Raw genomic sequence first — 57,671 nt, forward strand, 5'->3', positions numbered from 1 at the left:
TGATAATTGGAATCATCCAAAAATTGTGTTTGTTGATTTGAATAACAATCAGCAAAGAGATAACAATGAAGAGCTTCTTATTAGCACACAGCGTTCCACAGGTGGTAATGTGATTACGGGTCCTTCAAACCCAATTATTTTTCAAGATTCAGGCGCAACAAATGCTCTTACTATGATACAAATTTGCCCCGGAAACGCAGACGCAAATTTGGCGCGGGCAATAAACGTCAACCAGCAAGGGCGAACACGTATTAGTTCTGATGGTAATGACAGTGATTCAATTCACGAAGATATCGACGGTGACAACCTCAGTTGCTAGTGAAAGTAGCAACCGACGAGAAGGAAAAAACACACGTAAAGTTCAGTAGGATTTTCTAATCTCCAATTTATACTTGCTCGTACTTATGAAAAGCAACGAGCAAGATAATGGCAAAACTATCATTACCTCCCCATTTTTTAATCCCTATCGAAAAAGAACAAGGTGGTCTTACACTATTAGAGCTTTTGATAACAATAGCTATTTTTTCAATTTTATTAACGCTTGGGCGTAGTCAGTTAAATCAATTTATTACTCAAGTTATGATCCGTTCACACATAAATGAAATAAGCAGCATCTTTCATTTTGCAAAATATACTTCGATTTCACAACACATCACAATTACTATCTGTCCTAGCAAAGATCATAAACGTTGTAGCGAGTCGTGGGAATTACCTTTGATTGTATTTCACGATGCAGACAATAGCGGGGCAGTAGACGGGCAAGAACAAATATTAAGAATAAAAACAGCTAGCAAGAAAAGAATTAAAACAGTCGGCCCCAAAAGAGTCATAAAATTTTATGAAAGTGGTATTACTAGTTCACCTGCCACAATGGCAGTATGTACTAGAGACAAACAAGACATATACACTCGCGCGCTATTTGTGAGCCTTCAAGGTAGGATAAGTATCAGCAAGGATAGAGGTGGTGACCAAATCCACGATAGGAACAACGGCGCTGCGATTATCTGCTAATCAACAATTCCAACAGAACTCATTGGTTGCAACCGCCCCATTATTGTCTTGATCCCATGCCTTTCTACCATCGCTAAAGTAAAACAATGAACCTGTTCCATCGACCGGTGAATTAGCGACAGGTGTCGCTTGTAATTCAAATGTCTGGCCATTAGGCCCAACTCTCACGATAGTAAGATCATATTTTCTATTAGCTGCTGATTCACTAGAAGGACTATGGCTGGCAAATATACCAGGAGCCCCAGTATCTGAGCCTCCTGCCGCAGCGCCTGCATATGTAAAGTTAGATGCACTGTGACGTTCCATGGCACTAGCAAAGCTCATTAGGTCAGCTTGAGCAGCACTTCGTGCGCTGTTTGCGACAACATTAGAATATGTTGGATAAGCGATGGCCGCTATAATACCAACAATTGCCACCACAATCATAAGCTCTACTAAGGTAAAGCCTTGATCAATCTTAGTTTTACTATGCATACTAGCCCCTTTATTAGTTCAAAAGCGAACACCATCAAAGTGCTAAGAATTAGTTAGCTCTTTCAACTTCTGTACGCCACACATCCTTTTGGATGCGTTGGAATCGGCCATAAATATTTTGAGCTAAGCATTCAAACTCTGTTCCGCATTGGACATCATTACCATTCTCGTCGACTTCGATGACTGCAGATACGCATTCAGCACCCAAACATACTACAGGTTTTACGATGTTCTCAATAAGAATCTTAGTATCAGGTGCAATACCTGTCTGAGACAACTCTGCATACCTGTCTTCATTTGTTAACTCATTATTACGGTCAAGATCAGTAACGGCCGTTCCGTCAATTAGATTAACTAAATATCCTCTGCTGTTCCCTGTAGGTGGAGCGCATAAGCTATCACTTGATGACGATGGAATATAAGTAGTAAAAAATACCTTATAATCGATAATTAATGGAGACGCTAGTACCTTCTCACCAGCAGTAGTAAGTTGTAGCATCCAACCTTCGCTATTAGCGAATGCTTCAGCGGCCAACTCTCGCTCTGTATTATCGCTTGATGCCAATGCCGAAGCAGTAGCGTCGTACAAATCAGCAGATGTCATTGGGGTAGTTGGCAAGCCGTATTGACCAAACTCATCAACTTCAAACACACCACCATCATTAATCACATAAAACTCATCTTCAATAACAGTATCTAGAGGTCCAGCCCTAAAGCCTGAACCGACCGCTACCGCATAGTACTTCTTATCAGCCAAAACCAATTCAGACACATCAGGTCCGTAGTAGAATCGACGATTTTCTTGAGCTGAATCGCCACCTAACGTCGCCATTAAACCACCACGAACAAGCTCATTTGTAGGCTTTCCGTTATAAATATCGAATCTAAACAATTGGCCGCCAGTGTCTGCAACATACATATGATCTGCAAATCTATCGTTATCACGATCAATAACCGAGATTCTTGCAGGGATACTGTATTGCATCTCTGGTACGATCAAGTCAGCGTCCTCGGTGCTAGCTGACCATAGTAGATCGCCATTGTCAGCATCAACGATGAAAATACTATTGCCTACATTGTCTGGCGAGCGCACAATCTTTTCATCTTGGCTTTCGTCATATCCGCCACCAATAATCATGACGTTTTTCTCTGTAGTACCAAATTTCATTTTCGTAATAATTGGCCTAGACCAACTTTGCCCAAGGTTTTTAAAGTCTCCTTGGCCACCATCGACAGTAAACACTAACTTTGGATTCATTTTTTCAGTAACATCTAGTACATAATAGTTATTACCACCGCGACGCATACCGATATACAAATAGATTTTATCGTCAAACTGCCTAATCACTAAATCACCATCAATGCCATAACGGTGATTAAGTGTCGGACCATTACGATATATGTCGTAAGTATTTTTCAACAATTCTCGAGGTGCAATGGCGAAATTCTCTGTACCATCATTTGCATCGATAGAATGAATAAAGCCATGGTTTGTCGTGATAAATACCGCAGCATCTGTTTCGGTATAATTGACGATCCCTGGCTGAGAGTGAATCGGATCGCCCATTTGTAATCTAACATCTGTTACAGAGCCATCACCATCGTCATCTCTAACATCTACACCACGAGCCCACTTTATAACTTGCTCGCGCAAAACTTCCGAGTCAGGCAAGGTGTCTACCGCGAAATCAGCTGCAGTCAGGTCGTTATTATTTTCATCAAGTACGTGCGAAGTCTTAATAATTGGGCATAGGATATTATCAAAATAGTAGACATTTCGAACTAAATCTAAACGACTAGCTGCACCACCTTCACGCACATCGTTGCCATCAGCAATCGCCGACCAATAACTTTGAGCAGTATCTTTGAAGAAACCAGTACCTGAATCAACCGCAGGTAAGCCATTTTTGTCTAAAATAGTGTCATCTTTAATTTTATATTTTTTCAGATTGCTAAGGCCATAAGGCACCTTCAGCCGGCTTAAACAAAGCAAAATACAACTCATCTCTATGGGATAAACGATTTAGCTGATTCACCGCTACACCCGGCGAAACGAAGGTTGAATTAACATCCTTAACTTGACGTAGAATTGCTTGGAATGCAGATAACAACTGCTCGCTGTTGTCCGCTTGATAAAAGCCACCACCGCTTTGCAGGGCTAATTGATTCAAGAAGCTATTTGCAGTGGCATTAGCCGCAAAACCAATTGTGTGAGTAATAATACGCGCATCAATCGCCGAATCACCTCTGTCAGCGATATTACGTACTAAATCTAATCCACACGCTTCGCCTCCAGGAGCGCCCGGCGTGCATGCTCTGCCGATTAGTGATTGAATCTTACCAACACTGTGGTTGTTGTTAGCTACACCGTCAGACAACAAAACAATGTGGTTGTTTGTTTGACACTGTAAGTCTTGAATTGGTGAAATATATTGAGCACCAAGTGGAATCTGCTCGCCAACACAATTAACACTACTTAAATTATCTTCGGTACAACCAAACGGCCTAATTGGGTCAGCACCAAGATAAGACGTTCTGTTACTGACCCGAGTTGATTGCCTTAGTGACGTCGACACACTACTTTCACCACGCTTTCGGCCATAATCCATTGGTAAACCACCATAATATAAAGTGGCTTCATATAGAGTATCTACAATAGGCGTGAATCCACGAGTGTTAAGCTCATCAATTTTGCTAATCAATAGATCTCTTACGGTTGATGCTGTTTCAGGTGTTGCGTTACCTTCATACTCAATGACTAGATTAACTGCGCGAGATGCTGAACCACTTGCGGTATAGGCACCCCGTTTTGCAGAGTTAAAGTTATCCATAACCATAACCATGGCGTTACCCGCATTCCAGCCATCACGAGATGTTATTTCTTCAATTATTTGTGATAAGTCTGGGCTTTGATACACGCCATTTTGAGCCCATGCACCGATATTGTCCCAATTAACTGAATTACTCGTTTTGCCGATGTCGCGAAGCACATATCGATCATCAACTGGGAATCTTCCATGGTTATTTCGGTTTACCCCGCGTATTCTTATGCGAGCAGGCGTATCGCTGTCATTTGCCCATGCAGAAAATTCTAGATATGCATTAGATACTTTCGCATCCTTAGGAATCCTGACGTTAGTAAAGCGTACTGCAACCGCTGAGTTAGAGTTAGATGTCATGGTAAGCTCACTACCAGTATTCATGTAACCATTGGTGTCTTCTTCCCAGTTGTCAGATTGTGACTGCACCTGCAAACGCACCCTGTCTCTCACGCATCCAGTAGCCGTTGTTTCATCATAGCTCAGTACTAATTGAGGGGCGCGACTGTTTCCATCATCATGTGAAAATGCACGTCTAGAGCTACCTATAGAGCTATTTAGTGTCTGCATAACGACTGAAAGGCTATTTCCGCCGCACCAATCTGCTCTATCAACAACTTCTTGTATCACACTAGATAAGTCTGGCGTGTTAATAATTTCTTCAAATTCCGGCCAAGCAGTGCTCGAATCCCAAAGTACCTCAGTTGTAGTCAATTCTCTATTTGTGATGTTGTTGTTAGTAGCTTCAAAGGTATCTGAATTGCCGGTATTTTCGGCTTTGATTGAAAACTCGGTTGGCGGATTATTTAATCCTCTTGATGAGAATCTGATAAATGCATTTGTAATAACCGCACCTTGTGGCACATTTAGCTCGTCAAAACGCAATCCTGTTGTTGTTTGCTGCGTACCACTGGACAATACTAGCTCGTTGTTATTTAAGTCGACACCACTTGTGACTTCGGTTGCATCATCGCTACCCTGACTAATTGGCACTACAAGCTCAGGCCTAACAGGATCATCGATATTGCGGACCGGGTACAAAATAGGTCCACCAAAATCAGAAAAGCGCATCAAGCCTGCGTTTATGTTAGTTGCTTCGGTTAATGTTAGACGCATTGCATTTTGTACGCGTTGCATACGAGTTAAGCCTGTACCATCTCGGCCAGACATACTGCCTGAGGTATCCATAATGAAAAGAACATTGGGGTTATAGACCACTTGTTGATTATTTGCGCCTAAATAGATATCTAGGTCATCGCCATAAGCACTGAAACTAACCAAAAAGCTCAACAAACATGCGTAAAGCGAAATGTGAATTTTATTTGATTTCATTAGATACTACCTTAGTTTACAGACGCTGGCGCAAACACCGAAGCGGTCAACGTATTGGCTACTACATAACCGGCACCGCCAGTTTGCCCACAACCACGTACAATGAAAAAATGGCAATTAACATTACTGCCGCCTATGACATTACTTGATCCTCTACAAGCCTGCTCTCTAACAAATGCTGTTCGTGACCAACTAGTCACTTGAGGGTTTTCGCTGTATGTCGCTTGCGTGGTATGACGTGCTCCGAATGGAAGCCCAGTATTCGTCATCCAGCGATTAATACGGTTGTTATCTGAACACGTTAATGGGTCATTTAACAAATCGATTTCATTTAGCAACCTAGCTTCAGATAGAGGATCCAATAAATTGGGGTCAACTAATACTGACTCATCTTCTGCTTCAAAAACCACACCAGCAATAGCCGCTTCAGCAGCATCAAATGCAATGGTTTTTCTCTCGATAGAAGACGCCATCTTGGACTGTAAGATACTGCTAGATACAGAAGAAACACCCAAAATTGTAATTGATACCAAAACTAGTAGTGCAAATACTAGCACCACGCCTTTTTGCTTATTCATGCACCACCTCTTGAAAAATTCTTCATATTTCTTAATGTAACTGTTGTCTCAAAGGACCGATATAAACCTGCGTCTGGAGCAGTAATCGGTGCTTCGTTTAATAATTTAAATGTCTTCGCTTCGTCTAGTTGCAGATCGCCTTCGCCTTTTATCAAAATCGCAAATCGGATCGCAACCACTTGGTCATCACTTGCGTATACGGCTGCTAGCTGGTCGGCCGTTACATATCGCGTGGGCAATTGTGTGTTGCCACTAAATACGCTATTGGTTACGCCATAAGTCACTTGAAATCTCTCAACATTATCAAGCAAGGTAAAAGCTGCATCGCCCTGGTTGTCTTCTGCGCCTTTTTGGCCCCTTAACACGCGACCGTCATAACCTACGCAACGAAGCTGATTGTTTTGAACAAAATAACGGTTTACAACATAAAACTCTTCGTCATCTGCATAACCCAATTGAAGGCCTCGGCAGTCACGCTCTGCTTGAAGGCTTATCACAAGCTCATCATTCGCACCGCCTGCACCTTGGCGAGCTCCGATTAATGGAAAACCTGCGAAATCGCCCGGAATCGGAACGGGGTGGGTCCTAACGAATATCTCTTCTTCAACCGGATCAACAATCATGGCTAGGTTGGGAGACAAACTGTCGTATAAGCCCACCATGAGTAGCTCATCTCTCATTCGAGAAATGATATACCTACCACTTTCTTGAGTACTGGCAATCGCCCTATTGAGTTGATCAGTGACGCTGTTACTAACTAGTATTTGTATTACAGCAGTCGAAATGACGACTCCCAAAGCTAATGCAATCATTAACTCAATTAAAGTAAAGCCAGATGCTTTGTTACGTTTTATTTGCTTGGCCATGTTCAAAGTGTTACCTCCACAGCCACGCAGTCAAAGTTAGCTGTCCCCGACGCATTACATCGAGCGTTGGCTTCCTTATTTTCACCGCGCCAACTTGTTTGCGGCCAAGTCACCAATATAGTATGTATTGAGCCTGCAGTGCAGGCATCAAGGTCGGTGGTAATTAAATCGTTACATGTCACTGAGAGTTGTGCATTTGGGTTTTCTTTAGTAGCAGCACACGACATTTGATAAGCATCAAAACGTGCAATTTCATCAGCGTCACATTGACCAGTCTGGCAGTTTGGAATGCCGGAGGGAATTGCTTCACAATAACAAGAATAAGGATTACCGCTACATGCACCAGACAGATTACCAAAATTATATATGTTGGCATCAAAATAGGTATTGCTGACAACAAAACCATCCGTGGTAGCAGAACTTACTGTACTGGCGCGCAATCGTTCACTCATCTGTTGAGCTACCATAACGGCTTGGGTTCTTGCCAATGCCTCTTTATTTGCAAACGACCCATTTAATTGTAATGACGCAACTCCTAGCAAGCCTATTGACAACACAAACAAGGTTACCAATACTTCTACCATTCCCAGTCCAGCCTGCGAACGGCGACCATGAACTGACGGTTCGCGTAGCGTAGGCAAAGGTAAATTAGTCGTTATACTTTTGATATTATTTAAATATTTCATTACTCTTAACATCAGCTAAAGGGATCTTTCATTCACCCATAATACCGACATTTTTCAATCCTTGGTTATTACTTGTTAGCATAGCGTATAAATATACAATCGAAACTGTACTAAAAGTTTGTTCAAGTAACAACAAAAATGCATTAATTGCTTGTAATATTTGTAAAAAACATACTTACGACTAAGTGATTTGTTTAACCCTTAATTCTTTAGGTACGGCAAACTCAACATTTTCTGGTCTGCCTTCTCGCTCGGTTGCTTTGCTTGCTCCCCAGCTTATTAATTTATCAATCACACCTTTAACCAACACTTCTGGTGCGGATGCCCCAGCAGTAACACCGATATTCTTCACATCAGTTAGCCATTCTTTTTGAATGCAATTATGGTCCGCGATAAGATAAGACTTTGCTCCGATTTTTTCTGCCAACTCGCGTAAGCGATTAGAATTAGAAGAATTTTGTGCGCCAACTACAAGTAGTACGTCACAATCTGATGCTAAGTCTCTCACTGCATCTTGCCGATTCTGAGTGGCATAACAAATGTCGTCTTTTCTGGGCCCGTCAATTTTAGGAAATTTTTGTCTTAAAGCATCGATAACATCAGCCGTATCATCTACTGATAAGGTAGTTTGGCTACAATAATACAATTGCTCAGGATCTTTGACAGTTAATGACTCAACATCATCAATGTCTTCAACAAGATAGATCCCACCATCCGCATTATTATATTGGCCCATAGTACCTTCGACCTCCGGGTGTCCATGGTGCCCAATCAATACGCACTCTGTTCCTCGTTTGCTAGCTCTAGCGACTTCCATATGGACTTTAGTCACCAAAGGGCAAGTAGCGTCAAACACTTTTAGGCCTCTATCAGATGCCTCTTTTCTTACTTTTTGTGAAACACCATGCGCTGAAAAAATAACGATTGCATCATCAGGTACTTCACTAATTTCATCAACAAAAACAGCACCACTTTTGCGCAGACTATCTACTACAAATTTATTGTGAACTACTTCATGTCTAACGTAAATTGGAGGCTCGAATAGGTCTAAAGCTCGCTCCACAATAGTAATGGCTCTATCAACGCCTGCACAAAACCCTCGTGGATTGGCCAAATGTATTTGCAAAGTCATATTATTTAACGTCCAGAATCTCTACATTGAACACAACGGTTTGACCTGCCAAGGGATGGTTGAAATCAACTGTCACCGAATGGCCTGCGATACTGCGAATCACGTCAGGAAGTTCACTGCCATCAGGCTGCGAGAACCCCATAATCATACCTTCTTTTAACTCCATATCTGCTGAGAACTTTGTTCTATCGACATAGTAAATATTATCTGGATTAGGCATTCCAAAAGCATCGTCAGCGTTTAAGGTAAATGATTTCTTATCTCCGATGGTTAAACCTCGCAAACAATTTTCAAAGTTAGGAGTCAAACTACCGTCTCCCATCACCATTTTAGCAGGCTTATTATTTGCTCTAGTGCTATCTGCCGCTGAGCCATCTTCTAAGGTTAAATCAAAATGCAAAATAACTTCGCTGTCATCTGAAATCACGTTGTTCATATTATTTTGTACCATCATTAGGTTGAGAATCACTATTTTTAAACATATCAATAATTAACAAAGCGGCACCAATAAATATAACGGAATCTGCAATATTAAAAGCAGGCCAGTGATATCCAGCGTAGTGGACATCCAAAAAGTCAATGACGTAGCCATAAACAATTCTGTCATACACATTACCAAGCGCTCCACCAAGAATAAAAGCAAATGCAACGGGCAGTAAGATCTGCTGTTTTGAAGATTGCTTTAGCCACCACAAAATAACGGCACTAACAATCAGCGCCACTGCACTTAAAAAGTAACGCTGCCATCCACCAGCATCATACAAAATACTAAACGCTGCACCATAATTATGGACATAGGTTAGGTTAAAGAAACTTGTGACTTCTATTGACTGATACAACACCATATTTTTTAGTACAAGGTATTTTGTATATTGATCAAGGATAAACCCAATAATTGATATCCAAAGAAATCTAAACCCTGTATTCCTGATTAGGTTAAGCATATTGTCTTGTTTCTCCATCACCATCTACGTTTTCTATACATCTGTTACATAGTTCTGGATGTTTAAGATCCTTTCCAACTTCTTCTCTATGATGCCAACAACGTACACATTTGCTATTTGTTGATTTTGAAACGTCAACGACCATCGTATCGCCTTCATTTTTACTTAAATTTGTCGGCAGATTGGTTAAGCTTTCAATACGAGCACTTGAGCTGATTAAAACAAACCTAAGTTCATCACTTAATGCCTGCAAAACCCTTATGTCCTCATCATTTAAGTACAAGGTAATTTCAGCTTCTAATGACCCGCCAATCTCTTTGGCATTTCGGGCTTTTTCCAGTGCACTGTTCACATTTGCTTTAATATCCATTACTTTTTGCCAATAATGATGACTAAAGTTATCAGCGTCTGACAATACTTGGCTATTTGGAATGCCGTCATACCATGTTTCGGTAAACACAAACTCGCCTCGTTCTCCGGGCATAGATTCCCAAAGCTCTTGTGCAGTAAAGCTCAAAATAGGCGCAAGCCAGCGCACCATTGACTCCATAATATAGTACATCGCAGTTTGACAAGACCGCCTAGCAACACTGTCAGCTTTAGCGGTATATTGTCTATCTTTTATAATATCTAAGTAAAAGCTACCTAATTCAATCGAGCAAAACTGCATCAATGTTTGACAAACGATTAGCATATCGTATTCGTTATATGCATCTATGATCGTTTTTTGGACTTGTTTGCTTCGTTCCACAGCCCAAGCATCCAATGCAACCATGTCTTGAGGCGCAACACAATCTGTTTTGGGATCAAAGCCGTTTAAGTTAGCCAACAAAAAGCGACACGTGTTTCTTATTCTGCGATAAGAGTCAGCAGAGCGCTTTAATATTTCATTGCTGACTGTCATCTCACCGCGATAATCAGTTGAAGCAGCCCACAGTCTTAAGATATCAGCGCCTAATTTATTGGTTACTTCTTGAGGAGCAATCACATTTCCCACAGACTTTGACATTTTCTTGCCATTTGCATCAACAGTAAATCCATGAGTTAGTACCTCTTTGTAAGGCGCATGCCCATGCATAGCAGTTGAGCTCATTAAAGAAGACATGAACCAGCCTCTATGTTGATCGGAACCTTCCAAATACAAATCAGCAGTTGCAGGAATATCATCACGTTGGTCAACGACGAAAAAATGCGTGACGCCAGAATCAAACCAAACATCTAGGGTATCCGTTACTTTGGTGTAGTCTTTTAGATCTTCCTCTAGTAAAAGGGCATCATCTAAATCCCACCATGCCTGTATTCCTTTGCTTTCAATACTTTGCGCAACTGTTTCCATAAACTCAGCCGACTTTGGGTGAATTTCGCCGGTCACATTATGTATATAAAGACAAATTGGGACTCCCCATGTTCTTTGCCTAGAAATACACCAATCAGGTCGTCCGTCTACCATACTACTGATACGATTTTCACCCCAACTCGGAATCCACTTTGTTTGCTTAATTTGCGCTAAACTTTGCTCACGCAGACCCCCCTTATCCATGCTAATAAACCATTGAGGCGTAGCTCTAAAGATAATAGGCGTTTTATGTCGCCAACAGTGCGGATAACTATGTTCATATTTCACATTCAAGATCAAAGCATCATGCTGCTCTAACGCTTCTGTAATTGCTTGATTAGCCTTAAATACATGCATTCCTTCAAATAATGGAGTCCCCTCAACATAGACACCATTTGGACCAACCGGGTTATATACTTCAATGTCATATTGTTTGCCTACATTAAAGTCATCTACACCGTGCGCCGGCGCAGTATGCACACAACCTGTGCCTGATTCAGTCGTTACATGTTCACCAAGTATAAGAGGCACATCCAATGATAAGAGTGGGTGAATCACCTTGAGATTTTCAAGCGCTTTTCCTTCACATGTGGCCAATATTTTCGTCTCACTTGCGCCATAACGCACTGCACATTGCTCAACTAAATCTTTCGCTAAAATAAAATATTGTGCATTTTGGCCAACAGTCATACTTGTTAAGGAGTATTCTAATGTAGGATGCAAGCTAATTGCTCTATTGGCAGGTATTGTCCATGGCGTTGTAGTCCAGATGACAACACTTGGCATACTATCTAGCTCAGATATATCAATACCAAATGCAGCGCTATAACCTGGGGCATCAGCAAGACTAAACGCTACGTCAATTGCTGGTGATACTTTATCTTGATACTCTACTTCAGCTTCAGCTAGCGCCGAACCACAATCTGTGCACCAATGAACAGGTTTAAACCCCTTTTCAAGGTGACCCGACTGGACTATCTTTGCAAGTGCTCTGACAATATTTGCTTCGCTTTCAAATGCCATAGTTTTATAAGGCTGTGCCCAATTTCCTAGTACACCTAAACGCTGAAAGTCTTTACTTTGGCCTTCAATTTGACGCTCTGCATACGCACGGCACTTTTCCCGAAACTGAGCAACAGAGACTTTTTTACCCGGTTTTCCAACCTTCTTCTCTACCATTAATTCAATTGGTAATCCATGGCAATCCCACCCTGGTACATAGGGCGAATCAAAATCAGATAAGGTTTTTGACTTAACGATGATGTCCTTGAGTATTTTGTTAACTGCGTGCCCAATGTGAATATCACCGTTAGCATAAGGAGGACCATCGTGCAGTATAAAAGGCTTCTTGCCTTTTTTTGCATCTCTTATTTTTTGATAAAGTTTACTGTGATTCCACTTTTTCAGCATTTCTGGCTCTCTATTAGCCAAATTTCCGCGCATTGGGAAAGCGGTATCAGGCAAATTCAATGTGGATTTGTAGTCAGTCATTTTAAGGTCCGGTATTCAAATTGAAATCTATTTTTGCAACACTGATCTAGCCTTGCTAGCATCAATGTCGATTTGTTTTTTTAATAAAGAGAAGTCCGAAAATTTTTCTTCATCTCTTATTTTTTTCACGCACTCAACGGATATAGTCTGTCCGTACAGGTCGTCACTAAAGTCGAACAGATGCGCTTCTAATTGCACTCGCTGGCCGTTCAAAGTAGGTCTTGAGCCAATATTTACAACACTTGGAAAAGTTCCCTTCATTGTTTTGACTTTAGCGGCATAAACACCTATCAGTGGTGTTTTATGACGTTTTAACAGTACATTAGCAGTTGGATATCCAATAGTTCTTCCATTTTGTTCACCATGTACTACTCTGCCACTTATCGTGAAAGGTCGTCCCAACATTTCGGTAGCGCCGACAAAATCGCCTAAATCAAGTGCTTCACGCACTGCAGTGGAACTTACTCTGCAATCAAGTTTTTTAAGACTAGCAGTGCTTACAACATCAAAGTCATAAACCTCAGATGCGCAGCGCAACATCTGGAAATCACCTAAGCGACGATTGCCAAACCTAAAATCATCACCTACCACTAAAAATCTAACACCGAGTTTATCGACTAATAAACTTTTTATAAAATTTTCAGGAGTCATACTCGAAAAAACACGTGTAAACCGAATACACAACAGCTTATCAATCCCCAGTTCTTTTAACGCATAATATTTGTCTTTTAACAAAGAAAGTCGTGCTGGTGCAGTCTCGGGTGAAAACCTTTCTTCGGGTTGAGGCTCAAAAACCATTACTACGGATGGCACACCAAGTGCTTTTGCTTTTTGAATTAAATTTGTAAGCACAGCTTGGTGCCCCAGATGAACACCATCAAATTTCCCAATGGTAAGTACACAACCTTGCTGTTGCAGAGAAATATTATGAATGCCTCTAATTAGTTCCACGAAATTCTATCTACCTGCTTAGCCCGTCAAAATTAAGTTTTTATTATTTTTCGCAAGGAAAACGCAAACCCTTCTGTATGGGCGCTACTATGCACAAAACTCACCGATTATAAACTAGATAGCCTTTAATACAACGCCTTAGAAAGCCAAATATATGAACTTTTCAGGTGCTCAAGAACATATTGACTGAAATTTAGGGTTTATTTATAAATTCGCGTGGACGAATACCCAGAACAAAAAGCGCTAACGCATATATTGAAGCGCCTGAAACAATTACGATGCTCAGGTTACTTACCCGTTCAGCCAGAGCAGCCTCAAACCAAGATAAATTGTGATACAAATAGACTACAAAGAGCGTCATCAAGCTCGATGCGAACACTATTTTCAGAACAAAAAACCACGTTGAAGAAGGTATTTTATAAATACCTAAGAAACTTAATCGGCGATATAAAAGAATGGCGTTTAAGGCACCTGAAAGGGCAGTCGCCATTGCTAAACCAACATAACTAAATGGTATTGCTAACATCAAATTAAAGACCATATTGGCTACCATGGTAATGATGCCATATTTAACGGGTGTTTTTGTGTCTTGTCTTGAATAAAATGCAGGCGCAAATATCTTTACAAGCATAAAACCAAACAAACCGGTGCCATAGGCCATTAAGCTATAAGAAGCCATTTGAGTATCATCTAAGGTAAATTCACCTCTTTGAAATATCACTAATAACAGTGGCGTTGACAAGGCGACTAATGCAAACGATGCGGGAATACCTAAAAGTGCAATAAGACGAAATGCCCAATCCATGTTTTGTTTAAACGATACTGCGTCTTTTTGTACATGATTGCGTGAAAGTGTTGGTAAGATAACTGTTGCAATTGCAATACCAAATAGACCCAAAGGAAATTCAAGCAGCCTATCAGAATAATAGAGCCAACTTATCGAACCGGTCATTAGGAAACTAGCAATTAAGGTATCTAGCAAAAGGTTAATTTGACTCACTGAGACACCAAACAAAGCAGGTATCATTAACACTCTCACTTTTTTGACATTTGGATCAGACCACGCCCAACGTGGTTTTACTAGTAGCTTAGCTCGATATAAAAATGGCAATTGAAATAGCAACTGCACAGCACCGCCGATGAAAACACCCCAAGCTAATGCATAAGCACCATGCTCGAAATACGGCGTTAAAAAATAGGCACAAGCTATGATGCTAATATTGAGTAAAACGGGAGTAAATGCGGCTACAGCGAACTTATTTAAGGTGTTCAATATTGCCCCTACAAACCCTGCAAGAGAAATAAAAAATATATAGGGGAAGGTGATTTTAAGAAGTATTGATGCCAGCTCGTATTTGTGGCCACTTGGTTCATCATTTAAGTAAGCAATAAACCACCCTGTTCCAAACACGGCAGCGATGACAGAGGAACCAAGAACTCCGACAATCGCCGTCATAAATACAATGACGCCTAGGGTTCCTGACACTTTAGCAACAAAGGACGTTAACTGTTTGGGGTCGTTTTTAGCTTGTACTTCGGTCAATACCGGAATAAAGGCTTGTGCAAAAGCCCCTTCTGCAAACAAACGTCTTAGAAAGTTTGGGATTTTGTTCGCGAAAAAAAACACATCTGCTGCAGCACCCGCCCCCATAAAGTTTGCCACAACAACGTCTCTAACAAGCCCCAACACCCTTGAAAGGAAAGTCATCGAGCTTACAATAATTCCTGCCTTTAGAAGCTTTTTCGCCATTATGTCAATTAAATACCTAAAAAATGCAAGCGTTTTACTGCTGTGCCAACGTAGTAATGTGTAAGCCCAATTCTAAACAGGAAAACAAAGTTTCGATAGTAAAATACTGAATTTCAGCAAAACCAAGTATAAATTTGCTCGTTTTGAATAACATTTCGCAATTGGTTAATCTATTTTCGTGTTTTTTGTTATTTATGTGTCTAATTCATTGACAAAATCGCGAATAACTTGGATAATCCGCACCCTTAATTTTACATCATTTTTTAGGAGTTACACCTTGGCTAACATTAAGTCTGCTAAGAAACGTGCAATTCAGGCCGAAAAGCGTCGCCAGCATAATGCAAGCCGTCGCTCCATGACTCGTACGTGCATCAAAAAAGTCATCGCTGCTATTGAAGCAGGCGATAAAGAAGCAGCACAAACTGCATTTAATACTGCAGCACCTGTGCTTGATAGAATGGCAACTAAAGGTCTTATTCATAAAAATAAAGCCGCTCGCCATAAGTCACGCTTAAACGCACAAATCAATGCTCTTTAGTTTGTAAATAAACATAGAGCACAAAAAACCAGTCTTACAGACTGGTTTTTTTATACCTGTTTTTTAGTCTTTGCACCTTAAACTTACGTACTATAGATAATCTTCTAAGGTATGAGAGAGTATTTTGATAAAATATATATTTCTTTTTCCCATCATCTTATGTGTCGCTTGGACGTTATATTTAAAAGCTAATGGTTACAACATAGAGAAAGGCAAAAAAGGCTATGTCTATATTGCGGTGGTTTCAACAGTGATTGTGATATTTTTTGCCACTATTTGGTTACTCACACGCTAACGAAGTATTAACGCAAAAAAATTAAGCAGGCATTAAGTTGTGAATACTTCATGCCTGCTTTTAAATTATTATTGTTAGTATCGAAGCTATGGTTATTGCGTGATAATTTGTATATCAGCTTCCGCTCGTAAGGCATCAATAAAGTTCGCATACGTCTGCTGAGCTAGCTGATTAGCAATTTGCTGCTGGCTTGACGCGACTAAGGCTTCGTCAGCTGGTTCAGCGTTGTTAACAGCTAATAGCTTAATTACGCCGACATTACCGTCACTTAAGGTGACTATTGAAGTATTATCGCTTTGCTCTAAACCTAGTGTGAAGAGTTCTGAGACCATTTCACGAGGCAATTGAGCATCATTTCTTGATACCGCTTCAACAAGCTGCCAAGTCAAGCCTTGCTCGTCTAATAATGATTGAGAATCTTGTTCATTCAACAATGCATCTTGGATGCTTTGTGCGTATTCAAAAGCTTGGTTTTGGGCTTTTTCAATTCTAAGGATATCGGTGATTTGCTCTGTCACCTCTTCGACACTTTGAGTACGTTGAGGTTTATGTTCTGCTACTCGAGCAACCATCACTAAATCATTACTTAACTCAATAAGGTCACTATTTAATTGTCCGTTAATTAGATCATCAGAAAATGCAATATCATTTAACTGTGGATAGTTAACACCCGCCGGTAAATTACCCTGTTCAAAAAAGCCTGTCTCAATTATTGGTTTATTTATGGCTTGTGCAACAACCTCTAGTGAATCAGCCTCTTCAAACGCTAGACGTTGCATTTCATTTTGCAAAGAAAAATACTCGTCAGTAGCCTTAGAATTAATTAATTCTGCAGTTAGCTCTTCGCTTATTTGATCAAAAGGTGTTGTTGTAGATGCGACAAAGTCAGTTAACTTTATAATGTGTAAACCAAATTCTGATTCAACTACGTCGCTCACTTGGCCAGTTGTATTAAGCGCAAACGCTGCATCTTCGAACGCTCCACTGTAGTCGCCTTCAGAAATAAAATCTAAATCACCGCCATCTTCAGCACTTAACAAATCGTCAGAAAACTCCCCAGCAAGACTAGCAAAGTCTTCACCAGCTTTTATTCGTTCAAGAACCGTTGCCGCTTTTTCTCTAACTGCGTCGGCATCTTCACCTAATTCAAAAAGGATATGCGACACTCTACGCTGAGCATCGCTAGTATATGCTCTTATATTATCTTGATAATATGTTTGGACTTCTTCAGGAGAAACTTCAACTTTAGCCTCTAAGTCTGAAATCGATAAAGTAACGTAAGCTAAACGAACCTGCTCTTGGGTATCAAAATCGGTAATATTTAGCTGATAATAGGTCTGAATATCTTCTTGAGTGACTTCTACTGTTTCTTGATATTTAGCAATATCAATAATCAAGTTATTTGCATCTCTAGTTTGAGCTTGAAGATCTAGGAATTTCTTGGCTTGATACTCAACACTAAATGTTGAGCCATTTAAAGCTTGTGCCAATTGATTTCGTGTAATTTGCTCTCGAATATATTCAGCAAATTGAGTCGGTGTGAAACCAGCCCTTTGAAGCGTATTTTGATACATTTCATTGTCAAATTGGCCAAGCAATTGGAATTCGGGCATTTGAGCGATAGTTTCTTTAATTTGATCATCGCCTACTCTTAAGCCCATAGATGCCGCTTTTTGAGATACTAGTTTCTCGCTGATTAGACGATCAAGTACATCTGCGCGAAATTGATTAATATAAGCTTCGCTTGAAAACAACGAACTAAACGAATCACCGAATTGGCTTTCTAATCGAGCTCGTTCATTGGAATACGCTGTTTCAAGTGTAGAACTAGGGATTTCTTCACCATTAACAATCGCAACTGCATCACTCGCAGATGAGCCTATATAACTACCGACCCCTGTAAATACAAAGCTCACGACAATAAGGGCGACAATACCAATAGCCCAAGGTCCTTGTATACCTTCTCTTATGTTCTGTAACATTTTTTACATTAACCTTTAGTTTTACACCATCATTCGACGGATAATGAAATAGTCTATAAAATTTTGGTAGGATTATACCGATTGTTGCGACGATACGCGAGAGATTAAGAGGCTTTTGAGTGAATTTTACACACAAAAAAGGCGATGAAAACATCGCCTTTGAAAAAACTAAAAAATAAACTTAGTTTACTGCGTCTTTAAGCGCTTTACCTGCTTTAAAAGATGGTACTTTTGCCGCTGCGATTTGAATAGTAGCGCCAGTTTGTGGGTTGCGTCCACTACGTGCAGCACGGTCACGTACTGAGAATGTACCAAAACCAACTAATGCAACTTGGTCTCCAGCTTTAAGTGCTTCTGTTACTGCATTAGTAAATGCGTCGACTGCACGTCCAGCTGCAGCTTTAGAAATGTCTGCGCTAGTTGAAACGCTATCTACAAGTTCACTTTTGTTCACAATATGATCCCCTTCGTTGTTATTATATTGCTTTTAATAAATTTAGATGCATGGCGACTTAAGATAATTCACTATCACCAACACTTTTATTTAGAATTATTATATAAAAGTCTTCCAGCCCTTTATTAATAAGGCTTTAAGCTATTACCCTCTTAAGGTAGCACAACTGGCATGAATGTGAATACCAAAATGTAAAAAAAGAGAAAAAAACGTTTTTTTTTCGTTTTTCTTATAAAAACGCCCTTAAATTAAGGGCTCTTTGTGTTTTAAGACGCTACGCTGAACGACTTTACTGGGTTTTCTAACGCGATATCCAATACTTCATCTATCCATTTGACTGGATGGATATCTAAATCACCAATCACATTTTCAGGAATTTCTTCCAAATCCCTTTCATTTTCGTAGGGGATCACAACCGTTTTAATCCCGCCTCGATGCGCAGCGAGTAGCTTTTCTTTCAATCCACCAATCGCTAATACTTCTCCGCGTAATGTTATCTCACCAGTCATCGCAACATCACATTTAACCGGGTTACCCGTTAATGACGATACTAGCGCAGTACACATACCGATTCCCGCACTCGGCCCATCTTTAGGCGTAGCACCTTCGGGAACATGGACGTGTATATCTCGTTTTTCATGAAAATCATCATTGATTCGCAGCTTTTCAGCTCTTGACCTCACTACCGTCAATGCTGCTTTGATTGATTCTTGCATTACATCACCCAAAGAGCCTGTTGCAGTCGTTTTACCTTTACCAGGCACTGCACTGGTTTCGATCGTCAATAAATCGCCTCCAACTTGAGTCCATGCTAAACCGGTCACCTGTCCGATTTGATTTGCTTTGTCCGCTTTGCCATAGTCAAACCTTTGGACGCCTAGGTAATCTTTTAAGTTGTCTTGATTAACGACTACAGGGCCCTTTTCTTTTTTCAACAAAATATTTTTAACTGCTTTACGACAAATTTTAGATATTTCTCGCTCTAAACTGCGCACACCAGCTTCTCGCGTGTAATATCTGATAATACCTATTATCGCAGAGTCTTCTATTTTAAGCTCATTTGCTTTTAAACCGTTACGTTTCATTTGTTTTTCAAGTAAATGTCTTAACGCAATATTCAATTTTTCATCTTCGGTGTAACCCGATAATCGAATGACTTCCATTCTATCGAGCAAAGGTCCAGGGATGTTCATACTATTTGAGGTAGCAACAAACATAACATCCGATAAATCATAATCGACTTCTAGATAATGGTCACTGAAGCTTGAATTTTGCTCTGGGTCAAGCACTTCTAGCAATGCAGAAGATGGATCACCACGCATATCAGACGACATCTTATCGATTTCATCTAGCAAAAACAGTGGGTTTTTAACCCCTACTTTTGACATTTTTTGAATCAGCTTACTATAGGCAAAGAACCAATGTATGTCCTCCTATGGCCTCTTATTTCAGCTTCATCTCTAACGCCGCCTAATGCCATTCTTACATATTTTCGACCTGTCGCTTTGGCAATAGATTGTCCTAAAGATGTTTTACCAACTCCCGGCGGTCCAACCAAACAAAGAATCGGACCTTTGAGTTTTTTCACCCTTTGTTGAACAGCCAAATATTCTAAAATTCTTTCTTTTACTTTTTCTAGACCATAATGGTCGTTATCAAGGATATCTTCTGCTTTTGACAAATCTCTTTTTACAGCGCTTCGTTTATGCCAAGGCACAGAAAGTAACCAATCAATATATGATCTTACCACGGTCGCTTCGGCCGACATCGGCGACATCATCTTTAATTTATTTAATTCAGCATTAACTTTATCTTGTGCTTCTTGAGGCATTTTTGCCTCTTCAATCTTTTTCGATAAAGCCTCAAATTCATCAGGTGCATCATCCAACTCACCTAGTTCTTTTTGAATAGCCTTCATTTGTTCATTTAGGTAATACTCGCGCTGGCTTTTTTCCATCTGCTTTTTAACACGCGTTCGAATTTTCTTTTCGACTTGTAAAAGATCTATCTCACCTTCCATCAGCCCCATCAAAAACTCTATGCGGTCTAATACTAAGCGCATTTCCAAGACTTTTTGCTTTTCAGCAAGCTTGAGTGGCATGTGCGCAGCCATGGTATCAGCTAACCTAGCAGCGTCTTCGATACCGTTTAATGACGTTAACACTTCGGGAGGAATCTTTTTGTTCAGCTTAACGTAACCTTCAAACTGGGAAATAGCTGACCTTATAAGAACTTCTTGCTCGCTTTCTTCCATTGCGACATCGTGTATTTCTTCAATATCAGCAACAAAAAATGGTTCAAGCTCGGTAAAGTTAGTTACTTTGGCCCTAACATTTCCCTCAACTAGAACTTTGACGGTGCCATCTGGCAACTTCAATAATTGCAAAATTGTGGCGACTGTTCCAACGTCAAATATTTCATCGGTTTTTGGCTCATCAATCGCAGCATCAGTTTGCGCAACCAAAAAAACCTTTTTGTCATTTTCCATCGCCGCTTCTAAGCATTGAATTGACTTTTCTCTGCCTACAAATAAAGGAATTACCATATGCGGATACACAACGACATCACGAAGTGCTAAAACGGGCATACCATTGAGATTAGTACTCTCGGTCATTTTACTCTCTTAAAACTTTAACATTAGCTTATATATATGGGGTCCCCTCTTTAAAGTTTAAAGTAGGGACAAAAAAGGGCCGTAACAGGCCCTTTACATTATTCTGAAGCAGCCTTTTTGTCGTTGCTTTCGTATATCAATAATGGCTCGGATTCACCTTTAATTACGGTCTCATCAATCACTACTTTTGACACTTCAGGTGTAGAAGGTAAAGAGTACATTGTGTCAAGCAAAACAGCCTCAACAATTGAACGTAGACCTCTAGCTCCTGTTTTACGAGACATCGCCTTTGCCGCAATAGCTCTTAATGCATCTTCTCTGAATTCTAACTGAGCGTCCTCAAGAGCAAAAAGCGCTGCATATTGTTTGGTTATGGCATTTTTAGGCGCTTGAAGAATTTCAATCAAGGCTTCTTCATCTAGCTCTTCTAAGCTGGTAACGACCGGCAAACGCCCAATAAACTCAGGAATTAATCCATATTTGACCAAATCTTGTGGCTCAACATCTTTGAACAGGCTTGATATCGTTTCGGATTGTGAGTCAGCTTTAACTTCAGCCCCAAACCCTATTCCTGTTCCTTTTGCAGAGCGTTGCTCAACCACTTTATCTAAGCCTGCAAATGCACCACCACAAATAAATAATATCTTTGATGTATCTACTTGCAAAAACTCTTGCTGAGGATGCTTGCGACCGCCTTGTGGTGGGACAGAAGCGATGGTTCCTTCAATCAATTTTAACAGTGCTTGTTGTACACCTTCACCAGAAACATCTCGAGTAATTGATGGATTATCCGACTTTCGCGAAATCTTATCTATTTCATCAATATACACAATCCCACGCTGGGCTTTTTCAGGATCATAATCACATTTTTGAAGTAATTTTTGAATAATGTTCTCTACATCTTCGCCAACATATCCAGCTTCAGTAAGTGTTGTTGCATCGGCCATTGTAAATGGCACATCCAACAACCTCGCTAAAGTTTCAGCTAATAATGTTTTACCGCTACCTGTAGGGCCAATTAGCAGAATATTACTTTTACCAAGCTCTACACCATCGTGAACATCACCGTTTTTTAGCCTCTTATAGTGGTTATATACCGCAACAGATAATACTTTCTTTGCATGCTCTTGACCAATCACGTAATCGTCAAGGTGGGCATGAATTTCACTTGGCGTTGGCAAAGCGTCAGCCTTTTGCTTAGGTGATATCTCTTTTATCTCTTCACGTATAATATCATTGCATAGCTCAACACATTCATCACAAATGAATACTGAAGGCCCCGCAATTAGCTTTCTGACCTCATGCTGGCTCTTGCCACAGAACGAACAATAGAGAAGCTTGTTATCTCCTGACTTAGAATCGTTGTCACTCATACTTTATGCCTTTCTTTGCATTCTTACATGTGCATATTTATTATGCTTCGTCTTTTACTTACCGACATCAGAGCGTTTAGTCAACACACTGTCAACTAAACCGTAATCACAAGCTTCTTGTGCACTTAAAAAGTTATCTCTGTCAGTATCTTTTGCAAGTTTTTCGTACTTTTGCCCTGTATGTTCAGCCATTAGTCTATTTAGTTTCTCTTTAATAGACAGGATTTCTTTAGCATGTATTTCAAAATCAGACGCTTGTCCCTGAAACCCACCAAGAGGTTGATGTATCATCACTCGAGCATTAGGTAATGCATATCGCTTGCCTTTTGCGCCAGCCGACAACAAAAAGGCTCCCATAGAAGCGGCTTGCCCAACACAAACAGTACTGACATCCGGCTTTATGAACTTCATAGTGTCATATATTGCCATACCAGCGGTAACAGAACCACCAGGTGAATTAATATACAAAAAGATATCTTTCTCGGGATTCTCAGCCTCCAAAAACAGCATTTGCGCGACAATCAAGTTGGCCATATGGTCTTCAACTTGCCCTACCAAAAAGATCACGTTTTCTTTTAATAGACGAGAATAAATATCGAAAGAGCGCTCGCCTCTAGCGGTTTGCTCTATGACCATGGGAACGAGTGCTGCAGATGGATCGATTGTATTATTTATCATTTTGTCTCTTTTTTAATTAAAAAAAATGCCCGGATAGTCCGAGCATTTAATCAGTTGATAACCTGTAAAGTCAATCACTACGTAAAAATTTACGCCTTTTTGTTCATAACTTCATCAAACGATTTTTTAACTTCTTTGACTTTCGCTTTTTCTAATATAGTGTCGATTGCTTGTTCTTCAAGCGCCAAGTTCTGAATTTGTTGTAATAACTCTTGGTTATTTTTGTAATATTCAACAACTTCGGTTGGATCTTCGTATGCAGACGCGGTTGTTGCGATAAGTGCATCAACTCGTTCTTGTTCGACTTCTAGCTTGTTCTGTTTAATAACCTCGCCAATTAATAGACCGACACTAACTCTCTTTTTGGCATTATCAGTAAACATATCTGCTGGCAATTCAGGCAAATTCTCTGCATTTCCTTGTTGAGCAAAACGTTGTTTTGCTTGCTCTCTAAGCGCTTCAACTTCTTGGTCAATTAAGCCTTGAGGTACGTCAACATCATTTGCTTCAAGCAACGCAGCTATTACTGCTTCTTTTACGTTAGTTTTCAGCGTTTGGTCTAGTTCGCGTTGCATATTCTTTTTGACTTCTTCTTTAAGTGCGTCAACACCACCTTCAGTCACGCCAAATAATGTCGCAAATTCATCATCTAATTTAGGTAAGTTTAGGCCTTCAACCTTTGAGACTTTTATATCAAATTTTGCGTCTTTACCCTTTAAGGCTTCTGCGTGATAGTCTTCAGGGAAAGTAACCTCTGCTACAACTTCATCACCCACCTTTGCACCAACCAACGGGTCTTCGAACCCTAGTATCATCTGACTCTTTCCAAGCTCAATTGGAAAGTCTTCTGCTTTACCGCCGTCAAATTCCTCGCCATCAATGCTACCCACAAAATTAATGGTCAACTTATCGCCTTTCTTCGCTTTACGTTTACATTCTTTAAACGTCGCGTGCTGAGTCTGAAGCGTTTTCATCATTTCGTTTAGGTCTTTGTCAGCAATAGTTACTACTGGCTTTTCAACCTTTAATTTATCCAAGCCTTCTACTTTAACTTCAGGATAGATTTCAAACACAGCAGCAAACTCAAGGTCTTCGCCTGACACATCTTTTGTTAGCTCAAACTGAGGCATGCCTGCAGGATTGATTTTTTCTTGCATAATTGCTTGGTAAAAATGCTGTTGCATTACTTCGCCAGAGACTTCTTGACGCACTGCGTTACCAAAACGTTTTTGGATAACACTTACCGGTACTTTTCCTGGACGAAAACCGTTTATACGTTGTGTTTTTGCTAATTGTTGTAAACGTGATTTAACTGCCGTGTCAACAGATGCAGCTGGAACGGTAATAGTAAGACGGCGTTCTAAACCTTGAGTCGTCTCGACTGAAACTTGCATTATTCTACCTCAACTATGCGCCTTATTGCGCTTTATGATATCAATAAAACATTGCTTAAATATATTCAAGCAGCTGCTTTGACTAGTATTGCTTTTGCTTATACTGCAAAAGTGTTTGGCCGTGAACACACATGACCAATCAAAAAGGACGCCAGATTATACAGATAGACATTGATCTAGTCGAGCATAAGATGTTCACAATTTAAAAAAAGATCGTGTCAGATTAAAATTTGTATCATTTTGCTTCGAATGATGTCACTTTGATTGGCATTGTATATGTGATGATGGTCGGTGAGATAGGATTCGAACCTACGACCCCTTGGACCCAAACCAAGTGCGCTACCAAGCTGCGCCACTCACCGTTATATCAATAGATGGTGCGGAAGGAGAGACTTGAACTCTCACGCCGTGAAGCACTGGAACCTAAATCCAGCGTGTCTACCAATTCCACCACTTCCGCTTTTTTCTTATGTAAGGAGAGAAAGATGGGGTGGACGATGGGATTTGAACCCACGACAACCGGAATCACAATCCGGGGCTCTACCAACTGAGCTACGCCCACCACTGACTCTTTTGTTGCTGCATACATTGTATATTAAACACATCGTATGATGTTACGCTTTTATTGCTGTGACGTGCATGGCGCGTCCGGCAGGATTCGAACCTGCGACCACCCGCTTAGAAGGCGGGTGCTCTATCCAGCTGAGCTACGGACGCTCATCGAATCGTCAAAGCATAAAGTGGTCGGTGAGATAGGATTCGAACCTACGACCCCTTGGACCCAAACCAAGTGCGCTACCAAGCTGCGCCACTCACCGACAATGTGAACCGAAGGACTAACCTCATGCTCACGGGTGGCGCATATTACCTACAGAACTTATGATCGTCAAACACTTTTTGCATTGAGTTTGTGATTTTAGGTTATTTTTTTTTGTAGGTCGAATTTACATACTGTAATTGTTCAAGATTTGCGCGCAGTGAGTGTTTTATATAACTTTCAGCATAGTTTTTTAATAGTAAATTCCCTACAATATAAAAATTGTTGTTTTACTTAAGTTATCTCATGACTGCAAAACTGATCGACGGAAAAAAAATCGCAAAGCAAGTACGTATGAATGTTGCCTCACACATAGAGACATTAAAAGAGGCTCAAAAACGTCTTCCTGGCTTAGCAGTTGTATTGGTCGGCGAAAATCCCGCCTCTCAAGTTTACGTTGCTAACAAGACAAAAGCCTGTGCAGAAGTTGGCTTGGTATCAAAAGAATTTAAATTACCAGCTAGCACCAACCAACAAGCGCTTTTGGAGCTAGTTGATAAATTAAATGCAGATTCAGACATTGATGGTATCCTCGTGCAGTTGCCCTTACCAGCAGGCTTGCATGCTGAGGAAATTCTTGAGCGTATTCATCCTAAAAAAGACGTAGATGGTTTTCACCCATATAATATAGGAAGACTTGCCCAGCGAATGCCAGCATTACGACCGTGCACACCCAAAGGTATCATGACGATGATTGAATCCACCAAACGCAGAGTAAAAGGCCTTAACGCAGTAATTGTTGGCGCATCAAATATCGTCGGAAGACCTATGAGTTTAGAGTTATTGCTCGCAGGATGCACAGTTACAACTTGTCACAAGTTTACAAAAGACCTTAAATCACATGTGTTGAATGCAGATTTATTAGTGGTTGCTGTGGGTAAACCGAACTTTATTCCCGGAGAATGGATAAAAAGTGGTGCAATCGTGATTGATGTAGGCATTAATCGACTAGACGATGGAAGCCTTACAGGCGATGTTGAGTTTGATACAGCAAAAGAACGCGCTGACTGGATAACCCCAGTGCCGGGGGGCGTAGGTCCAATGACCGTAGCAAGTCTGATTGAAAACACCTTAGAATCGTATGTTGAATACCACAGTTAATGACTCATAAAGATGAAGCAGAGCAACCACCATCTAATGCTCGAAATATGACGATTAGGTGGTTAGATGAAGTCGTTATAGGAGAGGATTTTTGTCCGTTCGCAAAATTACCAAGAAAACGAAACGCGATTGCATTGCATGTAAATAGTGACAACTTTACTGACTCATTTGATCAAAAAGATGCTCAAGTATTCACTTCTATCATTGAGCAGGAATGTGAACATTTAAATGATCATCCCGAAACCGAAACAAGCTTATTAATATTTAGCAAAAGCTTAAGCAGCTTCGCACTTTATTTGGACTTTTTAGAACTAGCGACCCAAATAATAGAGCAACAAGGTTATAGCGGCATATATCAGCTAGCAAGTTTCCATCCTGATTATCTATTTGAATCAGAAGCAATCGGCGATATTAGTCATTTTACTAACCGTTCTCCTTTTCCTATGCTCCACTTTATAAGAGAATCGAGTATTAGTGCTGCGTTAAACACCTATCATGAGCCCGAAAAGATCCCTGAGCGAAACGTAGACCATGCGCGCCATTTAGGGAAAGCGTTTTTCAAACAGTTTCTAATAACGTCATCTGACCGATAAACGTTGGTTACATGAGGACCTTAAGTCGAAATGGAATATAACATTGCGCCAATTGGACATATTCTTACGCCTTTTTATGATAAATTTTCAGTCCCACGACAGGGACATGGACTTAGCTTAGCTAAAGGTACTATAGAATTTACCAATCAAGTGAAGCCAGAACAGGCCCTAGAAGGTATTGAACACTATTCACACCTTTGGATACTGTTTGTTTTTGATCAAAATATTGAAAGTGGATTTAAGAACAAAATCCGCCCTCCAAGACTTGGAGGAAACAAAAAAATAGGCGTGCTGGCTAGTCGAAGTAGCTTTAGACCAAATAATATTGGTATGTCTTTAGTAAAAAATGATGGCGTAAGTGGCACTAAACTGAATGTTTCAGGAGTCGATATGGTGAGCAATACGCCAATCATCGACATTAAACCATATGTGCCATATGCGGACCGATGTGATGAAGCAACTACAACCCTTGCTCACATGCCTACTAAAAGCAAGTTAGCGGTTCAATATCATGATGACCTTACCGGCTCATTGAATGACATACAGTTAATTCACCCAGATTTCACAGACCTTTTAGAGAATATCTTGTCGCTAGACAGCAGGCCTGCATACAAACGCTTACAAACAGATACAAAGCTTTATTTTACTAGACTTTATGATTATGAAGTTTCATGGAAGATAGTGGAAAACCGTGTATTAGTATTGTCAGTCTGTCGTAAATAACAATTTTATTTCATCACACACATAACTTTTTCTTTTGTCTGTGCATGCACACTGGTAAAATCTAAAGAAATTCAAACACAAAGAAAACTGTCCTCATGCGAACAAGCCAATACTTACTAGCCACTCAAAAAGAAGTCCCTAGTGAAGCTGAAGTCATAAGTCATCAACTCATGCTGCGAGCGGGTATGGTGCGCAAAATCGCTGCAGGTTTATATACATGGCTACCGACGGGTCTACGAGTGTTGGCCAAAGTAGAAAAAATCGTAAAAGAAGAGATGAATAAAGCAGGTGCGCTTGAAATAAATATGCCGGTAGTTCAACCTGCCGATTTATGGCAAGAGTCTGGGCGTTGGGAAGAGTATGGGCCTGAGCTATTGCGTATACAAGACCGACATAAACGGGACTTTGTTTTAGGCCCAACGCACGAAGAAGTCATTACCGCGCTGGTACGAAACGATGTTAGCAGCTACAAACAATTACCGCTGAATGTATATCAAGTACAAACCAAATTTCGAGACGAAGTAAGACCAAGGTTTGGTATTATGCGCTCAAGAGAATTTGTCATGAAAGATGCTTATTCTTTTCATTTAGATGAAGCTTGTTTGGACAAAACTTATCAAACAATGCATCAAGCTTATTGTAATATTTTTGAACGAATTGGCTTAGAGTATCGTCCTGTTATTGCTGACTCAGGTTCTATAGGTGGCGCTGTGTCACACGAGTTTCACGTGCTGGCCGAATCTGGAGAGGATGATATAGCATTTAGCAACATGTCGTCATACGCTGCCAATGTTGAGCTTGCACAAGCCGTCTGTTTGGAAACTGCAAATACACCAAAGCAAGCCCTCACACTGGTAGAAACAGGCGACGCAAAAACAATCGAAAGTGTATCAAAAACACTCGGAACAAGCCCCGAGCAATCAGTTAAGACACTTATTGTTAAAGGAAGTGAGCAAGCACCGGCATCATTAATTGCACTAATATTGCGCGGCGACCATAGCCTCAATGAAATAAAAGCGTCAAAACACGAATGGGTAGCGCAACCGCTGGAGATGGCCGAAGAGTCGTCGGTAAAAGAGATATTTTCATGTGGGTTTGGTACCCTAGGCCCAGTTGAATGCCCTATTCCAATAATAATTGATACCAGTGCAGCCGCATGCAGTGATTTTATATGCGGAGCGAATCAAGATAACAAGCATTATACTGGCGTAAACTGGGATAGAGATGTACCGTCTTATGAAGTAGCCGATTTGCGTAGTGTTGTTGCGGGCGACCCAAGTCCAGATGGTAAAGGACAATTAGAAATTCGCAAAGGTATAGAGGTGGGGCACATATTTCAATTAGGTGACAAATATTCTCAAGCAATGAATTGTGGGGTATTGACGGACACCGGAAAGCATCAAGTGCTACAAATGGGTTGTTACGGAATTGGCGTCACTCGAATAGTGGCAGCAGCGATAGAACAAAACCATGATAAGTTTGGGATAAAATGGCCAGATGCAATTGCGCCTTTTAAAGTTGTTATTATTCCTATGAATATGCACAAATCTGTGCGTGTTCAAGAGGCTGCATCTAAAATATATCAAGACTTGTTAGACGCGGGCGTAGAGGTATTATTTGATGATCGTAAAGAAAGGCCTGGAGTAATGTTTGCAGACATGGAACTTATTGGGGTTCCTCATAGTATCGTTGTTGGTGAAAGAAACTTAGACAATCATGAAGTTGAATATAAAAGTCGACAAAGTGGTGAAAAAACTATGCTCAAGGTTGATTCTGTTGCTACATTTATTACAGCAAAATAAACAAGGATTCATGTGAAAGTAACTTTTTATGGAGTAAGAGGATCAATTCCAACGCCTGATCCAGACTTTGTCCGCTATGGCGGAAATACTGCTTGCGTGCATATTGAACTGCGGTCAGGAACAGACATCGTATTAGATGCTGGGACTGGTATAAGGGCTTTAGGTGGGCAACTTGTACAAAAGACGACCCCTATCCATATTTTGCTTTCTCATAATCACTGGGATCACATTCAAGGTTTTCCTTTCTTTCCGCCCATATATCAAGCAAAACGTAAAATATTTGTTGTCCCGGGTATGACACACGAAGAGCGACCAAAAGCATTTTTAGAGCAGATGCAAGGCAGTTTTTTCCCTGTTCCACCTGAAGCCATAGGCTCTGATATTCAAGTCCTTAGGCCTGAAGAAGATGTTTGGCAAGTCGAAGAGGCCACCATTACGCGGCTTCCAATTAATCACCCTGGAGGAGGCAGCTGTTACACAATCGATGATGGACGCACAAAGATTGCCTACATTACGGATAATGAACTATACCCTCCTTACGCCAAAAGTACTGATTTTCTAGAATTTGTAGAAATATCAAAAGACGCAGATTTATTAATACACGATGCTCAGTATTTGATTGAAGACATGCCAGCAAAGTCTGGCTGGGGACACTCAGTTGCAGAAGAAGCCATTAAACTAGCATTAGCGGCAAATGTAAAAAAACTGGCTTTATACAGTCACGATCCCGAACGAACGGATGAAATGGTTGATGAGGTCGTGTCTCACGCTAATGACATCATCATGATCGGTGGTGGCCAGAGTGAATGCTTTGGTGCTAGTGAAGGCCTTAGCATTGAATTTTAAGCAATTACAATCGGTAAGATGATTGAATAAGCTTTGCACCAAAAATCTCGACTTGCTCTTTTAGCTGCGCGTTATCTGCGGCAACATTTATGTAATAGTAACTAGGCCTAACTGATTTTATTTCTGGCAAAGGTTTATGTTGTGCCAAGATAAAATTCAAGACTTCATTGCATTTTCCAATATGCCGAGCTTTTAAGTCTATACCAATGGTGTTCTCGTGCGATACATAAACGCTACCAATTAAGGATGCGTTATCAATAACAAGATACCAATAGCGATAAGGATGTTGCTGAACAAATAAATGATGCTCATCAAAACTTATGTTACTTGTTTTGCTAATGTTATATAGGCGCTGCTGTAGCAACTCATAAAGTAATTGAGCATCTTCAATAGAGTCCGACACCTCTTTAAATAATAATTCATTGTTTTGTTTCATAGATTTCTTGATTATGAATGCTTGCGAATATTTAGTGATAATAATACATCGTTCATGCGTTATCGCATTAACTTCTATATTTTAAATTGTTTTTTCTAGTTTTGTCCTCTACACAGCACTGTAAAAAACGAATTAGTCAGGCTTCATTATCAGTGAAATTGTGCCGCTTTTTTGAGATTTATTGAGTGAAAATGTGGTAAACCCGCAATGAGTAAATAAAGCGATGCTGGCTTTATTTTTATCCTTTATAAGTGCAATGATGGGCAGCTTGTTTTGCTCGTGAAAACGTGCGGTCGCTTCCGTGAGTAGGCGTTTTGCGAGGCCCTGACCTCTGAAGTCAGGATTCACGTTGATTGAAACAAATGCTTGTTGATGATCCTTTTGGATATCAAAACGACACGTTCCATATTTGTGGCCAGTATTAATATCATCAGCAACATAAAGTGTTTGTTGCTCAGAATTCAAAGCCTTTTTAAACCAAGCAGTGTGGTGTTCTTCTAAAACCACATCGGTATTAATCGACATTTCACGTGTGTGCACATCATTTCGCCAAGAAAGAATATCAAGACAATCGTCTATACTTGCCTCTCTTAAGCGAAATGATCCATTCACCTATTTATTCCCACTCAATTGTTGCTGGCGGCTTTCCTGAAATATCATAAACAACTCGAGAAATGCCATCGACTTCATTGATAATTCTATTGGATACTCTACCTAGAAAATCATAAGGAAGATGGGCCCATCTAGCAGTCATAAAGTCAATGGTTTCAACCGCTCTCAACGATACAACCCAATCATATTTTCTCATATCTCCCATTACACCGACCGAACGAACAGGTAAGAAAACAGTAAATGCCTGACTGACCTTATGATATAAATCAGCATTGTGTAGCTCATCAATAAAGATTGCGTCTGCTTTGCGCAATAAATCACAGTATTCTTTTCTAATTTCCCCTAAAACTCTCACCCCTAAGCTCAGGCTATGGAAAAGGGTGTCTATACAGCATATCGTAAGGTAGACCTAACTCAAGACCGATTTTGCGCACTTCATCTTTAAAAAGCTCTCTCAATGGCTCAACCAGTCCAAGCTCCATATCATCTGGCAAACCACCTACATTATGATGTGATTTTATAACATGAGCTTTACCTGTTTTTGAACCTGCCGATTCAATCACATCTGGATAAATTGTACCCTGTGCTAGCCACTTTGCATTCACAAGTTGTTTTGCTTGTTCATCAAACACATATACAAATTGATTACCGATGATTTTTCGCTTTTTTTCTGGATCTGTTTCGCCAGCTAAAGCATCAAGGAAACGTGATTCTGCGTCAACTTTAATTATGTTTAATCCAAAATGATCGCCAAACATGTCCATGACTTGTTGACCCTCATTCAAGCGCAATAAACCATTATCAACAAATACACAGGTTAGGTTTTTACCAATCGCCTGATGAAGGAGCATTGCCGTCACTGAAGAATCAACACCACCAGATAAGCCCAAAACAACTTCTTCATCGCCAACTTGAGCCTTAATACGTTCTACAGCATCCTCTATGATAGAAGCGGGAGTCCATAATGATTCGCACTTGCAGATTTGTTTTACAAAATGCTCAAGTATTCTAAGACCTTGCTTCGTATGTGTCACTTCTGGGTGAAACTGCACACCATAAAATTGTTTATCTTCGTTTACCATTGCCGCATGCGGACAATTGCTTGTTTGTGCAATCGTTTTGAAATCATGTGGGACTTCTAATACTTTGTCACCATGACTCATCCACACATCTAGAAGAGCGTTCCCATTGCTAGCGATTTCATCTTCTATTTTATCAAAAAGCGATGCACTTTCTAACAGCTCAACCTGCGCATAACCAAATTCACGCAAATCAGATCCTTGCACCTTTCCACCCAACTGATGTGCCATTGTTTGCATGCCATAGCAAATACCCAAAACTGGTACACCTGCGTTAAACACATATTGGGGAGCGCGAGGAGAATTAGCTTCAGTAACCGATTCTGGCCCTCCTGATAGAATAATACCATCAGGTGCAAATTCACGAATTTGTGACTCATTGACATCCCATGCCCATAACTCACAATAAACGCCTATTTCACGTACGCGTCTTGCAATTAATTGAGTGTATTGTGAACCAAAATCTAAGATTAGGATCCTTTGGCTATGTATATTCTGTGACATTTAACGTCCTACATGTAAAAGATAGTTTATTAACCCAAACGATAATTTGGTGCTTCTTTTGTAATACTTACATCGTGTACGTGTGACTCACCCATACCTGCAGACGTAACGCGAACAAACTTGGGCTTAGTACGAAGTTCTTCGATTGTTGCACAGCCAGTTAAACCCATCGCTGAGCGTAAACCACCAAGTTGCTGATGAATTATGTTTGCTATTGGGCCTTTATATGCAACACGCCCTTCTATTCCTTCAGGCACTAACTTCTCGGCGCTGCTATCAGTTTGAAAATAACGATCTGAAGAACCATGACTTTGATCCATTGCGCCTAGTGACCCCATTCCACGATAAGACTTATAATACCGACCTTGATATAGCTCGACTTCACCCGGCGCTTCTTCAGTGCCTGCAAGCATACTTCCTACCATGACTGAACTTGCACCAGCGACTAATGCTTTTGCTATATCGCCTGAGAACCGAATGCCGCCATCAGCAATCACCGGCACATCAGTATCTTTAATAGCATCAACCGCATCACTGATGGCAGTAATTTGTGGAACCCCACAACCTGTTACTATCCTTGTAGTACAGATTGAACTAAGGCCCTATTCCTACTTTTACTGCGTCTACGCCCGCATCAACGAGTGCTTTTGCCCCTTCACCAGTAGCAACATTACCAGCTATCAGTTGGAGTTGTGGATACAAAGAGCGAATATGTCTAACCTTTTCAATGACACCTTGTGAGTGCCCATGAGAAGTATCAATCAATAAAACATCTACTCCCGCTTCGACTAAAAGTTGAATACGTTCTTGCGTACCAGGTCCTACACTAACCGCAGCACCTACTCTTAATCGGCCTTGCTCGTCTTTACATGCATTTGGTTTGCTTTTAGCTTTTTGAAAATCTTTTACTGTGATTAGGCCGCTGAGTCTAAATTGTGCATCAACTACAAGAATCTTTTCAATACGGTATTCATGCATCAAATCCATTACTTTATCTGGGCTAGCATCAGGCGTCACTGTTACCAATTTATCCTTCCCAGTCATTACCTTGCTAACTGGTTCTTCCAAGCGATTTTCAAATCGTAAGTCGCGACTCGTTACAATACCGATTAGATTTTTTTGATTATCAACCACAGGAAAACCTGAATACCCAAGCTTTTTCGACAGGGCAATGGTTTCACCTATTGTATCATTGGCGCTTACTGTGACTGGATCCAATACCACTCCACTTTCGTGCTTTTTCACGGTTAGTACATGCTTCGCTTGTGCTTTAGGCGTCATATTTTTGTGAATAAAACCGATGCCGCCCTCTTGCGCCATCGCAATGGCTAAATTCGCTTCAGTTACTGTGTCCATAGCGGCAGACATGAGCGGCATATTGAGCGCAATCTTGCGGGTAAGTTTTGTTTTTAATACTGCGGTGTGAGGTAGAACCTGAGAGTGACTCTGGTACTAAAAGTACGTCGTCAAAAGTGAAAGCTTCTTTTTCAATGCGTAACATGCAATTTAACCTATATACTAGTGTCGTAATTGCGGTGCAATTGTAGTGTTTTTTAATACCTAGGTAAACTTAAATTATGCTATCTTAGCGAAAATTTTATTCTGAATGAAAAAAGCACCTTTACTTATGTTTGCGGTACCACAAGAAATTAAAATTATCTCCGTTTCAAAACTCAATCGTTTTGCCAAACAAATACTTGAAAGTGAAATCGGACAGGTGTGGGTAAGTGGGGAGATTTCCAATTTTACTAGAGCAAGTTCAGGGCATTGGTATTTCACCCTCAAAGATGAACGAGCTCAAGTAAGAGCTGCAATGTTTAAAGGGGCTAACCAATCTTTAGCGTTTGTGCCTAAGCATGGTGATAAGGTCGTAATACGCGCTAATGTAGGAATTTACGAGGCGCGTGGTGATTATCAACTAGTCGCAATGCATATGGAGCCCGAAGGCCTAGGTCAGCTGAAACAGGCATTTGAAGCCTTAAAACTATCACTACAAAATGAAGGCTTGTTTGACCATGCAGCAAAACAATCATTGCCACAGAAAATTAATACCATTGGTTTAGTTACGTCACAAACAGGCGCAGCGGTGCATGATATTTTGCACGTATTGGCGCGACGTAACCCATCTATAAACGTTATTATTTACCCAAGTATGGTGCAAGGTGATGCTGCCGCAAAGACTATTGCAGCGCAAATTAAAATCGCCAATGAAAGAAATGAAGTCGATGTGCTAGTAGTTGGACGTGGGGGCGGCTCGCTTGAAGACCTTTGGCCATTCAACGAAGAAATAGTCGCACGTGCCATATTCGAATCGAAACTGCCCATTGTATCTGCCGTTGGTCATGAAGTTGACGTTACTATTGCTGACTTTGTCGCTGATGTGCGCGCTGCAACGCCTTCTGCAGCTGCCGAATTAGTCAGTGAGGACAAACGCGCATTAGAATCAGGTTTAAACGAAAAAAAACGAGCCCTTATGAACGCATTTTCGCGTTTATTGGAAAATAGACAACAAAATGTGCATCAGTCTATTTCATCCTTGCAACGTAATCATCCAGTTAAGCAAATAAACCAACTTGCTCAATCACTTGACTATATGCATAAGCGTCTACTTGCACAGCATCCCAACAAACTTATTGCAAATCAAAAAGATAGTCTTAATTATCTCGAGCAACGACTTTTTGCACAACATCCTCTTGATCGCATCAGACTTGAAAGTAAACGGTGTCATGATAGTCAAAATCGTTTGGAATGCGCAGTAAATCAGATGATAAAAAGTAAAGTAAAAGACTTATCAAGAAGCTCTGACTTATTAAATACAGTAAGTCCTTTAGCAACCATGGAGCGAGGATTTAGCGTTGCTTTTAAAAATGAAACGATTTTGAAAAGTATTAATAATGTAAATATTGATGATACCTTAGTCACAAAAGTCGTTGATGGTGAGATACATTCAAAAGTTGTCAAAACAACGAAGCAATAAGTTTCTTAAGATAAATAAATTTGCTATGCTCTAGGGCGTTAAAACTATAATAATAATTGTCTGATAGAGTGCATTAATGAAGTTGTTTCAAATCCTAATTGTTCTTTTTTGCGCCGGACTTGCTTTGTTTTCCCCGTTTGCAACTAGTGCCTTGAAAGCCCCTGAACTTCCAGTTTTTGCTGCATACCTCAGTGACCATGCTCTAGAGCGTTGTCAAAACATTAGTGGTTGCCAAAAAAATGTATTTGATGCAAATAAACTCAATGAATTAACAAATCAGATTGACAAATATGGTGACCTTAGAAGTACGCTTGATAGTTCTCAATATGAAATTTTAATAGCAAGCGCTCTGTTTGAAAATCAGCTTCTATTGGAAGTCACAACAATGTGGCGAGGCATTCCATTAAACGAAAAGAGCTATCATTTTGATACATCACAACACCTAATTACCGAATCAGCAAAACAAATTCTTACAACGTGGTTAAATGAGGTTCAATTAACTGAAGTTTTTAACCCCGAGACCATCTATTCTGTTCTTAATGCAAGCGATTACTCGAGTGATTTAAAAGTACCTTCACTTGTTGGGAATTTTACACTACTTGAATCTGCTTCTTATCGAGATCCTCTTTTAGGAAACATTAGTCGATATACTCACCCAGAATACGAAGACGCTGTATTTGATATATCAGTTTATCCATTTTCCCCTTTTGTATTAAAACCCAAAAACTTAAAACAAGAAATGCAGGAACAAGTCAAACAAATTACGGAGCTTATCGCAGCCGCACAGATAGAACAATTTGTGTTGTCTGAGATAGAAGCGACTCAAATAGTCAAAGATGGTAAACAATTTGACGGATATCGAGTCATGGTTGCGCTAGGTACACCCAATGATCCAATTTACAGTACTCAGTATGTATTCAAGCAGCATGACAAGGTTATCAAGTTCTCGTCAAATATACCAAAGGACATGATGCACAATTTAGTAACAGAAACCCTAGATAAAATTACCGTGCCACCTGAGTCGACTTTCATGAAGGAGTTGAGGCAAGGTTAATACCTAAACAAAATTTCATTCAACAAAAAGGAAAATAAAATGGAATGGTATATTAAAGTACTAAAAAATTATGTGACATTTTCAGGCCGAGCAAGACGAAAAGAATATTGGATGTTTATTTTATTCAATTTGATTATCTCTGTGGTACTTGGCCTACTAGACGGCTTATTATTAGGGGGCAATGGATTTATAGGCATGATTTATTCGTTGGCTATTTTTCTTCCTTCTTTGGCAGTGCTAGTACGTAGGTTGCACGATACAAACAGAAGTGGATGGTGGGTACTAATTGCACTTGTGCCATTAATTGGCTTTCTTGTATTGCTAGTATTTGCCGTTCTAGAGGGTGATATGGGTGAAAACGACCATGGCGCTAGCCCCAAAACAGGCGTAGAAATTTAATTGCATTTCGCATAAAAAAAGCCCTAACGGGCTTTTTTTATGTCTTCTTATTGTTCTGGAAAGATAACAACCTATCCCGTCTTCTCTGTTGTGCTAGTGTTAATTTGTTCTTTTTACCTTCAAATGGATTTGTACTTTCTCTAAATTCAATTTTTATAGGTGTCCCCATAATCTTTAACGCTTTACGGTAGTAGTTAGTCAAATACCGTTTATATGATTCGGGCAGGGCTTTAAGCTGGTTACCATGTATCACCACAACCGGAGGATTGTAACCACCCGCATGTGCATATTTCATTTTAACACGGCGTCCTCTCACTAGCGGCGGTTGATGATCACCTTGTGCCATTTCCATAATTTCTGTGAGCATTGCAGTATTAATACGTTTTGTCGCGGAATTATAAGCTTCTTGTACTGATTCAAACAAATGCCCCACGCCAGAACCATGCAATGCTGAAATAAAATGCAAACGCGCAAAGTCAACAAACCCAAGCCGCCTATCTAATTCTCGCTTAATCTCTTCTTTTGCATCATTTTGTAAGCCATCCCATTTATTTACCGCAATAACTAGCGAGCGGCCAGAGTTAAGCACAAAGCCTAGCAAAGATAGATCTTGGTCACTAATGCCTTCTCTAGCATCAACCACTAGCAGCACAACATTAGCTTCTTCAATCGCCTGTAAGGTCTTTACAATAGAAAACTTCTCAACAGCATCGGATACTTTTCGACGTTTCCTAACGCCGGCAGTATCGATTAATATATATTCACGTTCGTCTCGATCCATTGGAATGAAGATGCTATCTCTTGTTGTTCCGGGTAAATCATAAACAACTACGCGCTCTTCACCTAATATACGATTCGTCAATGTTGACTTACCGACATTAGGCTTTCCAACAATTGCTAGTTTTATGGGCAAAGACTGAAGCAGCTTTAACTTTTCATCAGCATCCGCTTCTTCATCTTCTCCAGAAGATTCTTCTATAAGCATATCTGGGAAATCAGCTTCAAGCGGCGATAATACTTGATCAAGCATTTTAGACACACCGCGGCCATGGGCGGCTGCAATTTGAATTAATTCGCTGACACCTAACTTATAAAAATCGGCACTTTCACTATCCCCGTCGATGCCATCTACTTTATTTACAACCAAAAACATCGATTTATTTTGTTTTCTAAGGTGATCAGATATAGCAATGTCTGCTGGGGTAAGCCCATCCCTTGCATCGACTAAAAATAAAACCACATCAGCTTCATCAATCGCTAATAAGGATTGTTGCGCCATGTGAGCATCTATGCCTTGTTCATCACCACTAATCCCACCGGTGTCAACAACAATAAACTGGCGCTGCTCAAAAGTAGCAGTGCCATATTTACGATCACGTGTTAAGCCAGGAAAGTCGGCAACTAATGCGTCTCGGGTATGAGTGAGACGATTAAATAAGGTTGATTTACCCACATTGGGCCTGCCTACTAGGGCGATTACGGGTAACATAATATACTCAGTTTATTTATTGTTGCGGCGCTTGAATGCGACTAATCACACCATCACGTGTCTGTACAACGAGAATGTCGCCTTCAACAACAGGTGACGTATATATAGCTTCATCTTCATCGTCATCACCCACTTCTATTCTGGATACATATTTACCTTCATCTTGCGTGAAAAAGTGCAGGTAACCAAAGTTATCTCCCACAACAATGTAATCTCCAAATGGTGTTGCTTCTGTCAGGTTTCGCTGTCTCAACTCACCATTTGACCATAGCTCTACACCATTTCTACGGTCAATTGCATATACATTGCTATTATTATCCGTTACAAACAGCCTATTTCCATCAATAGAAACGTTGCGAAATGACGCGTAATCACGAGTCCAAACTACGTTACCTGATCGCAATTCAACCGACGCAAGTGCACCACCATAAGAAACAACAAATATGGTAGGGCCTACAATAAGGGGTTTTGTATCAATATCAACAATTCGCTCAAGCTCAGTTGCTCCGGCGGGTTTTGCCACGACTTGCTCCCAAGCGGTGAGCCCAGTATCTAATATAGTGACTCTTAAGCGACCATTTGCTAAACCGACAACAGCACCGCCATTTGCAGCAGACGGGGCTGATACGCCACGTAACGAAAGAGGAGGAACATCAGACTCGTTTGTCCACAATACCTCGCCTGATTGAGCATCGATACCGACTAAAGCACCAGAAACGGTATTAACAACAATAAAGCCCGCATCAGCTGCGGGCGCAGCCACCACTTCACTAAGGCACTGATGCTGTCCACTGGATATCACCTGTTTCTTGATCTAATGAATATACCAAACCATCTTCGGTACCAAAATAAACGCTATTGTAGGCAGTTGTCATGCCACCAGACACTTTTGCTGAAATCGTAGCAGGAAATAAGCCATAAAGATTGCTAAGCTTGCTCTCTGTGCTTTTTCGACTCACTCTTTGACGCCATAAACGGTCACCAGTTTGTGGGTCAAGAGCGACTATCATGCCTTCCCTATCAGCTGTAAACACTTTACCGTAAGCAATCGCTGGTGTTAGACGAGAAAAGTAGTTTTCAACGCCATCCCCAACTGATTCGTCCCACATAACTGTGGGTTCAAATTGCATTTGAATCTCAGGTAAGGTTCTAATCGCTAATTCTTCTTCATCAGCAAACCAAGATGCGCATCCCGATAATGCTATAATACCGGCAACACCAATGCATGATTTGATTATTAATTTTGACGACATAAACAAATTACTCACCTTCTTGCACAGAAGACTGTGACTTTAGAAGGCTAACATTATCGCTCTTTATCTTAACCCATTGGTTTTCAGGACTAACATCTAAAGACTTAGTATAAGCAGCTTTCGCTCCTTCATAATCACCTTGAGCAGATAAAGCATCGCCTTTTAGTTCTTCTACTTGACCGCTAAACGCACTTGCTTTTACCAATGCCAAGGTAGCGATTGCTTGGTCGTATTCTTCAAGTTGTATTTGCAAAGACGCAAGCCTTAAGGCAGCAACATCCGCTATTTGAGGATCATTAGCCATTGCGATCTTAAGTGACGCTTTTGCTGCATCAAAATCGCCAGCTTCAAAAGATTTTTGCGCTAGCACCAAAGCAGCAAGTGGCGCATAGCCTGTGTCAGCATTAGCACTTAAAAAACTCTGAAGCTCTTGAGTTGATTCAGTTTCAACCATTGACTCAATGCCAGTTTGAAAGCCAAGTGACGCTTCTTCTTTTGCTTTTGTGGTGGCATCTGCATACCATCTCCATCCAAATAAAGCACCAAAGCCGATTAATGCGCCTGCAACAATGACCATACCGTTTTCTTTCCAAAACTGTTTTATCGCTTGGACTTGTTGCTCTTCAGTTTCATACCCTATCATGCTTGCCTCAATTTTCTGGTGACGCGTAGTGCGTCGTGTCTTTACTATTTAATAGCTTCAAACAGTTTGTTCAAAGCTCTGCTAATACGTCAAATAACGCTTCTTTACTTAAGGTTTGTTGCTCACTTTCTTTGCGAAGCCATTTTACCCCAAATACTTTATCTTGTATTTCACTCTCACCGATAACAATGGCGATATGTGCACCACTGGCGTTCGCTTTTTTGAGCTGCTTCTTAAAATTACCACCGCCACAATGTAGTTGAACGCTTAAAAAAGCAAAATGCTCTCTTATTTCTTCGGATAAGCTCATCGCTATCTTAGCGGCACCGTCGCCTAATGCGGTTACATAAACATCTAACACATTACTTACTGGCTCAAGCTGAATTGACTCCACTAATAAAACAAGTCTTTCGATGCCCATTGCAAATCCTACGCCTTGCGTAGGCTTAGACCCTAACTGTTCTACTAATGAATCATAGCGACCACCTGCACATATCGTTCCTTGCGCACCTAGTAAGGAAGTCACCCATTCAAATACTGTACGGTTATAATAGTCTAAACCTCTCACCAAAGAAGGATTAACTGAGTATTTGATGCCTAATATATCTAATCGTTCACATAACTGAGAAAAATGTTCTTTTGACTCGTCATCTAGGTGGTCAATAAGCTTTGGCGCGTTTGCAACGACAGCTTGTGTTTGAGTATCTTTTGAATCCAAGATTCTAAGAGGATTAGTCTTTAAACGTCTTTTACTATCATCATCTAATAAATCGTGATGCGACAATAAATATTCGACTAGTAGAGCTTTGTAACGACTCCTAGCTTCTTCATTACCTAAAGAGTTAATTTGTAATTCGACATGTTCTTCAATACCAAAAGATTTCCACAAACGTGCGCCCATTAGTATTAGTTCAATATCGATATCAGGACCTTCAAAACCAAAAGCTTCAGCACCAAATTGATGAAATTGACGATATCGTCCTTTTTGAGGACGCTCGTGTCGAAACATTGGACCCATATACCACAATCGTTGCTGCTGGTTATATAACAAGCCGTGTTGTGCACCAGCTCTCACCGCACATGCAGTTCCTTCAGGCCTAAGCGCTAAAGATGCCCCATTTCTATCGTCAAACACATACATTTCTTTTTCGACAATATCAGTTGCTTCACCCACTGAGCGCTTAAACAGCTCAGTACTTTCAACAATAGGAGTTCTAATTTCATGATAATGATAGCTATTTACCAACTCACGAATACGTGATTCTACAAACTGCCATGTAGGTGTTTGGTCAGGTAGGCAGTCGTTCATGCCTCTGATAGCTTGAATTGTTTTTGCCACAGTTTACTCACGAAATAATTAAAGCGCGTTAGTATAAGGATTTTGGCTGATATGGTAAAGATAAAAGGCACTAAAATAAGGATATAAAGCCCGTTTAGCAAACCGGCTTAAAAGTCCTCAAACTCAGCTTTTGTCGACTTGTACGTCTATTCGTTTTGATTCATCCATCTGCGCTTGCTTTATGGCGATTTTGCTTCTGATTTTCTGTTCAAGCTTATTGACTAAATCGTCATTAGATAATCTTTCTCGTTGACGCACACCATCTTCATAAAAACCGCTCATATTGCGAGCGCCAGTTAATCCAATATCCGAGATTTCAGCTTCGCCTGGACCGTTTACAACACAACCAATAATAGAAACATCCAGCGGAGTGACTATATCTTCAAGACGCTGTTCTAAGGCATTTACAGTATTAATTACATCAAATTCTTGGCGTGAGCAACTTGGACAAGCTATAAAGTTAATACCTCTAGAACGGATACGAAGTGATTTTAGAATATCAAACCCTACTTTGATTTCCTCAACAGGGTCAGCAGCAAGGCTAATTCGAATTGTATCTCCTATTCCTTCGGCTAAAAGCATGCCAAGTCCAACGGCACTTTTTACTGACCCTGAGCGCATACCACCGGCCTCTGTAATACCTAAGTGAAGAGGTTGAGCTATTTGTTTGGCTAATAAACGATAGGCTCCTACAGCTAAAAATACATCTGAGGCTTTAACCGATACTTTAAACTGCTCAAAGTTAAGTTTATCGAGTATGTCTACATGCCTCATCGCTGACTCTACTAGTGCTTCGGGTGTTGGCTCTCCATATTTTTCTTGCAAATCTTTTTCTAAAGAGCCTCCGTTAACACCAATTCTAATAGGAATATCCCTATCTTTTGCACAATCAACTACCGATCTTACTCGGTCCATATTGCCAATATTACCCGGATTTATTCGCAAACAATCAACACCATACTCAGCGACTTTAAGCGCAATTCGGTAATCAAAATGAATATCCGCAACCAAGGGGATATCTACCTGCTGTTTAATTTTTTTGAAAGCTTCTGCTGCGTCCATTGTAGGTACAGATACTCTCACGATATCAGCACCAACTGCTTGAATTCTTTTTATCTGATTAACGGTCGCCTCAATATCAGTAGTTTCAGTGTTTGTCATTGACTGAACCGCAATAGGCGCTCCATCACCAATAGGCACTTTTCCTACGTTAATACGGGTTGATTGGCGACGTTTAATTGGTGACTCTGCGAACATTTATTGACTCTCAATGGGTAAATTAAAATTGGCTGAACGTCCAGTAGCATAAGGGATCTCAACTGCCCTATTGCCAACTTCTAAAGATACCACTTCAGGTGCTCCTAGGATCACATTCACAGGTGCAATTGCAGAGACCTCCATCACCCTACCTTGTACTTTTACGCCAGTGGCAATTAGCTCACCATTCGCGTCAGTCACATTGACCCAACAGTCTTCAGCAAAAGTAAACACCATATCAACGGTCCCATCTTCATTAAGCTCGTAATCGTTATTGACTAAAATCTCTCTAGCCAACTGAATATTGCGCGTAATTATTGCTGGATCTAATGGTTCAGATTCCAAAGTTTCAGCATCAGCAGCGCTATTATCCGAGTCGTCTTGCTGCGTTTCGCGATCTTCTGCGCTCTCATTGGATATGTTGACGCTATTTTCATCAGAATTAGTATTTTGAACGTCTAAAGAAGTATTTGCGTCACTTTGATTTAGTGCAGCGGCGTAGTCATCTTCTGTAATCTCAGCTGACCGTAAATTTTGTTCTGCAATACTTAACTGGTCTTCAACTAATGACGATTGAGCTTCCTGATCAATTACTGGGGCATTATCAGTAGCTGAATTATTAATTGTTTGAGGCTCAACTTGTTCTTGCAAAGCACTTGAATTTTGTTGATTGATAGGCACTTGCTCTTGAGTACTAAACATATCGTCGATTAATCCGCTAGGGTTACTCAGGCTATCTTCTCTTTGTACATACCATGCGACTATCATCGCTAAAATCAGCACAATCACACACATGCTCACAATGTTCCATCGTGAGTCACTAGCTTCTCTGTTTACGCGTCGTGAAAAGCTTTGTAACTGTGCATCGGGCGTTTGGTTATTATGTATTTTATCAAAGGCGTCGAGTAAGGGGCCTAGCTCAATGTTCAGTAATTTTGCATAAAGCTTGATGTAGCCTTTGGTGTAGGTGATTGAAACACCTTTTTCTAATGCATCAGTTTCAATTGCGATAATGCTCGACATTCGGATTCTTAACTGTTTTGCAATATCTTGCTGCGACAATCCTTTGTTCTCTCTAGCAAAGCGCAATGTTTCACCAGGGCTGGGTAATTCTTGTTTTGTTACTTCTTCAGAAACTAGCTCTTGCTTGCTTAGAGCCGAAACTTCATTTTGCTCTTCGTTAGTCGGCATTGCCATCCCTCACTTTCAACTTCATACCGACTTGTAAATCACTAGGATCTACCATCTCATTCCACGCTAACAAGGTATCAATTTTTACATTGTAGCGAAGTGAAATGCGATACATATTTTCACCTTTTTTCACAACGTGAAAGTCCGCCTCTTGCTCATTAGTAGTAGAATCTTCTATTGTTGCTTCAAGAGCATTTAAGGCGTCCTGATTTTCTATCTCGTCGCTTTGAGCTATCGCCTCATCAGCGCTATCTACAACATCGGAATCGGGTAATTTACGCTCATCACTGCCATTAACGGCTAACGAATCAGTGGCTTGCTCTAGTGCCTGTGTTACTTCACTACTTGCGTCTGAAACGGTATTCTCATTAACACTATCATTTTGTGATTCGATTTCTTCTAACGCGACTTCACTTTCAATTGTGTCATTTATCTGTTGGGCAGTCTGCTGGACATTGTCTTGTGCAACCTATGGCTATCCAAGCTACCTTCACTTGCTAGTGATGCAACGACTTCTTTAAATTCTTGGCTTGGGCCATCAATAAGTTCATCTGATGGCTCATTGGCCACCAAAGCGCCTTGTGTTGACCCCTCACCAAGAGCTTGTGTTGCTTCAACGCTCACTTCATTTTCAATTGTTTGATTTGTACTGGGTGTATCGTTTATTTGTACGTCACCTGAGTCAGTGTTAAGACTGTCAGCCGCTAGTTCAACATTTTCACCGGCTTCAGTTTGTATAGGTTGGTTTGGTGCTGATTGGGTTTCAGATAGAGCCTCATCGCTCAGTTGAGCAATACTTGACGCATCATTTGTCGCTTCATTCGATGACTGTGTTGTATCTATTATAACAATTTCTGGGCTTTCACTCTGGGAAGCTAATTGCGTGTCATCAACATCCGTATCCGATAAATCAGCAGCATCAGGTACTAACACAACGCTCGCTTTTTGCGTATTTTGGGCAGCTACGGCTCCAGTAATATCAGGCGTCGCTAATTCATTTGTCGCCTGTACCGAAGTTTGTCGCGTTTTTTGACGAACCGTTGCACTGGGCTTAAAGTTCCCAAGTTGAGCTCTTGCTTCAGCAGTATTAGGATGAGTTGGGTAAAGGCGTGTCAGTAAATCTACATATTCTGTAGCATATCTAATATTATTTTGTCCTTGAGCAATACGATATGCCAAATAAATTGAGTCTGGTGATACTCCTGCATTTCTCTCGTATTTCCACAAAGACCGTTGTGCTTCATCCCACTTTTCGTCATCTGCGTAAATTTCAGTAAGATACAGCAGAGTCGTTGCTCGTGTAGGTTGATGACTTAATGCGTTTCTAAAATAAGTCACAGCCTCAGTCAGTTTTCCTTGGCTTTGCGAGCATATCGCAAGGTTTTCATATGTTTGCGCTGTGGAAATATAGCTTTTATCATCAACCGCTTTTAAAAAGTTGCTTTTGGCCTTTTCGTATTCACCTTGTTTGCACAAAAAGGCGCCATAGCTATTTAACACATCAGGATCATTGCGCGAATAACTAAGTGCACTTTTGTAGTACTCTTCAGCCCTAGCAAGCTCATTTACAGTCTCATAATAATAAGCCATCGCAAAGTGTGCCTGACCTGAACGAGAATCAAACTCTAATGCTCTATCAAGATTAAATTTAGCTTGGCTAAAATTTCCGTTTTGAAGATAAGTTAATCCGAGGCTTACGCGAGTTTTTGCCGCCTCTTGTGAATTAAACTCACCCGCCCCTGCAAATGTTTCATCTACAGGGCTTGTTGTGCAGCCAAACGATAAAATAATAACACTAAAAACAACCAACGATTTCAACATAGTCATATGAAAACTACCTATTATTCTTATACCTTTGAGTTTGCTTTCATTTTGCATAACTTGCAAGCATATCTACAACAAATGCTAGCGTTTAAGACGTCTTAATTGAAATTGATGGTCCTTTTGACTGTTTTTTTAATAATCTTTTGGTCCTATCAACCACATCACCTACTAGCTGACCGCATGCTGCATCAATATCATCTCCTCTTGTTTTTCTAACGACGGTCGTAAACCCGTAGTCCATCAAAACTTTAGAAAACCTATCAATACGCGAATTACTAGAACAGGTATAAGGAGAACTAGGATAAGGATTGAAAGGGATAAGATTTATTTTACTTGGGGTATCTTTGAGCACCTTCGCTAATTCGTGGGCTTGATCGGTGCTATCGTTAATACCATTTAACATGACGTACTCCACCGTCACTTTACCTTGATTGGCTTTCGACTTAGCTAAATAGCGCCTCACTCCTGCCAAAAACTCCTCAATTGGATACTTTTTGTTCACCGGCACAATTTCATCTCGTAACTTGTTATCAGCTGCATGCAATGAAATAGCAAGTGCCACGTCTATTTGGTCACCCAACATATCTAAGGCAGGAACAACACCGGATGTAGATAAAGTCACTCTTCGCTTAGATAAGCCAAAACCGAAATCATCCATCATAATATCCATTGCTGGCACCACGTTTTTAAGATTTAGTAGAGGTTCACCCATTCCCATCATGACAACATTTGTAATAGGTCGTTGGGAGGTATCTTTTGATAAGCCTATAAAAGTAGCGACTCGCCATACTTGGCCTATGATCTCAGCGACAGAAAGATTACGATTAAAGCCTTGCTGAGCTGTAGAACAAAATGTGCATTCCAACGCGCATCCAACTTGAGAAGATACGCATAAAGTTGCACGGTCGGTTTCTGGGATCCAAACAGTTTCAACTTCCTGACCGCCATCTAAGATAATAGCAAACTTTATGGTGCCATCACTTGCTTGTTGGTGCTGTGATATTTCAGGTGCTCGCACTTCACAAGTTGCGGCAAGTTTAGAGCGTAATGCCTTGTTTAAATTGCTCATTTTTTCAAAATCAGACTGACCTTCCTGATAAATCCACTTCATCAATTGGTCCGCTCTGAAAGGCTTTTCACCAATTCTTTTGAAATACTCGCGCATACCTTGCCTATTAAAGTTCAATAGGTTGGTTTTTTTCACTATGTTTTTGCGCCACTTCTTGCATCTCAACGCTCATGTTCTATCCCCGACTTTGTTTTACAAAGCTATACATCCGATAACTTAAGTATAAACCCTATAAGATGAAAGACGAAAAAGGGAGCCACCGGCTCCCTTTTTCATTTTTCCAATGCACTTCTAGCGAGTACGAGGACAAATCTCTTCGTCACTAAAGAAGTAAGCAATTTCTCTTGCTGCAGACTCAGGCGCATCTGAACCGTGGACTGCGTTTTCGTCAATCGATTCTGCATAATCAGAGCGAAGCGTTCCAGCTGCTGCATCGCTAGGATTAGTAGCGCCCATTATTTCGCGGTTACGAACAACAGCGTTTTCACCTTCTAATACCTGCACCATCACTGGTCCTGATGTCATAAAGTCAACAAGCGCACCAAAAAATGGACGTTCTTTGTGCTCTGCGTAAAACCCTTCCGCTTTTTCTCGGCTCAAGTGAAGCATTTTTGAAGCTACAATTCGTAAACCTGCTGATTCGAAACGGTTATATATTGCGCCAACTGCATTTTTGGCTACAGCATCTGGTTTTATGATTGAAAAAGTACGTTCTAGTGCCATTTTGATATCCTGTTAATTCTAAACTAGCGTGTGAGTGCCCTATTTAGGCGGCAAACACAAAGCATCATATTTTGTTGCGCGTGATTATATTCAACTTCCATCCAAAACACTAATCAATTTTCGATTAATGTTGCTCTGAAGCGTGGTTAATTGAATACTTAGGTATTTCTACCACTAGGTCTTCGTCTTTAATGATGGCTTGGCAACCTAATCTCGACTCTGGTTCTAAACCCCACGCTTTGTCTAATAAGTCATCTTCAAGCTCGTCAGATTCATCCAAAGAATCAAATCCCTCTCTTACAATCACATGGCATGTTGTACAAGCACAGACCTTTTCGCAAGCATGTTCAATACCGATACCATTTTTCAGCGCGACATCCAATAAACTTGTACCAGAATCTGATTCTAACACTGCGCCATCTGGACATAGCTCTTCGTGGGGCAAAAATATAATTTGTGGCATTTACCGATTCCTTAAATGTTATCTACTGACTGGCCTGATAGTGCCATATTAATTGCTTTATCCATTCTTCTATTTGCAAATGCTTGGCTCAAGGCATCAACCTTCTCAATTTGCAATTTTATGGCTTTGCTATCATTTTGTTGACTAATTTCGTTTAGTGTATCCAAACTTGCAATAATGACATCACGTTCTTCGTCGTTCAGAAGGTCTTGTCCATCTTGTTCTAAAGCTGCATACATGTTTTCAATCACGCGAGAGGCTTCAACTTGTTGCTCTTTCACCATTCGCGCCTGCATATCTTGCTGAGCATTCTCCATAGATGCGCTTAGCATAGTCAAAATTTCTGACTCTTGTAGTCCATATGAAGGCTTCACTTCAATTTGTGCCTGTGCGCCCGTTGATTTTTCCATGGCAGTGACGCTAAGTAAGCCGTCAGCATCAACTTGAAAAGTCACTCTAATATGCGCAGCACCTGCAGCCATTGGCGGGATATCAGTCAAATCAAACTTCGCTAATGAGCGGCAGTGTTCAACCAGTTCTCTTTCACCTTGTAAAACGTGCACAGCCATTGCGGTTTGACCATCCTTGAAGGTAGTAAACTCTTGCGCTCTAGCAACGGGGATAGTAGTGTTTCTGGGAATTATTTTTTCGACTAGACCTCCCATTGTTTCAATACCTAACGATAATGGTAATACGTCCAATAACAACATTTCACTATCTGGCTTGTTCCCTACAAGGATATCAGCTTGTATCCCCGCGCCAATCGCTACGACTTTATCAGGATCTATGCTAGTCAATGGCGGCTTATCAAAGAACGCTTCGACCTTTTCTCTCACTAAGGGTACACGTGTCGAACCACCAACCATCACCACTTGTTGAATCTCACCTTTAGCCATTTGAGCGTCTTGTAACGCCCTTTTACAAATATCGATCGTTTTATCGACTGCTCCAACAATCAAGCTTTCAAAGGTATGCTTATGTAACACAAGTTCTTTTCTGTCACCTTCAAAATTGCACTCAACCTTAACTTCATCTTCAAGGCTAAGTGTCTCTTTTATCTTTTTAGACTGAGTCATTAATTGTCTATGATAAGACTTTTCTTGGCTTGCTGATAAATCGAACTCTTGAACAAGGTAATTTACAATAGCTAGATCAAAATCATCACCCCCAAGGGCCGTATCCCCTGCGGTGGCTTTTACTTCAAAAACACCTTTGTTCAATGTAAGCACTGATACATCAAATGTTCCCCCGCCCAAATCAAAAACCGCAATATTTCCATCTTCAGTCTGGTCTAATCCATAAGCTATTGCTGCAGCCGTAGGTTCATTTAAAAGGCGCAACACGGGTAAACCAATAAGTTGCGCAGCGTCTTTTGTGCTTTGTCTTTGAGCATCGTCAAAATAAGCGGGAACAGTGATGACTGCGCCTGTTGCCTCGTCACCAGAAGCCTTCCGTGCTAGATCTCTTAACTTTCTTAAGATATCTGCAGATATCTCAACTGGATTTTTGTTTCCCATTTTAGTCACAAATACTGGGTTACCGGTTGTAGCCGAAAACTCATAAGGTAAGTGCTGCCACAATCGTGTCACGTCCTCTACTTTGCGACCCATGAACCGTTTTACTGACATAATGGTGTTTTGTGGATCTTCATCAGCGGCATTTTTTGCTTCATGCCCAACAATAACTTGGCTGTCAGTGTATCTCACGACAGAAGGGATTAGATGCCTTCCATCAATATTGGCAATTGTTTTAGCTTCGCCACTTTGGACAATCGAAACTAACGAATTTGTTGTACCAAGATCGATCCCAATACCAATCTTTCTTTGATGAGGCGCAGCACTTTGGCCAGGCTCAGCAATTTGCAGTAATGCCATTTAAACACCTTTTATTCAGATAATTGTTGCAAATGTTCTTTTGTCTCGTCACATAATTTAACGAAGAATTTTAGCTTGTTGAGTTCAATTGTAGCTTGCATATTTTTTTCTTCTGAACCATCAAGCAGCAAAAGGCTAATGTTCTTTTCGTAATCAAGTACAGTTTCGTTGATATCGTTCAAAAGCGATTGACATGTATCAATAGTATTCGCATCCATTAAAGCTTCTCTAAGCTCCATTTGTTGCATTAAAAAAGCAGTATCGCCAATAGTCTCTTGTTCAGAAGGGCGTTGCGTTTTACGGATATCCAACAAATGCTCTGCTCGCCTAATCGTATGTTTTAAGACATGATAGGCATCGTTTATTTGCGCGTTCTTTTGCATGTAAATTCGCTTTTGTTGATCACTAGCGCTAGCATGCTTATCTGGGTGTGTCATTTTTTGAAGAAGTTTGTATCGCTCTTCTAAAGCGACTAAGTCTATCTCAAATTGAGCAGGCAAATTGAACAAACTAAAGTAATTCATTGTGATTCTAGCAACCTTTTTTGGGCTATCAATTATGCGCTATGTAACTTGACGGACTCGTTAAACAGTAAAGCTTTCGCCGCAACCACATTCACCGTTCACATTAGGGTTATTAAATTGAAAACCCTCGTTTAAGCCTTCTTTTGCAAAATCAAGTTCGGTACCATCTAGAAATGAAAGACTTTTACCATCAACAATCACTTTTACGCCTTTGTCTTCAAACACACTATCATCGTCGTTTAATTCATCAACGAACTCTAAAACGTAGGCAAGGCCTGAACAACCTGTAGTCTTCACGCCTAAACGCAAGCCAATTCCACTGCCCCGATTATCAAGAAAAGAACGGGCTCTATCTGCAGCTGATTCGGTTACGGTAATCGCCATACTATCTCCTCACTTACTATTGGTACTTACATGTAATACAAAACAAGCGAACAAATGCTCGCTTGTCGATTTGTCATTACAACTTATGCTTGTTTTTTCTTGTAGTCTTCTACAGCCGCTTTTATGGCGTCTTCCGCTAAGATTGAACAATGTATCTTAACTGGAGGAAGCGCTAGTTCTTGAGCAATATCGGTGTTTTTGATGCTAGTTGCATCTTCAATTGACTTGCCTTTAACCCATTCTGTGACTAATGAGCTAGACGCGATTGCAGAGCCACAACCATAGGTCTTGAACTTTGCATCTTCAATTACGCCATCGCTGTTCACTTTCAGTTGTAGTCGCATGACATCACCACATGCTGGTGCGCCCACCATTCCAGTCGCTACACTAGGGTCATTTTTATCAAATGCACCTACGTTTCTTGGGTTTTCATAATGATCAATTACTTTTTCGCTATAAGCCATGGTACTTTCCTCAAATATAAATGGTCTTTAAACGTCCATCTTCTAATGTGGACGTTTTATAAATTTAGTGATGTGCCCACTCAACAGAATCTAAATCGATTCCCTCTTTGAACATGTCCCAAAGCGGCGACATTTCTCTTAACTTATCTATAGAGTTCAAGATAACATTAATCACATGGTCGATTTCTTGTTCAGTTGTCCAACGCCCAATACTGAATCGGATTGAGCTATGCGCAAGCTCATCATTTAGACCCAGCGCTCTTAGCACATATGAAGGCTCCAAGCTGGCTGAAGTACACGCTGAACCTGATGAAACAGCCATATCTTTTAATGCCATTATCAACGACTCACCTTCTACATAATTGAAGCTGACATTGAGGTTATGTGGCACTCTGTTATCAAAATCACCGTTTAGATAAACCTCTTCCATATCTTTAATGCCATTCCACAAACGGTCGCGAAGCATTTTAATGCGTTCGTTCTCGCTAGCCATTTCTTCTTTGGCTAATCTGAATGCTTCACCCATACCAACAATTTGGTGAGTAGCAAGTGTACCAGATCGCATTCCACGCTCATGACCACCGCCATGAATCTGTGCTTCAATACGGATTCTAGGTTTACGGCGTACATAAAGCGCACCGATTCCTTTAGGGCCATATGTTTTGTGAGCAGAAAAAGACATCAAGTCGACTTTCAAGCTTTGTAAATCAATTGGCACCTTACCCGTACTTTGGGCAGCATCAACATGAAAGATGATTTTACGTTCGCGGCACATTTCGCCAATTGCTGCGATGTCTTGAATCACGCCTATTTCGTTATTCACATGCATGATTGAAACCAATACAGTATCTTCACGCATCGCTGCTGCTAGTTCATTTAAATCGACTAAGCCATTAGACTGAGGCATTAAATAAGTGACCTCAAACCCTTCACGCTCTAATTGGCGTGTAGTATCAAGCACGGCTTTGTGCTCTGTTTTTAAGGTGATAACATGCTTGCCGCGTTTACTGTAAAAGGTCGCTGCACCTTTAATTGCTAAATTATTTGATTCAGTTGCACCGGATGTGAATACAATTTCTCTAGGATCTGCATTAACAAGATCAGCTATGTTGTTGCGGGCAATGTCTACTGCTTCTTCAGCGACCCATCCAAACTTGTGCGATCTTGACGCAGGGTTACCAAAGTTGCCTTCCATTGAAAGGCATTCTTTCATTTTCTCGGCAACACGCGGGTCTACTGGTGTAGTAGAGGAATAGTCTAAATAAATTGGTAAAGTGATATCGCTCATCATGTACTCCGCCTAAAGTTGCATGCTAATTTCAATATTATTAATTAATGTTTTAGTTGTTTGTTGCTGACGCCCAGCGACTTCTTTCACATCACGCTGGACCATTAATTCGCCAAGGGTGATACCGTTTAAAAAAGTATCGATTCTGTCACTCAAATCTTGCCATAAACTATGAGTTAAACACCTTTCGCCGCCTTGACAATCAGATTGTCCCTGACATTTCGTGGCATCTACACTTTCATCAACGGCTCTTATTACTTCGCCAATAGCAATATCATTTGGTGCTTTGCCAAGTTGATAACCACCACTCAGGCCCCCTTACACTTGCCACTAACTTTTGCCTTCTTAAGCGTGAAAAGAGTTGCTCTAGGTATGACAAAGAAATTGCTTGTCGCTCAGAAATATCAGCTAAAGGCACGGGTCCATTTTGTGAGTGTAATGCAACGTCCAGCATTGCTGTTACCGCATATCTTCCTTTTGAAGTTAACTTCACTTGCTCACCTTCTCGCAGCTAAAATTTATGCGCAGATTGTATATACTTGAGTAAAATTGTCAAGTATTTACCCGACTATTTTAGTCAAGTATTATTTGCAGCATAAAATATGCTTAAATATGTGGATCAAATGCTTCTGCTTGCGCCTTTTTGACAATTGGAGATATGCCTGTATCAGCGAAATCGTCTGCGTGAAGTTTCGGTAATGACTCAGTGCATACCTCTCCACCAAGGGACTGAATAACTTTGCACATCTCCTCAACTTTCGTGTCCATTAAATGTACATGCTCAAGCATAATACCCATTGCATTAGCAACTGGATCTGGGTTGTCGTCAGAAATTGCATAAGCGTCAAATCCATATTTTTGGGCCATTGCACGCCGTTTTGTATCTTTACCGTCCTTATTTTTATCTATTTTTGGCAATATAATACGACCGGGGATTCCGATACAAGTCGCATCATCAGGAACATCTTTAATGACTACAGAGTTCGACCCAATCCTCGCGTTTTTGCCTATTTCAATTGGACCAAGTACTTTTGCTCCAGCACCTACAACCGCGCCCTTACCTAATGTAGGGTGGCGCTTACCTGCTTTCCAACTGGTTCCGCCAAGGGTAACACCATGATAAAGCGTAACGTCATCTCCAACGATGGCTGTTTCACCAATAACAACCCCCATTCCATGATCTATAAAAACCCTATTGCCTAATGTTGCAGCAGGGTGAATCTCTATTCCCGTGATAAAACGACTCAAATTTGATACAAAGCGGGCTAACCATTTTAATCGCCACTTCCATAGCTTATGACTGAAGCGATGAAGCCACACTGCATGCAAGCCTGGATAGTTAAAAAATACTTCCCACTTATTTCTGGCGGCAGGATCACGGGTAAAAACACTTTTTATGTCATCAGACACTCTTGCAAACATGATTGTCCTTACTCTAGCTGAAGAAATTTACACGGTATTGGCACAGTGATTATTTTTTATCAAGACTCTTGTCTATTGAAGAGAGCATACCGCGCAAAATTGATAGCTCTTGAGATTCTAATCTGGCCCTGTTAAACATCCTGCGCACTTTACTCATGATGACCCCAGGATGTTTAGGCCTAATAAACTCAGTATCTGAAAACGTTTTTTCAAAGTGCGCATAAAAATGCTCAAGTTCGTCTGTCAACGGATATTGCGCTTGTGTAGGCGTAGGGTGAGGATGCTTTGATTTTTCAATCGCTAACATATGCATTCGAATTTCGTAACATAAGGTCTGCACCGCAGCGGCTAAATTCAAAGAGCTATATTCAGGGTTAGCATCAATACACACGTGATAATTACACTGACGAAGTTCTTGGTTATTCAATCCACTAGACTCCCGACCAAAAACTAAGGCAACGGGATATTGGCTCGCTTCATTAATCAATTTCTCTCCGCATTCCCTTGAGTCAAGCATTGGCCAAGATAATGTGCGTGACCTTGCGGATGTGCCCACTACCAATCCACAATCAGCAATAGCTTCTTCTAAAGTATCGACGATCTTTGCTTGAGCTAATACATCGGTTGCACCAGCTGCTAAGGCATGAGATTTACCATCTGGTTCGGAAACAGGGTCAACAAGATACAGATGCCGTAAGCCCATAGTTTTCATAGCGCGCGCAGCGGATCCGATATTCCCAGTGTGAGAAGTATTGACTAAGACTATACGTATTGCGTCTAACATAAAGATAAATTACCCGTGAATACTGATTAAGGCTGGTTTTGACGCCAGTTTTTCGGCGCGTATTGTAGCTAATTGCTAGGGTTTAGTCTAAAACTATTCATCGCCATCATTAGACCAAACAGCAAATTCATTACCACTTGGCTCAATAAAATGAAATCGCCGGCCACCAGGGAAAGTAAATATATCTTTATTAATTTGAGCACCAGCAGCTTTTACTCGTTCTAAACAAGACTCTAATTCTATGGCATGAAAAACAAGTAGTGCGCCTCCAGCATCTTGAGTGCTAGTTAAATCTGCTTTGTAAAAACCTCCTTCTAATCCTTGATTTGAGAAAGACATGTAATCATCTCCATACCATGTAAACTCCCATGAAAATGCGTTTTCAAAGAAGTTACTCGTTGCTTTTAGGTTTTTAGCAGCAAACTCAACATAGTTAAGTTTTACATCTTCGTAATTATTCATATAGCTTTAGCTCACAATAAAAAGATAACATGTTAGTTAAGTTAACAGGACAAAATAGCAAATCGCAAGTAAAGCTATATCTAATGAGGCATTGTTTGCTATACTACTGCTGATTTTTTTATAGCTCTTTTTACAATTTGGTGGTCATCTATGCATCCAATGCTAAACATCGCTGTGCGCGCCGCGCGTGCAGCCGGAAACGTGATATCTCGTGGTTTTGAAAACCGTGACGATCTTGAAGTTCAATCTAAAGGCGCTCACGACTTTGTGACTAAAATAGACAAAGAAGCGGAGTTGACCATCATAGATAAAATAAAGCAGTCTTACCCTGACCATGCATTTATTGGTGAAGAAGGCGGGCTACTCGAAGGCAATCCAGAGTTTACTTGGGTAATTGACCCTCTAGATGGTACCAGTAATTTCATCGCTGGCATCCCTCACTTTGCTGTTTCAATTGCACTTCTTTATAAAGGCAAATTAGACCAAGCTGTTGTATTTGATCCTATTCGCGGTGAACTTTTTGCGGCAAGCAAAGGGGCTGGTGCACAATTAAATGGTTATCGTATTCGTTGCTCTAAAGCAAAGGATTTATCTAATACTATTTTAGCAACCGCTATCCCCTTCAAAGATAAGTCCGCATTACAAACAGATTTAGCGCTTTTTGCTAACGTATTTAAGGATGCCGGTGATGTGCGTCGAACAGGGTCTGCAGCATTAGATTTAGCCTATGTCGCATCTGGGCGGTTTGACGGTTATTGGGAAAGAGGCTTGAAAGCTTGGGATATGGCCGCTGGCGAGTTATTAATAAAAGAAGCTGGTGGCTTGGTAACTGATTATGCAGGAAACAATGACCCACTATACGATGAAATAAAAGCGCCTTAGCAGTGCGAACGGCCTAGTTGCAGGCAATCCTAGAGTGGTTCAAAATATTGTTAAACGACTTAAATAGTGATTTTGCATATTGCAGGCGAGCATAATTGTTCGCCTGTAACAACTCAATTGGCATAGGCAGTATATAGCGTTTGGCTACTTTTGAATGTCTACATTCATCTGAATAAATTGACTAACCCATTCAGCATCTGGATCAGAATCCACGCCAATGGCAAATGCTAACCTATCAATTGCGAAAGTAGCTTGTAAACGTTCCCCTGTATCAACTAAAACAAACTTAACTGGTTTTGTAATGCCTTTGATAGTCAAATGTCCACTCACGTCATATTGCTTATCATTTACCACTATTGAATCACTCACAAACATCCCTCGCGGGTAATTTTCGGCATCAAACCAGTCGCCTTCAGGTAAAGTGCTATCGTAGGTACTATCTCCGGTGGTTGCACTTGTTAACTCAAAACTAGCTTCGATTTTTGCCGAATCTGACGGTGGCAATACTATCGATGCTTCCCACTGTTCAAAAATTCCTTCAAACTCCATTCCAGCGTGCTGCCCACTGAAACCGATTCGACTATTTGTGTCGTTGGCTTTGGTTTGCGCTTCAAGTTCTGTAAACACGATCCCCAACACAAGCCCGATAATGGTTAACTTCATCAAATATGAAGAATATACATTACTCATTGTTA

The 57,671-nt window shown here is 40.6% G+C and carries 49 protein-coding genes, 5 tRNA genes and 6 pseudogenes (2 of these 60 only partly in view); 12 read left to right on the top strand and 48 right to left on the bottom strand.

All coding sequences use genetic code 11. From position 1 onward, the window contains the following. Together ACZ1G6_RS10755 and ACZ1G6_RS10760 are read left to right on the top strand one after the other, a co-directional pair. Positions 1-319, top strand: the 3' portion of a protein-coding gene (locus tag ACZ1G6_RS10755) for a GspH/FimT family pseudopilin (protein WP_472616300.1). 272 nt of this gene lie to the left of the window's left edge; the window shows 319 of its 591 coding nt (coding positions 273-591); its start codon lies off the left edge, out of view; the stop codon is at positions 317-319. Positions 320-426: 107 nt separating this feature from the next. Next, entirely contained in the window at positions 427-1,011 is a 585-nt protein-coding gene (locus ACZ1G6_RS10760) for a GspH/FimT family protein (RefSeq protein ID WP_472616301.1), read from the top strand. On the opposite strand, the gene ACZ1G6_RS10765 is transcribed toward ACZ1G6_RS10760, so the two are convergent. From ACZ1G6_RS10765 to murJ, 11 genes and pseudogenes are all read right to left on the bottom strand, one after another. Beyond that, positions 1,012-1,485 carry a type IV pilin protein gene (locus ACZ1G6_RS10765; protein ID WP_472616302.1) on the bottom strand — a complete coding sequence of 158 codons (474 nt, stop codon included), beginning with the start codon at positions 1,483-1,485 and terminating at the stop codon, positions 1,012-1,014. 49 nt (positions 1,486-1,534) lie between these two features. Next, positions 1,535-5,636 (bottom strand): annotated as a pseudogene (locus tag ACZ1G6_RS10770) (PilC/PilY family type IV pilus protein). Positions 5,637-5,647: 11 nt separating this feature from the next. After that, a complete protein-coding gene (locus tag ACZ1G6_RS10775; protein ID WP_472616303.1) occupies positions 5,648-6,214 on the bottom strand; it encodes a PilX N-terminal domain-containing pilus assembly protein in 567 nt (188 codons plus the stop codon). Continuing rightward, positions 6,211-7,080, bottom strand: coding sequence for a PilW family protein (locus tag ACZ1G6_RS10780; RefSeq protein WP_472616304.1), 870 nt, complete (start codon positions 7,078-7,080; stop codon positions 6,211-6,213). The genes ACZ1G6_RS10775 and ACZ1G6_RS10780 overlap by 4 nt, the downstream gene beginning before the upstream one ends. 2 nt (positions 7,081-7,082) lie before the next feature. After that, positions 7,083-7,766 (bottom strand): type IV pilus modification protein PilV, encoded by a 684-nt coding sequence (gene pilV, locus ACZ1G6_RS10785; RefSeq protein WP_472616305.1) that lies wholly within the window; start codon positions 7,764-7,766, stop codon positions 7,083-7,085. Positions 7,767-7,947: 181 nt separating this feature from the next. Then, positions 7,948-8,892, bottom strand: a complete 945-nt coding sequence (gene ispH, locus ACZ1G6_RS10790; protein ID WP_472618976.1) for a 4-hydroxy-3-methylbut-2-enyl diphosphate reductase — start codon at positions 8,890-8,892, stop codon at positions 7,948-7,950. Positions 8,893-8,899: 7 nt separating this feature from the next. Then, on the bottom strand, positions 8,900-9,334 hold the full coding sequence (gene fkpB, locus ACZ1G6_RS10795) for an FKBP-type peptidyl-prolyl cis-trans isomerase (protein WP_472616306.1): 435 nt from the start codon (positions 9,332-9,334) through the stop codon (positions 8,900-8,902). 1 nt (position 9,335) lies between these two features. After that, positions 9,336-9,842 (bottom strand): signal peptidase II, encoded by a 507-nt coding sequence (gene lspA, locus ACZ1G6_RS10800; protein WP_472616307.1) that lies wholly within the window; start codon positions 9,840-9,842, stop codon positions 9,336-9,338. After that, entirely contained in the window at positions 9,835-12,669 is a 2,835-nt protein-coding gene (gene ileS / locus ACZ1G6_RS10805) for an isoleucine--tRNA ligase (protein WP_472616308.1), read from the bottom strand. Before ileS ends, lspA begins: the two co-directional genes overlap by 8 nt. Positions 12,670-12,696: 27 nt before the next feature. Further along, the gene (gene ribF / locus ACZ1G6_RS10810; protein ID WP_472616309.1) at positions 12,697-13,620 is read right to left on the bottom strand and encodes a bifunctional riboflavin kinase/FAD synthetase; all 924 of its coding nucleotides are present in this window, start codon (positions 13,618-13,620) and stop codon (positions 12,697-12,699) included. 193 nt (positions 13,621-13,813) lie between these two features. Continuing rightward, complete coding sequence (murJ, locus tag ACZ1G6_RS10815) at positions 13,814-15,370, bottom strand: murein biosynthesis integral membrane protein MurJ (RefSeq protein WP_472616310.1); 1,557 nt, start codon at positions 15,368-15,370, stop codon at positions 13,814-13,816. Between the two features lie 277 nt (positions 15,371-15,647). Here murJ and rpsT point away from each other — a divergent pair, with 277 nt between their 5' ends. Next, a complete protein-coding gene (gene rpsT, locus ACZ1G6_RS10820) occupies positions 15,648-15,908 on the top strand; it encodes a 30S ribosomal protein S20 (protein ID WP_472616311.1) in 261 nt (86 codons plus the stop codon). Between the two features lie 387 nt (positions 15,909-16,295). Here the strand turns inward: rpsT and ACZ1G6_RS10825 are convergent, their stop codons facing one another. From ACZ1G6_RS10825 to ACZ1G6_RS10875, 11 genes and pseudogenes are all read right to left on the bottom strand, one after another. After that, positions 16,296-18,185: a SurA N-terminal domain-containing protein gene (locus tag ACZ1G6_RS10825; protein WP_472616312.1), complete on the bottom strand. Its 1,890-nt coding sequence runs from the start codon at positions 18,183-18,185 to the stop codon at positions 16,296-16,298. Between the two features lie 181 nt (positions 18,186-18,366). After that, the gene (locus ACZ1G6_RS10830; RefSeq protein ID WP_472616313.1) at positions 18,367-18,639 is read right to left on the bottom strand and encodes an HU family DNA-binding protein; all 273 of its coding nucleotides are present in this window, start codon (positions 18,637-18,639) and stop codon (positions 18,367-18,369) included. Between the two features lie 266 nt (positions 18,640-18,905). Continuing rightward, a pseudogene (gene lon / locus ACZ1G6_RS10835) lies at positions 18,906-21,253 on the bottom strand (endopeptidase La). 98 nt (positions 21,254-21,351) lie between these two features. Then, positions 21,352-22,626: an ATP-dependent protease ATP-binding subunit ClpX gene (gene clpX / locus ACZ1G6_RS10840; RefSeq protein WP_472616314.1), complete on the bottom strand. Its 1,275-nt coding sequence runs from the start codon at positions 22,624-22,626 to the stop codon at positions 21,352-21,354. 54 nt (positions 22,627-22,680) lie between these two features. Next, positions 22,681-23,304 carry an ATP-dependent Clp endopeptidase proteolytic subunit ClpP gene (gene clpP, locus ACZ1G6_RS10845; protein WP_472616315.1) on the bottom strand — a complete coding sequence of 208 codons (624 nt, stop codon included), beginning with the start codon at positions 23,302-23,304 and terminating at the stop codon, positions 22,681-22,683. Positions 23,305-23,393: 89 nt separating this feature from the next. Next, entirely contained in the window at positions 23,394-24,698 is a 1,305-nt protein-coding gene (gene tig, locus ACZ1G6_RS10850; protein WP_472616316.1) for a trigger factor, read from the bottom strand. A 285-nt stretch (positions 24,699-24,983) separates the two neighbouring features. Next, positions 24,984-25,060, bottom strand: a tRNA-Pro gene (locus ACZ1G6_RS10855). Between the two features lie 13 nt (positions 25,061-25,073). Beyond that, positions 25,074-25,158, bottom strand: a tRNA-Leu gene (locus tag ACZ1G6_RS10860). 26 nt (positions 25,159-25,184) lie between these two features. Then, positions 25,185-25,260: transfer RNA gene (locus tag ACZ1G6_RS10865), tRNA-His, on the bottom strand. Positions 25,261-25,338: 78 nt separating this feature from the next. Further along, a tRNA-Arg gene (locus tag ACZ1G6_RS10870) sits at positions 25,339-25,415 on the bottom strand. Positions 25,416-25,439: 24 nt separating this feature from the next. After that, positions 25,440-25,516: transfer RNA gene (locus ACZ1G6_RS10875), tRNA-Pro, on the bottom strand. A 245-nt stretch (positions 25,517-25,761) separates the two neighbouring features. Between ACZ1G6_RS10875 and folD the strand changes: the two genes are divergently transcribed. From folD to ACZ1G6_RS10900, 5 genes are all read left to right on the top strand, one after another. Next, positions 25,762-26,616 (top strand): bifunctional methylenetetrahydrofolate dehydrogenase/methenyltetrahydrofolate cyclohydrolase FolD, encoded by an 855-nt coding sequence (gene folD / locus ACZ1G6_RS10880; RefSeq protein ID WP_472616317.1) that lies wholly within the window; start codon positions 25,762-25,764, stop codon positions 26,614-26,616. Beyond that, complete coding sequence (locus ACZ1G6_RS10885; RefSeq protein WP_472616318.1) at positions 26,616-27,209, top strand: DUF1415 domain-containing protein; 594 nt, start codon at positions 26,616-26,618, stop codon at positions 27,207-27,209. The genes folD and ACZ1G6_RS10885 overlap by 1 nt, the downstream gene beginning before the upstream one ends. Before the next feature lie 30 nt (positions 27,210-27,239). Beyond that, entirely contained in the window at positions 27,240-27,932 is a 693-nt protein-coding gene (gene tsaA / locus ACZ1G6_RS10890; RefSeq protein ID WP_472616319.1) for a tRNA (N6-threonylcarbamoyladenosine(37)-N6)-methyltransferase TrmO, read from the top strand. 95 nt (positions 27,933-28,027) lie between these two features. Next, the gene (locus ACZ1G6_RS10895) at positions 28,028-29,734 is read left to right on the top strand and encodes a proline--tRNA ligase (protein ID WP_472616320.1); all 1,707 of its coding nucleotides are present in this window, start codon (positions 28,028-28,030) and stop codon (positions 29,732-29,734) included. Positions 29,735-29,746: 12 nt separating this feature from the next. Further along, on the top strand, positions 29,747-30,580 hold the full coding sequence (locus ACZ1G6_RS10900) for an MBL fold metallo-hydrolase (protein ID WP_472616321.1): 834 nt from the start codon (positions 29,747-29,749) through the stop codon (positions 30,578-30,580). Positions 30,581-30,584: 4 nt separating this feature from the next. On the opposite strand, the gene ACZ1G6_RS10905 is transcribed toward ACZ1G6_RS10900, so the two are convergent. The 4 genes and pseudogenes from ACZ1G6_RS10905 to guaB form a co-directional block, all read right to left on the bottom strand. Continuing rightward, a complete protein-coding gene (locus ACZ1G6_RS10905; RefSeq protein ID WP_472616322.1) occupies positions 30,585-31,016 on the bottom strand; it encodes a hypothetical protein in 432 nt (143 codons plus the stop codon). 132 nt (positions 31,017-31,148) lie between these two features. Continuing rightward, entirely contained in the window at positions 31,149-31,628 is a 480-nt protein-coding gene (locus tag ACZ1G6_RS10910) for a GNAT family N-acetyltransferase (protein WP_472616323.1), read from the bottom strand. A gap of 4 nt (positions 31,629-31,632) precedes the next feature. Further along, a pseudogene (gene guaA, locus ACZ1G6_RS10915) lies at positions 31,633-33,211 on the bottom strand (glutamine-hydrolyzing GMP synthase). Positions 33,212-33,240: 29 nt separating this feature from the next. Continuing rightward, positions 33,241-34,712, bottom strand: a pseudogene (guaB, locus tag ACZ1G6_RS10920) (IMP dehydrogenase). A gap of 126 nt (positions 34,713-34,838) precedes the next feature. On the opposite strand from guaB, the gene xseA reads away from it, so the two are divergent. From xseA to ACZ1G6_RS10935, 3 genes are all read left to right on the top strand, one after another. Further along, positions 34,839-36,188, top strand: coding sequence for an exodeoxyribonuclease VII large subunit (xseA, locus tag ACZ1G6_RS10925; protein ID WP_472616324.1), 1,350 nt, complete (start codon positions 34,839-34,841; stop codon positions 36,186-36,188). Between the two features lie 76 nt (positions 36,189-36,264). Next, positions 36,265-37,242, top strand: coding sequence for a hypothetical protein (locus ACZ1G6_RS10930; RefSeq protein WP_472616325.1), 978 nt, complete (start codon positions 36,265-36,267; stop codon positions 37,240-37,242). A 39-nt stretch (positions 37,243-37,281) separates the two neighbouring features. Continuing rightward, a complete protein-coding gene (locus ACZ1G6_RS10935) occupies positions 37,282-37,641 on the top strand; it encodes a DUF805 domain-containing protein (protein WP_472616326.1) in 360 nt (119 codons plus the stop codon). Between the two features lie 37 nt (positions 37,642-37,678). Here the strand turns inward: ACZ1G6_RS10935 and der are convergent, their stop codons facing one another. From der to ACZ1G6_RS11040, 21 genes and pseudogenes are all read right to left on the bottom strand, one after another. Then, a complete protein-coding gene (der, locus tag ACZ1G6_RS10940; RefSeq protein WP_472616327.1) occupies positions 37,679-39,130 on the bottom strand; it encodes a ribosome biogenesis GTPase Der in 1,452 nt (483 codons plus the stop codon). Between the two features lie 16 nt (positions 39,131-39,146). Beyond that, complete coding sequence (locus tag ACZ1G6_RS10945) at positions 39,147-39,932, bottom strand: outer membrane protein assembly factor BamB family protein (RefSeq protein ID WP_472616328.1); 786 nt, start codon at positions 39,930-39,932, stop codon at positions 39,147-39,149. Further along, positions 39,901-40,383 carry an outer membrane protein assembly factor BamB family protein gene (locus tag ACZ1G6_RS10950; RefSeq protein WP_472616329.1) on the bottom strand — a complete coding sequence of 161 codons (483 nt, stop codon included), beginning with the start codon at positions 40,381-40,383 and terminating at the stop codon, positions 39,901-39,903. The genes ACZ1G6_RS10945 and ACZ1G6_RS10950 overlap by 32 nt, the downstream gene beginning before the upstream one ends. A 7-nt stretch (positions 40,384-40,390) precedes the next feature. Beyond that, positions 40,391-41,026, bottom strand: a complete 636-nt coding sequence (locus tag ACZ1G6_RS10955; RefSeq protein WP_472616330.1) for a YfgM family protein — start codon at positions 41,024-41,026, stop codon at positions 40,391-40,393. A 70-nt stretch (positions 41,027-41,096) separates the two neighbouring features. Beyond that, on the bottom strand, positions 41,097-42,365 hold the full coding sequence (gene hisS, locus ACZ1G6_RS10960; protein ID WP_472616331.1) for a histidine--tRNA ligase: 1,269 nt from the start codon (positions 42,363-42,365) through the stop codon (positions 41,097-41,099). 123 nt (positions 42,366-42,488) lie between these two features. Next, entirely contained in the window at positions 42,489-43,622 is a 1,134-nt protein-coding gene (ispG, locus tag ACZ1G6_RS10965; protein WP_472616332.1) for a flavodoxin-dependent (E)-4-hydroxy-3-methylbut-2-enyl-diphosphate synthase, read from the bottom strand. Further along, the gene (locus ACZ1G6_RS10970; protein WP_472616333.1) at positions 43,623-44,813 is read right to left on the bottom strand and encodes a RodZ domain-containing protein; all 1,191 of its coding nucleotides are present in this window, start codon (positions 44,811-44,813) and stop codon (positions 43,623-43,625) included. After that, the gene (locus ACZ1G6_RS10975) at positions 44,803-44,928 is read right to left on the bottom strand and encodes a LysM peptidoglycan-binding domain-containing protein (protein ID WP_472616334.1); all 126 of its coding nucleotides are present in this window, start codon (positions 44,926-44,928) and stop codon (positions 44,803-44,805) included. Before ACZ1G6_RS10975 ends, ACZ1G6_RS10970 begins: the two co-directional genes overlap by 11 nt. Before the next feature lie 314 nt (positions 44,929-45,242). Further along, entirely contained in the window at positions 45,243-46,640 is a 1,398-nt protein-coding gene (gene pilW / locus ACZ1G6_RS10980; RefSeq protein WP_472616335.1) for a type IV pilus biogenesis/stability protein PilW, read from the bottom strand. 85 nt (positions 46,641-46,725) lie between these two features. Continuing rightward, positions 46,726-47,841 carry a dual-specificity RNA methyltransferase RlmN gene (gene rlmN, locus ACZ1G6_RS10985; protein WP_472616336.1) on the bottom strand — a complete coding sequence of 372 codons (1,116 nt, stop codon included), beginning with the start codon at positions 47,839-47,841 and terminating at the stop codon, positions 46,726-46,728. A gap of 156 nt (positions 47,842-47,997) precedes the next feature. Then, positions 47,998-48,429, bottom strand: coding sequence for a nucleoside-diphosphate kinase (gene ndk / locus ACZ1G6_RS10990; RefSeq protein ID WP_472616337.1), 432 nt, complete (start codon positions 48,427-48,429; stop codon positions 47,998-48,000). A 124-nt stretch (positions 48,430-48,553) separates the two neighbouring features. Then, positions 48,554-48,892 (bottom strand): ISC system 2Fe-2S type ferredoxin, encoded by a 339-nt coding sequence (fdx, locus tag ACZ1G6_RS10995; RefSeq protein WP_472616338.1) that lies wholly within the window; start codon positions 48,890-48,892, stop codon positions 48,554-48,556. A gap of 11 nt (positions 48,893-48,903) precedes the next feature. Then, positions 48,904-50,766, bottom strand: a complete 1,863-nt coding sequence (gene hscA, locus ACZ1G6_RS11000) for a Fe-S protein assembly chaperone HscA (protein ID WP_472616339.1) — start codon at positions 50,764-50,766, stop codon at positions 48,904-48,906. Positions 50,767-50,777: 11 nt separating this feature from the next. Then, entirely contained in the window at positions 50,778-51,290 is a 513-nt protein-coding gene (gene hscB, locus ACZ1G6_RS11005) for a Fe-S protein assembly co-chaperone HscB (protein ID WP_472616340.1), read from the bottom strand. 60 nt (positions 51,291-51,350) lie between these two features. Continuing rightward, positions 51,351-51,674, bottom strand: a complete 324-nt coding sequence (iscA, locus tag ACZ1G6_RS11010; RefSeq protein WP_472616341.1) for an iron-sulfur cluster assembly protein IscA — start codon at positions 51,672-51,674, stop codon at positions 51,351-51,353. Positions 51,675-51,757: 83 nt separating this feature from the next. Then, positions 51,758-52,138 (bottom strand): Fe-S cluster assembly scaffold IscU, encoded by a 381-nt coding sequence (iscU, locus tag ACZ1G6_RS11015; protein WP_472616342.1) that lies wholly within the window; start codon positions 52,136-52,138, stop codon positions 51,758-51,760. Between the two features lie 64 nt (positions 52,139-52,202). After that, positions 52,203-53,426 carry an IscS subfamily cysteine desulfurase gene (locus ACZ1G6_RS11020; protein ID WP_472616343.1) on the bottom strand — a complete coding sequence of 408 codons (1,224 nt, stop codon included), beginning with the start codon at positions 53,424-53,426 and terminating at the stop codon, positions 52,203-52,205. 12 nt (positions 53,427-53,438) lie between these two features. Continuing rightward, positions 53,439-53,919, bottom strand: a pseudogene (iscR, locus tag ACZ1G6_RS11025) (Fe-S cluster assembly transcriptional regulator IscR). Between the two features lie 113 nt (positions 53,920-54,032). Then, on the bottom strand, positions 54,033-54,848 hold the full coding sequence (gene cysE / locus ACZ1G6_RS11030; RefSeq protein ID WP_472616344.1) for a serine O-acetyltransferase: 816 nt from the start codon (positions 54,846-54,848) through the stop codon (positions 54,033-54,035). A 49-nt stretch (positions 54,849-54,897) separates the two neighbouring features. Then, positions 54,898-55,632, bottom strand: a complete 735-nt coding sequence (gene trmJ / locus ACZ1G6_RS11035) for a tRNA (cytosine(32)/uridine(32)-2'-O)-methyltransferase TrmJ (RefSeq protein WP_472616345.1) — start codon at positions 55,630-55,632, stop codon at positions 54,898-54,900. 93 nt (positions 55,633-55,725) lie between these two features. Continuing rightward, positions 55,726-56,094: a VOC family protein gene (locus ACZ1G6_RS11040; protein ID WP_472616346.1), complete on the bottom strand. Its 369-nt coding sequence runs from the start codon at positions 56,092-56,094 to the stop codon at positions 55,726-55,728. Positions 56,095-56,244: 150 nt separating this feature from the next. Between ACZ1G6_RS11040 and suhB the strand changes: the two are divergent. Beyond that, a pseudogene (gene suhB, locus ACZ1G6_RS11045) lies at positions 56,245-57,043 on the top strand (inositol-1-monophosphatase). Between the two features lie 77 nt (positions 57,044-57,120). Here the strand turns inward: suhB and ACZ1G6_RS11050 are convergent. After that, on the bottom strand, positions 57,121-57,671 hold the final stretch of the coding sequence (locus tag ACZ1G6_RS11050; protein WP_472616347.1) for a YceI family protein. 565 nt of this gene lie beyond the right edge of the window; 551 of the gene's 1,116 nt are visible here — the last part of the coding sequence; the start codon falls outside the window, past its right edge — the gene reads right to left on this strand; it ends in the stop codon at positions 57,121-57,123.

The sequence above is a fragment of the Glaciecola sp. HA4-3 genome, assembly GCF_055693685.1.

Coding starts and splice junctions, on each gene's coding strand:
- ACZ1G6_RS10955 (WP_472616330.1), bottom strand. CDS start 41,026: ATGATAGGGTATGAAACTGAAGAGCAACAAGTCCAAGCGATAAAACAG.
- der (WP_472616327.1), bottom strand. CDS start 39,130: ATGTTACCCGTAATCGCCCTAGTAGGCAGGCCCAATGTGGGTAAATCA.
- ileS (WP_472616308.1), bottom strand. CDS start 12,669: ATGACTGACTACAAATCCACATTGAATTTGCCTGATACCGCTTTCCCA.
- ACZ1G6_RS10780 (WP_472616304.1), bottom strand. CDS start 7,080: ATGGCCAAGCAAATAAAACGTAACAAAGCATCTGGCTTTACTTTAATT.
- iscA (WP_472616341.1), bottom strand. CDS start 51,674: ATGGCGATTACCGTAACCGAATCAGCTGCAGATAGAGCCCGTTCTTTT.
- trmJ (WP_472616345.1), bottom strand. CDS start 55,632: ATGTTAGACGCAATACGTATAGTCTTAGTCAATACTTCTCACACTGGG.
- fkpB (WP_472616306.1), bottom strand. CDS start 9,334: ATGAACAACGTGATTTCAGATGACAGCGAAGTTATTTTGCATTTTGAT.
- hscA (WP_472616339.1), bottom strand. CDS start 50,766: ATGGCATTACTGCAAATTGCTGAGCCTGGCCAAAGTGCTGCGCCTCAT.
- ndk (WP_472616337.1), bottom strand. CDS start 48,429: ATGGCACTAGAACGTACTTTTTCAATCATAAAACCAGATGCTGTAGCC.
- ACZ1G6_RS10760 (WP_472616301.1), top strand. CDS start 427: ATGGCAAAACTATCATTACCTCCCCATTTTTTAATCCCTATCGAAAAA.
- murJ (WP_472616310.1), bottom strand. CDS start 15,370: ATGGCGAAAAAGCTTCTAAAGGCAGGAATTATTGTAAGCTCGATGACT.
- ACZ1G6_RS10930 (WP_472616325.1), top strand. CDS start 36,265: ATGAAGTTGTTTCAAATCCTAATTGTTCTTTTTTGCGCCGGACTTGCT.
- lspA (WP_472616307.1), bottom strand. CDS start 9,842: ATGCTTAACCTAATCAGGAATACAGGGTTTAGATTTCTTTGGATATCA.
- ispG (WP_472616332.1), bottom strand. CDS start 43,622: ATGTTCGCAGAGTCACCAATTAAACGTCGCCAATCAACCCGTATTAAC.
- iscU (WP_472616342.1), bottom strand. CDS start 52,138: ATGGCTTATAGCGAAAAAGTAATTGATCATTATGAAAACCCAAGAAAC.
- xseA (WP_472616324.1), top strand. CDS start 34,839: ATGTTTGCGGTACCACAAGAAATTAAAATTATCTCCGTTTCAAAACTC.
- clpP (WP_472616315.1), bottom strand. CDS start 23,304: ATGATAAATAATACAATCGATCCATCTGCAGCACTCGTTCCCATGGTC.
- ACZ1G6_RS11040 (WP_472616346.1), bottom strand. CDS start 56,094: ATGAATAATTACGAAGATGTAAAACTTAACTATGTTGAGTTTGCTGCT.
- ACZ1G6_RS10935 (WP_472616326.1), top strand. CDS start 37,282: ATGGAATGGTATATTAAAGTACTAAAAAATTATGTGACATTTTCAGGC.
- tsaA (WP_472616319.1), top strand. CDS start 27,240: ATGGAATATAACATTGCGCCAATTGGACATATTCTTACGCCTTTTTAT.
- pilV (WP_472616305.1), bottom strand. CDS start 7,766: ATGAAATATTTAAATAATATCAAAAGTATAACGACTAATTTACCTTTG.
- folD (WP_472616317.1), top strand. CDS start 25,762: ATGACTGCAAAACTGATCGACGGAAAAAAAATCGCAAAGCAAGTACGT.
- tig (WP_472616316.1), bottom strand. CDS start 24,698: ATGCAAGTTTCAGTCGAGACGACTCAAGGTTTAGAACGCCGTCTTACT.
- fdx (WP_472616338.1), bottom strand. CDS start 48,892: ATGCCACAAATTATATTTTTGCCCCACGAAGAGCTATGTCCAGATGGC.
- hscB (WP_472616340.1), bottom strand. CDS start 51,290: ATGAATTACTTTAGTTTGTTCAATTTGCCTGCTCAATTTGAGATAGAC.
- clpX (WP_472616314.1), bottom strand. CDS start 22,626: ATGAGTGACAACGATTCTAAGTCAGGAGATAACAAGCTTCTCTATTGT.
- ACZ1G6_RS10970 (WP_472616333.1), bottom strand. CDS start 44,813: ATGCCGACTAACGAAGAGCAAAATGAAGTTTCGGCTCTAAGCAAGCAA.
- ACZ1G6_RS11020 (WP_472616343.1), bottom strand. CDS start 53,426: ATGAGCGATATCACTTTACCAATTTATTTAGACTATTCCTCTACTACA.
- ACZ1G6_RS10825 (WP_472616312.1), bottom strand. CDS start 18,185: ATGTTACAGAACATAAGAGAAGGTATACAAGGACCTTGGGCTATTGGT.
- ACZ1G6_RS10895 (WP_472616320.1), top strand. CDS start 28,028: ATGCGAACAAGCCAATACTTACTAGCCACTCAAAAAGAAGTCCCTAGT.
- ACZ1G6_RS10765 (WP_472616302.1), bottom strand. CDS start 1,485: ATGCATAGTAAAACTAAGATTGATCAAGGCTTTACCTTAGTAGAGCTT.
- ACZ1G6_RS10775 (WP_472616303.1), bottom strand. CDS start 6,214: ATGAATAAGCAAAAAGGCGTGGTGCTAGTATTTGCACTACTAGTTTTG.
- pilW (WP_472616335.1), bottom strand. CDS start 46,640: ATGACTATGTTGAAATCGTTGGTTGTTTTTAGTGTTATTATTTTATCG.
- ACZ1G6_RS10975 (WP_472616334.1), bottom strand. CDS start 44,928: ATGTATCGCATTTCACTTCGCTACAATGTAAAAATTGATACCTTGTTA.
- ACZ1G6_RS10950 (WP_472616329.1), bottom strand. CDS start 40,383: ATGTCGTCAAAATTAATAATCAAATCATGCATTGGTGTTGCCGGTATT.
- cysE (WP_472616344.1), bottom strand. CDS start 54,848: ATGTTTGCAAGAGTGTCTGATGACATAAAAAGTGTTTTTACCCGTGAT.
- ACZ1G6_RS10905 (WP_472616322.1), bottom strand. CDS start 31,016: ATGAAACAAAACAATGAATTATTATTTAAAGAGGTGTCGGACTCTATT.
- ACZ1G6_RS10885 (WP_472616318.1), top strand. CDS start 26,616: ATGACTCATAAAGATGAAGCAGAGCAACCACCATCTAATGCTCGAAAT.